The sequence below is a fragment of the Prauserella halophila genome (assembly GCF_024171895.1).
Classification (GTDB): Bacteria; Actinomycetota; Actinomycetes; order Mycobacteriales; family Pseudonocardiaceae; genus Prauserella; species Prauserella halophila.
On sequence record NZ_JAMTCQ010000009.1, the window covers coordinates 993,285 to 1,048,978 of the forward strand.

Below are 55,694 nucleotides of genomic sequence, written 5' to 3' on the forward strand. Positions count from 1 at the left end.
CCAACACAGGAAGTTGCTGCGCCTGCGGGCGCAGCCCTTACTGGTTCCGTCGATGATTCTTTCGACAATGCCCTCGCGGACCTGTGGTCGACCATCAAGATCGAGCTCGTGTACTGGCCGGACACGACCTTCGCCACCTGAGCCGAGGTCCACGCGGCGCCGTTCCGCTACATCGATGGCTGGTACTTCTGTCGTATCCAGCACGGTCTCGGCGGACTGTCCCCGACGAATACGAGCAAGCCCACCGCACCCAACACGACACCGAGACCGTGCACCCAGCCCAACCCTCGCCAGCTAACCAAAATCTCCGGCATCACGGGGGAACCTCAGCTGTGTGCCGGCAGCGTCAGCGTTCGCAGGGTTCCCTTGACTCGTCGATACCGAACGGCCGGGCGGGACCAACGATCGTCGGTTGTCTCTCACTGGGCCCGTCCGTAGCGTCACGATCTGTTACTGACAGCGACTGGGGGTCGGATGCTGCGACATGTGGCGCGCCTGCCCGGAGAGGGAAGCCCATCTACGCGAAACGAACACGAGCCGGCCTCGCCTGCGGTGCGGTCACGGTGCTGACACTGAGCCTGCTTCCGACCGCCGCCGGTGCGGAACCGCGCAACGTCCCGGCGCAGCAGTCCACCGCCTGCTCCGAAGAACCGTCGCCGGAGGCGGCCGCGCTCACCGACGCCCGCGACCTCAACACGCCGGTGGTGACCGCGGGCACCGTCAATCTGTCCGACGGCGACACCCCGGCCGCGGATGCCACCGTGGAACTGCTCGCCTACCCCGACAGCGAGAAGATGGCCGCCCTGGAGGAGGGAGACACGTTCGATCTCACCCCGGTCGGCCGTACCACCACCGACGCGGACGGCGCCTACGAGATGCGCGTCGATCCGGGCGTCGACCTGTCGCAGCTCGCCCGGGACGAGCGGACGATGGATGTCAGCCTCAGGGTCACGACCGCCGACGGGACGGCCGTGGAGGAGGCCAGTTTGTCCCCGGACGAGGCCACGGGCGGCGCGGAAGCCGAAGCGGCTCTGGCCGGAGACGACCGGCAGTCGAGCCTGCCGGCGAACGCCGACCTGGAGCTGACCCCGATGAGTCAGCGGGAGTCGTTCCAGACCGAGGAGCACGCAGCCGCCGCGACACAGGCAGCCGCGTCCGGTGACTACACCGCCCAGTACGACGAAAATCTCGGCACACAATGGACCAACATCGGCTCCGTCTTCGTCAAGGTCACCGGAGTTTGGGCGCAGGTAAAACATCGCTCCAATGCCGACGCCAGCCTCGGAGTCGCCGTCGACTCGGGAAATGGCTACTCCGCTAGTTATACGGTCGACCGGTATTCGAGTACTGAGATCCAATTTCCCAGGTACGGGCGCTACGAACATCATTTCTTTGACACCCAGCGTGTGTACGGCAAATACAATCAATACCACTGCGGGATGATCATCGGTTCCACGGTGAAGCCGATTGCTGGCACCGGAAACTCCGGCAGTCGAATCCGGTCTGCAGACCATCTGGTCCCGGCGGACCAGCCACGCGCCAACTGTGCCAAAGGAGAAAAAGGAACTAAATTCATAAAGACCACCCAAAAGGCCGTAACGTGGACCACCGGTGCCAAGGTGGACCACCTCGTCGGGTTCAATATGTCCACGCGCACCGGGTTCTCCCAGCAAGCTGCTCATGAATTCGAATTCATGTCGGCTGGGCGTGGGTATTGCGGGACAAAGGCCAATCCCGCTTATGCTGACCCGGGTGCACTCAGTGTGCAGTATTATTAAATGAAACGATACGGTGTAGGCGTGGTGTTGGTGGCGGTGTTGATCGCCACCAACGCTTGTTCTGACCGGGTGTACACCGACGGGCCCATCGGGGAATCCCATGACGATCCTCTCATGGAGTGGTGCGCTCCTCATGTGGACGGAAAGACGACGATCACGGCCAATAATGGACCCCTCCCCAACCATGCGGAAGTTCCGATCACCATTACTGATGTGTCCGCGGTAGGGGCGCAAGGATTCACGATCATAGATGTCGTCCTCACGTCGAAAAATGGTGCGGTCAATGGGGCGGAATACCCGCCGGGTCCGGAGGGTAAGGGAGGTCCGACATGGGATCAGCGTGTTCCGGCGGAAGGGGCTACTATCGATCCGGGAGAGAAATGGTGGTTGGTTGTTGGACTGCGGGCCGAGGCCGATCGTGCGGAAATGGAACGCGTCCAGGTCGATTACCGTGATGCCGCTGGTACGCGGTATCGCTACGTGGCCGCCAGTTCGTACTCCTACCTCCCGGACTGTGACGGTTCATGGAAGCATGGCTGAAGCGAAGCGTGTATTTCCGTGACGCCGGGGTCACGGTGCTGTAGGCATCGGCGCTCTTCAATACGTCGCGGTTGCGTGTTCCGACGTAGCCGCTGAGCGCCGGGATGCTGGAAAATGCCGTGCTGCTGGAAGGTCGATCCCGCTTATGCTGACCCAGGTGCCCTCGTCGTACAGTATTACTAAATGAAACGATACGGCGCGGGGGCGACGTTGGTGGCGGTATTAATCGCCACCAGCGCTTTTCCTAACCGGGTGTACACGGATGGACCTATCGGGGAATCCAATGCCCCGCCTTTCTTGGAGTGGTGTGTTCCTCATGTGGATGGAAAAACGACGATGACGGCCAATTATGGCCCCCTCCCCAACCATGTGGAAGTTCCGATCATCATTACTGATGTGTCCGCGGTAGGGGCGCAAGGATTTACGATCATAAACGCCGTCCTCACGCCGAAAAATGGTGCGGTCAACGGGGTGGAGTACCCGCCGGGGCCGAAGGAGAGGAAAGGTTCGGAATGGGATCAGCGTGTTCCGGTGGAAGGGGCCACTATCGATCCGGGAGAGAGCTGGTGGTTGGTTGTTGGACTGCGGGCCGAGGCCGATCGTGCGGAAATGGAACGCGTGCAGGTCGATTACCGTGATGCCGCTGGTACGCGGTATCGCTACGTGGCCGCAAGTTCGTACTCCTACGTCCCGGACTGTTGACGGTCGGCGCGTACTGAGCAAACGACATCAGGCCGAATGTTCCGGCGAGCTTGCCCGGCGCCATGGCGTTGTGGACCAGGCGATACAGGTCTTTGTCGACCAGTCGCGTGTTGGCGGGTCCGGGGTCCGCCGGGGTTGACCGGGTAACAAGCGAACGGCCCGTGACTGGCATTTCTGCTGGTCACGGGCCGTTCAGGTTGGGTGTCCTCGGCAGGATTCGAACCTGCGACACTTGCCTCCGGAGAGCCTTTACAGGCACCTAGCGGGGACAGGTGTCAACAAGCGGAACATTGTCCGTGCAGGTCAACGAGGGCTTCAGGGGGTGAGCGGGATAGTGGCACCTAGCGTGATCTAGGGATCGCTGCCCCAGTTCTGCCCCAGGTTCGGACCACAATGGACGGTCGAAACGATCATGAATCGTCGACCGTTCGCCCACGTGATGACTCGCCTCGACGAGCCGCACAAGCGACTCACGAGGACTACACGGCGTAACCTCACGCGCCTTGCGTTCTCGCCGCTCGGCGCCGCGTGGCTGGCCGTCACGCTGGCCGGCTTCACCCAGCCCCACCGACTCGGGAACCCGCCGACCGCACCACGATCTGCCGTCTCCACCGGCACCTCGGCCGGCATGCCACTGCCCACCGTCGACGTGTGCACGCCGGACTCGCTACTGCCGGTGTGCCGGTACGGGGGTGGACAGTGATCAGCGCCCTGCGCCGCCGCCTGCGCACCCTCGCCGACCTCGCCGTCGCCATCGCGGTCACCCTCGCACCCGTGTTGTTCCCGCGAGCGCTGGATGACCCGCACGGACGGCAGGTAGGAGGTGACGAGGAACCGCGGTCGCTGTGACCCGGTAGATGGCTGCCGCCACCGCGCCACAGCGGCTACCCTGGCCGCGTACCTCATCTGCGGAGGCACGGCCCCCGGCTGATCACCGGGGGCATTCCGCAGGTGAGCCTCACTCCGCAGACGTGAGAGGTGCGCCCATGAGCGACGACGACACGACCCACATCGGCCGCCGAATTCGCGAAGTGCGTGCGTGGCGGGGTATGAGCATCCGCGCGGCCGCCGAGCTCGCCGGGCTCACGCACGGCTACCTGGCGCAGATCGAGCGTGGCGAAAAGCCAGTCTCGATGCGTCAGACGCTCGAAGGTGTGGCGCGGGCGCTGCGGGTGGCGCCGACGGAACTCACCGGCCTGCCGTGGACGATGTCCGGCGTGCAGACCAGCGAGCCGCACGCCGCGGTGTCGGCGGTCGAGGACGCGCTGGCCGAGGTCGAGCTGGGCGAACGCCCCGAAGGCGTCGACCCGCGGCCGTTCCCCGCGCTGGCGCAGGACGTCGACCGGCTGGCCAACGAGTTACACCAGAGCGGCGACTACGCCGCGCAGGGCGAGCTGCTGCCGCCGCTGCTGTACGAGCTGCACGCCGCGTACGTAGACCAGCCAGCGCGCCGGCGCGACGTGCTCCTGGCGCTCATGGACACCTACCACCGCGCCACGCTGATGACCAAGAACCTCGGCATCCGCGGACTGCCGTCCCTGGCGGCGCACCACGCGCGCCGAGTCGCCGACGAGCTCGACGCCCCCGTGTGGCACGCCATGGCTGTCTACCTCCGCACCCTCGCCGCCGGGTCCGCGGGCCGGGCCCGGCAGCACACCCTCGCGGTGCGAGCCGCCGACGAGCTACGACCCCAGCTCGACAACTCGGACGCTGCGCAGGTGTACGGCATGTTGCAGCTGCACGCGGCGCTGGCAATGGCCAGCCAGGGACGCGGCGACGAGACCCGCGACCACCTGGCCGAGGCCGAAACGCTCGCCGGCCGCATGGACGCCGAGGTCGGCGACTTCGGCGGCTTGTACTTCGGCCGCGCGAACGTCGGCGTGTGGCGGGTGTCGCTGCACACCGAGCTCGGCGAGGGCGGACGGGTGGCCGAGCTGGCGCGCGGCGTGCACGCGGAGGCGCTGCCGTCGCGGGTGCGTCGGGCGATGTATCACGCTGACCTGGGCCGGGCACTGGCCGGGCAGCGCGCGACGCGCGAGCAGAGCATCGACGCGCTCGTCACCGCCGAGCAGATCGCGCCGCAGCGGATCCGCAACAACCTGTTGGTCCGCGAGACCGTGTCCGACCTCCTGTCTCGCGCGCGACGCGACGCCGGCGGCCGCGAGCTGCGCGGCCTCGCCTGGCGGATGGGCGTTGCACCGGTCGGGTGAACCTGCTCGCTGTGTACTCGTAGTACACAAACGGTCACCGCGTCGCCATAACGTCCCGGGCATGTTCCAGCGACACCTGGCGTGCGGCGTGTCCCGGCCGGGCTGGGGCCAGGTCGTCGTTACCGACGACGACCCGCCCGAGTCCACCACCACCGGGGCCACGACGGCCGACGGCGACGACGAGGACGACGAGTGATCGCCCGCGACCGCGAGCTGCTCGCCCGCCTCGGGCAGGTCAACACCAGTCTCGGCCGCGCGGTCGTCGCGTTGATGTCGGCGCAGGCCGACGGTGAGCTGCCCGTCGACGGGGTGCGCGACCTGGCCGAGCTACTCGGCGGCATGGCCGCCGAGCTGTACCAGCGTGCCGCCGAGCTCGAGGGCGGCGGCACCCCGGCGCGCGTGGTGATCGACGCGCAGCAGGCCGCGGGGGTATCGACGTGACCGGCGAGGTAGCCGAGCGAACACCGGTCGCGGCCGATCCGGACGATCCCGATCTCGACAGCGTGCCCGGCTGGCGCCCGGTCGTGGCCGGGGTGCGCCACATCGGCGGCATGACCAACGAGCCACGCACCGGGGTCCTGGTCGAGATGCTGTGTGGCCGGCAAGTCACCGTCCCGCGGCGCCGCTGGCGCCGCCCGCACCCGGCACTGTTCGACTGCTCGGCGTGCTGGCACGTCTGGCTCGGCATCGACTGATCTCGCCTGCCCGGCCGGTGACACCCCGCACTCCCGGCCGGGCAGGCGCACCAGGACTGTCGGGGTGATGTGCCAGGCTGCGCGCCGCATAGGCTGGGGGTGGTCGAATGTCGGTTGAGCAGCTCGCCGAGACCATCGGCCGTGTTCTCGACCAGCTGGCCGCCGCGCGCGCCGCACTCGCCCACGCGTCGCAGACCACCGTCGAGGTGCGCGACATGTACGCCCACTGCCTCGATGGCGCCCACGACCCGGACGCAGCACAGACACCCGGCGTGGCCGCGGAGGCCGCCGAGCAGGTCGACCAGCAGCATGGCCGGCTCGCTCAGATCGAGCAGATGTTGCGCGGCTACCTCGACCAGCTCGGCGCCACCGTTGCCCCGCTCGCGGCGCGCGGGTCGGATCATCCACCGGCGACGCCCGCCCCGGCACCCGCCGAGCCCGCACCGGTGCCCGACGACGTCGCCCCGGACGGTTCGCGGTATCCCGCGGCCGCCGGATGGTGCGCGGACTTGCTGCCCCCGCGTGTACGTGCCGGGCAGGGCCTCGACCGCACCGTCGGTTACGTCGACGGGGTTCTCACCCCGCTCACCTCGGGCAAGGACGGCACGTGGACACCCGCCGTGCAGCGCCGCCTCGCCACGCTCGGCCTGCCGGCCCCGACGGTGCAACGGCTCGGTCATCACGTCGAGATGAAAGCCGCCGAGCAGCTGGTCATGTCGGGCCGCCAACACAGCGAGGTGGTCATCAACAACGAACCGTGCCGCGCCCGCAACCGGGTTATGCTCGGATGCCGCGAGGTGCTGCCGCGCTACCTTCCCGCCGAGCACACCGTGACCGTGCACGGCACGACAGAGACCGGCCAGCCGTTCACGCAGACCTACGAGGGGACAGCATGACGACCGCGCTCACACCGCAAGCGTCCTACGACGTCACCACCGTCGACAACGCGGCCGAGCTGCTGCGCGTGATGGCCGAGGCCGACGCGGGCATCTCCCGGCCCGACGGCGCGGGCGTGCTGTTCGACCTCTACGCCGACGACCGGATGCTCATCGCCGGCATCCGCGGCGATCGCGGATGCCTCGTGTGGGCCAGTTGGGACGCCATGCTCGTGCCCACGGATGGCGTGAACGTCGAGCCGGTCGACTACTTCACCTGGGACGGACACCACCACCCGCAGGAAGCGGGCGCCGAGGTGCCCGTCGCGACCATGCGCCGCGCCGTGCGGGAGTTCGTCGACACCGGCCAGCAGCCGACCTGCGTGCAGTGGACGGAGGCGCAGCTGTGAGCGCCGAATCCATGCTCCACCCGCGGCGCGCCGCCGAACCGGTCAGCTGATGGCTCAGCCGCGAAACGAGCCCCGCACCCTCCTCGGAGAGTGCGGGCCCCTTGCCGCTGCACGGTGTGGCACCCTGCACTGCGCCCCTGGCGTTCCACCTCCCCCTCGTTGAACGCCAGGGGCCCTACTGTCTAGCCTTCCCGGCTGCGGGAGTGGCGCTGGCCGTACTCACTACGCTCGGCGTGCTCGCGTCGTCGAGACTTGCGACCGACTCTGCGCGGCCAGGCCAGGCGGAAGGGCAGATCTCCTCGAGCCCGGCCCCGCCCGCCACGACGAGGGCGACGGTCAACAGGCCGGAACCTCGTTCTCCCGGGGTGGATCGCAGGTCATCGTCCCGCCCCGCCGGCCCGCGGACCACGACAGTGACGGTCGAGCCCGAGCAGCCCACGCGCCCCACCACCATCCCCGACGCTCCGCCGTCCACCACCGAGCCGGAGCAGACCACCAGCCGCAACAGTCCAACCACGACACCGGAACCAACGAACGACCCGACGGTCACTACCTCGAAGCAACCGGAGCGGACCGACGAACACGAGCGGCCAGACTCATCCAGTCGAAGCGCGTCACGCTCGACGAACTGGGCACGCTGCTCGGGCACGCGGACCGGGCCACGACACAGCGGTACGCGTACTTCGGCGAGGACCACTGGTCGGACGTGCGCAGCGTGCTCGGTGACGACGAAACGGCCACGGACAGTGAACCGGACGAGGAGGCCAGTGAACCGGACGAGGAGACGCTACGGGCCGCACTGGCCAAGCTTGCGGCCGAGAAGCCGGAGTGGGTTGCTGCCGCGCGCGCCCTCGACGGGACGGCCGAGAACGCCGACCACGGAAACGCTGCCTCAGATTTGCCCCAGGACGGGGCGGAAGAGGAAGGAGGGAAGATCATCCACTTGGATCGCTTCCGCAGGTCAGCTATGTAGTTAATCGGGTGCCCTCGGCAGGATTCGAACCTGCGACACCTGCCTCCGGAGGGCAGTGCTCTATCCACTGAGCTACGAGGGCCCGCCACCTCGCGGTGACATGAAGAAGCCTATCGCATCCCCGTTGTGCCCCTTGCGGGTGGCCCCGGGTCTGCGGCGTGTGAGGTCGGTCGCCGCCCGGTACCGTGCCGTCATTCGGTAGGTTAGGGTTCCCTGTATTGCAATCATGCGCATGTCGCTATATGTTTGTCGGCGCATGGCGCAGTCCCGGACTGCCGCTGACCGCACTGCGCGAGAACGCCTACGAGAGAGGGACGACATGGGCCACGGACACGGCCATGGTCACGGACACGCCAGCCTTTCGGCCTCCGGTTCCTACCGGGGCAGGCTCGTTGCCGCCCTCGCCATCAGCGGCGGGTTCATGGTGCTCGAGTTCGTCGTCGGTTTCGCAACGGCCTCGCTGGCGCTGATCTCCGACGCCGCGCACATGTTCACCGACGTCCTGGGGCTCGGCATGGCGCTGACCGCCGTGCTGCTCGCACAGCGCAGCGGTCCGACGTACACGCGCACCTTCGGCCTCTACCGCGCCGAAGTGCTCGCCGCGCTCGTCAACGCCTTCCTGCTGTTCGGCGTCGGCGGATACGTCATCTACGAGGCGATCGACCGCATCGGTGGTGCCCCCGAGGTGCCCGGCGTTCCCGTGTTTCTCGCCGGCGTGGCCGGACTGATCGCCAACATCGTCGCGTTCCTGCTCCTGCGCTCGGGAGCCAAGGAGAGCCTCAACATCCGCGGCGCCTACCTCGAAGTGCTCGCCGACCTCGTCGGCTCGGTCGCCGTGCTGATCAGCGCCGCCCTCACGATCCTCACCGGCTGGCGCTACGCCGACCCCATCGCGGGCGTCGCCATCGGCGTGTGGATCCTCCCGCGCACCGCCGTCCTCGCCGCCCGCTCACTGCGCATCCTGTTCCAGCACGCGCCCCGCGGCGTCGACGTCGCCGCCATCGAGGCCGACCTCGTCGCGCTCGACAGCATCGACGACGTGCACGACCTCCACGTCTGGACCCTCACCTCGGGTATGGAGGTCGCCTCGGCGCACCTCACGATCGGCCCCAGCGGCGACACGTCGGCCGTCCTCGCCGCAGCCCAGGACCTGTTGTCGACCCGCTACGGCATCGAGCACGCCACCCTGCAGGTCGAACCCCGTGAGAACGCCCAGCGCTGCGAAGAACTCAGCTGGTGAACCGCGCTCGTGCCGCGGCGCGGCCGGCCACGCAGGTCACGGCCACGCAGGTCACGGGAACGCAGGTCACGGGAACGGCAACGGTTCCGCGTCCCGCTCGGCCAGCATGTTCCGCATCGTGTCGGACTCGGGCACCTGCGAGGCCAGCATGCTCGTGGCGAGGGTGCTCACCGCGCTGATCCGCGCGTGCTCACGGGCGTACGTGGCCATGTCCACGCCGCCCTCGTGGTGCCGCAGCATCAACTGCAGGAAGTACACGTCCAACCGCTCACCGCTGAGGGAGCGCATCTTCGACAGCTCCTGCTTGGTCGCCATGCCCGGCATCGCCCTGCTGCCACCGACCTGACCGCCCGAGGGTCCCGACGGTGCCCGCTCGCTCGTCGTCGCCTCGGACGACGCGGTCGCGCTCGCCGCGCCGTGGGCGTGGCCCATCGGCTCGGACATCCACGTCATGTACTCGCCCGCGGGTTCCTCCGGCTTGCCCCACAGCATCAGCCAGCCCTTCATCCGGCCGACCTGCTCGTTCTGCGTGCTCGCGATGTCGAACGCCAGCTGCCTGATCGCCGAATCCGTGCTGTGATCACGCGCCCAGTTCGCCATCGTCACGGCCTGCAGGTGATGCACGGACATGTCCTGCGCGAACCCGACGTCCACCGGGCCCGGATGCGTCGCGGGCTCGCTGTCGGTGCTGCGCGCCACCAGCAGTCCCACGGTCGCGCCGACCAGCAACAACGCCAGCGCGGCGGCGCCGAAGATCACGTAACGCGGCCACTGGCGTTCCCGCGGTGGGCGGGCTCGGTCGGCCGCGGGAACGCCAGTGGCCGAGTCGGGCTCGCTCGGCTCGGCCACCGCCGATTCGGGTTCGGTGGAGTCGGCGTCGGTCGGGTCGGGGTCGGACTCGTTCGGCGAGTCCGACGGGTCGGTGGCGCGTGATTCGTCAGGAGTGTCGGTCATGACCTGCGGAGTCCCTGGGATGCGGTCGTCGGCGGGCGGGGAGTGGTCGGGAGGTTACTGTCCGCCACCCATCGACTCGTCGGCCGCTCCCGCCGAGCCCTCGTAGTCCATCGGCTTGGCGTCCGGGCCCGGCTCCTCCGGGTCGAACGGCGGTGGGTTGTCCGGGTCGAACTGGCCCGGGCCCAGCGCGTCACAGGAGGCGCCGATCTCGGGGTAGGTGTTCGAGTTGCGCTTCAGCGCGGCGATGAACTGGTCGATGCGCTCGTCGGTGACCTCGTCGACCTTCAGCTGGTGGCCCCAGGCCTGCAGCGAGACCGGCGAGTCCAGCCCCGGGTACGGCGACATCATCATGAACGGCTTGTTCTCGACGCGGAGTCTGAGCGTCTCGAGGTCCTCACCGGAGACACGCTCGGGGTCGTAGGCGATCCAGATCGCGCCGTGCTCGAGCGAGTGGACCATGTTCTCGGTGCGCACGGCCTCGGGATACACCGTGCCGGTGCAGGAGGCCCAGAAGCCGTCGTGCGGCCCGCCGAACGGCGGCGACTGGTCGTAGGCCACCCGCTCGGTCGGGCGCACGTGGGCGCCGCCCTGGTAGTCCTCGATCGTGATGCCGTCGATCTTCTGGGACGGGTCGGGGTTGTTCGCGTCCGGAGTGAAGTTCTCGGCCGCGACCTCCTCGCGCTCCCGTTGCTCCCGCGTGTCGCTCGACGCGACGTAGTAGTAGCCGAAGACACCGGCCGCCAGCAGTACGATCGCCACGACCGCGGTGATCGTGCCCCAGGGCACGTTCTTCTTGCCGACCGTGGATCCGCGGGCGGCCTGCACCGCACTCGGTACCTTCTTGCCCTTCTTGCCGCTGGCCATGGCTGCAGATGTCTCCTTTAGCGGAAATCGGGTACCCCGACCGAGCAGTGTAGGGACGCCGGGGCCGGAGCCGGGCGGCGCCTCCGCGGGGCGGTCTGCGACCGAGCACACCGGGGGTGAACCGGTGACCGAGCGTCGCCCCCTCCGAACGTACACTCGCCGGGTGACTCCCTCCGCCCTTGCTGACCTCGTGCGTTCGTCTGCCGTCACGGTTCTCGAGGCCCGCGGCCTCGACACCGGCGTGCTTCCTGAGCAGGTGACGGTGGAGCGACCCCGCAACCCCGAACACGGCGACTACGCGACCAACGTGGCGCTGCAAGTCGCGAAAAAAGTAGGTATGGCTCCCCGCGAGCTGGCCGGGGCGCTCGCGACCGAGCTCTCCGCCACCGACGGTGTCGACACCGCCGAGGTCGCCGGTCCCGGTTTCCTGAACCTGCGCCTCGCCGCCGACGCGCAGGGCGAGATCGTCCGCCGCGTGCTGAGTGCGGGCGAGGCCTTCGGCCGCGGTGAGGCACTCGCCGGCCGCACGATCAACCTGGAGTTCGTCTCCGCCAATCCGACCGGCCCGATCCACCTCGGCGGCACCCGCTGGGCCGCCGTCGGCGACGCCCTCGGCCGCGTGCTGAGCGCCCAGGGCGCCGAGGTCACGCGCGAGTACTACTTCAACGACGCAGGCGCCCAGATCGACCGGTTCGTGCACTCGCTGCTGGCCTCGGCGCAGGGACGGCCCGCACCCGAGGACGGCTACGCGGGCGCCTACATCGACGACATCGCCGCAGCCGTGCTGCGCAAGGAGCCCGACGCGCTGTCGCAGCCCGAGGCCGAGCGCCACGAGACCTTCCGCAAGGTCGGCGTCGGCCTCATGTTCGAGGAGATCAAACAGAGCCTCCACGACTTCGGCACCGACTTCGACGTCTTCTTCCATGAGGACTCGCTGCACGCGCGCGGCGCCGTGGCCAAGGCCGTCGGCGAACTCAAGGATTCCGGCACTCTCTACGAGGCCGACGGCGCGTGGTGGATGCGCACCACCGACCAGGGTGACGACAAGGACCGCGTCGTCATCAAGAGCGACGGCGACCCCGCCTACATCGCAGGCGACATCGCCTACCTGCGCGACAAGGTGGAGCGTGGCTTCGACCTGTGCATCTACATGCTCGGCGCCGACCACCACGGGTACATCGGCCGGCTCAAGGCCACCGCCGTGGCGCTGGGTTACGACGCCGACGTCGTCGAGGTGCTCATCGGCCAGATGGTCAACCTCGTCAGCGGCGGCAAGCCCGTGAAGATGAGCAAGCGCGCGGGCACCGTCGTGACGCTCGAGGACCTCGTGGAGGCCGTCGGCGTCGACGCCGCGCGCTACGAGCTGACGCGCTACTCGGTCGATTCCGGTATCGACATCGACCTCGACCTGCTGCGCAAGCACACGAACGAGAACCCCGTGTTCTACGTGCAGTACGCACACGCGCGGCTGGCCTCGCTGCAGCGCAACGCTGCCGAGCTGAAGATCGAGCCTGCGTCGGAGGCCGACCTCGGCCTGCTGACCCATCCCCGCGAAGGGGATCTCATCCGCACGATCGGTGAGTTCCCGAGCGTGCTCACCAAAGCGGCCGAGCTGCGCGAACCGCACCGCATCGCCCGCTATCTCGAGTCGCTGGCGTCGGCGTACCACAAGTTCTACGACGTCGCGCGCGTGCTGCCCCAGGGTGACGAGGCGCCGACCGACCTCACCCACGCGCGCCTGGCGCTGTGCGAAGCCGCACGCCAGGTACTCGCCAACGGACTGTCCCTGCTCGGGGTATCCGCCCCGGAACGGATGTAATGAATGTGTGCACACCCCGCGGGGCCTCGCCACGCTGAGGTCTACCCGCACGCCGATCAGGCGGGTTTTCCACCGTCCACCTCGGGCGACCTCGACCGGCTGCACGCGAAGGTGTGGCCGCGCAACACGTTCCGCGCCGGCGACGGCGTCGTGCGCATCGCAGGCGTCGACGTCCGCGAGCTGGCGCGCACCTACGGCACGCCGCTGTTCGTGATCGACGAGGCCGACTTCAAGTTCCGCTGTGCCGAGTACGCAGCCGCGTTCGAGGACCCGAGCCTGGTCCACTACGCGGGCAAGGCGTTCCTGTGCACCGAGGTCGCCCGGTGGGTGGCCGCTCAGGGGCTGAGCCTCGACGTCTGCAGCGGCGGCGAGCTGGCGATCGCCCAGCGCGCCGAGTTCCCGCCCGAACGGATCACGTTCCACGGCAACAACAAGTCCGTGGCCGAACTCGAGGCCGCCATCGAGGCGGGCGTCGGCACGATCGTGCTCGACTCGAACCACGAGATCGCCCGGCTCGCCGATCTCGCCACCCGGCACGACATCGTCCAGCAGGTGCTGGTGCGCGTGACCGTCGGCGTGGAGGCCCACACCCACGAGTTCATCGCCACGGCGCACGAGGACCAGAAGTTCGGGTTCTCGCTGGCCTCCGGCGAAGCCGCCGAAGCCGTCCGCCGCGTGCTCAACGTACCGTCGCTGCAGCTCGTGGGGCTGCACAGCCATATCGGGTCGCAGATCTTCGACGCCGACGGCTTCGAGGTCGCCGCGCGCCGCGTCGTCGGCCTGCTCGCGGACCTGCGCAAGGAGCACGGTGCGGAGGCGCTGGAGAGCCTGACGGTCGTCGACCTGGGCGGCGGGTACGGCATCGCCTACACCGACAAGGACAACCCGCCCCCGCCCGCACAGCTGGTCACGCAGATCCGGGACATCGTCCGCAAGGAATGCGTGTTCGCCGACATCCCGGTGCCGCGCATCGCGGGCGAGCCCGGCCGCGCCATCGCGGGCCCCGGCACCGTGACGCTGTACGAGGCGGGCACCATCAAGGACGTCGTGCTCGGCGACGAAGGCGTGCGGCGCTACGTCAGCGTCGACGGCGGCATGAGCGACAACATCCGCACCGCGCTCTACGACGCGGCCTACGACGTCCGCCTCGTCTCCCGCGCCAGTGACGACGGCCAGCCCGACCCCGTGGGCGCCATGCTGTCCCGCGTGGTGGGAAAGCACTGTGAGTCCGGTGACATCGTCGTCCGCGACTGCTGGTTGCCGGAGACCCTGGCACCCGGCGACCTGCTTGCGGTCGCCGCCACGGGTGCGTATTGCTACTCGATGGCCAGCAACTACAACCAGCAGCCGCGGCCCGCGGTGGTCGCCGTGCGCAACGGTGAGCACCGGCTGCTGCTGCGCAGGGAGACGTACGACGACATGCTGCGACTGGAGGCGTCGTGACCTGTGGCGTGAGCTGTGGCCCGGTGCCGGTAGGGGAGGGGCGTGAATGACTGAGCCGGTCAAGGTGGCCCTGCTCGGATGCGGGACCGTCGGCAGTGAGGTGACTCGCATCCTGCTGGACGACCCCACCGAGCTGGCCGCGCGTGTGGGTGCGCCGGTTGAGATCGCGGGCATCGCCGTGCGCAGGCCGGACAAGCATCCGGAACTGCCGCAGCACCTCGTCACCTCGGACGCGACGGCGCTGATCGACTCCGATGTGGACATCATCGTCGAACTCATCGGCGGTATCGACCCGGTGCGCGGCTGGCTGCTGTCGGCGCTGCGCAAGGGCAAATCCGTCGTGACGGGCAACAAGGCTCTGCTGTCGGAGCACGCGAGTGAACTCGCCGAAGCCGCCGACGAGTCGGGTGCGGACCTGTACTACGAGGCTGCCGTCGCCGGAGCGATCCCGTTGCTGCGTCCACTGCGCGAGTCGCTGGCCGGCGACCGCATCACGCGCGTGATGGGCATCGTCAACGGCACGACGAACTTCATCCTGTCCGCGATGGACTCCACGGGAGCCGGGTACGCCGAGACTCTCGACGAGGCGACGCGGCTCGGCTACGCCGAGGCCGACCCCACGGCCGATGTGGACGGTTACGACGCGGCGTCCAAGGCGGCGATCCTCGCGTCGCTGTCGTTCCACAGCCGGGTGACGGCGGCGGACGTCCACCGCGAGGGCATCGCCGGCATCAGTTCGTCCGACATCACGGCGGCGAGGTCGCTGGGACGCACGGTAAAACTGCTGTCCATTTGCGAGCGAGTGACCGAGGCGGACGGCTCCGAATCGGTGTCCGCGCGGGTGCACCCGGTGATGATGCCGAAATCGCATCAGCTGGCCGGCGTCGGCGGTGCGTTCAACGCCGTCTACGTCGAGGCGGAGGCCGCGGGGCAGCTGATGTTCTACGGCCAGGGTGCCGGCGGCGCTCCGACCGCGAGTGCGGTGCTGGGGGACCTGGTCTCGGCGGCGCGCAACAAGGTCGCAGGCGGCCGCGGCCCCCGCGAGTCGGCCCACGCGGCGCTTCCGGTCCGGCCGATGGGGCAGACGCCGACGCGCTACCACGTGAGCCTCGACGTGGCCGACGAGCCCGGTGTGCTCGCACAGGTGGCCCAGGTGTTCGCAACGCACGGCGTGAGCATTTCCACGGTGCGGCAACGGGATCGCCGTAACACGGCCAGCCTCGTCGTCGTGACGCACCAGGCTCCCGACGCCGCGTTGCGGTCCACTGTGGATGAGATCGGCGAGCTCGACGTCGTGCGCGAGGTCGTCAGCGTGATGCGGGTGGAAGGCGAAGCGGAGTGAGTATCGAGAAGGCGACGGGTCCCGGCGGCGACATCAAAGCCGGCTGGCCCGGGATCATCAATGCGTATCCCTCGCGGATCCCGATCCCCGAGGGCGCGGACGTCGTGACGCTCGGCGAAGGCAACACGCCGCTGCTGGCCGCGCCGCACCTGTCGGAACTCACGGGCGCGACGGTGCACCTCAAGGTCGAGGGTGCCAACCCGACCGGCTCGTTCAAGGACCGCGGCATGACCGTGGCCATGACGCACGCCCGCGCGAGCGGGCTGAAGGCCGTGATCTGTGCGTCCACCGGCAACACCTCGGCCTCGGCGTCGGCGTACGCCGCGCGGGCCGGGCTCGCGACCGCCGTGCTCGTGCCGAAGGGCAAGATCGCACTCGGCAAAATGGCGCAGGCGGTGCGGCACGGAGCGCGGATCCTGCAGATCGACGGCAACTTCGACGACTGCCTCGAACTCGCACGCAAGACGGCCGCCGACTATCCGGTGACCCTCGTCAACTCGGTGAATCCGGTGCGGCTCGTCGGGCAGAAGAGCGCGGCGTGGGAGATCTGCGACGCTCTGGGAACGGCCCCGGACATCCACTGCCTCCCGGTCGGCAACGCGGGCAACATCACCGCCTACTGGGCGGGCTACACCGAGTACGCCGCCGACGGACTCGTCGAGAAGACACCGCGCATGTTCGGTTTCCAGGCCGCGGGCGCTGCGCCGCTGGTGCACGGTGAACCGGTGAAGACGCCGGAGACCGTCGCGACGGCGATCCGCGTCGGCAGCCCGGCGTCGTGGGACAGCGCCGTGAAGGCCCAGCGGGCGAGCGGCGGCCTGTTCGACGCCGTCGGCGACGACAAGATCCTCGCCGCGTACCGGCTGCTGGCGAGCAAGGAGGGCGTCTTCGTCGAACCGGCGTCGGCCACGTCCGTCGCCGGCCTGCTGGAGGCGGCCGACGACGGGCGGATCCCGCGCGGGGCGACCGTCGTGTGCACCGTGACCGGCCACGGCCTGAAGGACCCGGGGACGGCGCTCGACGGCAACATCGAGGTCGAGCCCCTCGCGGTCGACCCGCGTGCGGTCGCGGCGGCGCTGGAGCTCTCGTGAAGTTCACTGTCCGGGTTCCCGCGTCGACGGCGAACCTCGGCCCGGGGTTCGACACGTTCGGGCTTTCCCTGGCGCTGCACGACGTCGTGGAGTTCGAGACCACCGAGTCCGGTGTGGACATCGAGGTGCTCGACGCGGGTGCGGGCGACATGCGCCGCGTGCCACGCACCGGCAGGCACCTCATCATGCGTGCACTGCGCGCCGCGTGCGGCCGCCTCGGCACGAGCCCGCCCGGCCTGCGGGTGCGGTGTCACAACGCCATTCCGCACTCCCGTGGACTCGGCTCGTCGGCCGCGGCGATCGTCACCGGAATCGCCGCGGCGTACACGCTCGCGGGCCGCGAACTCGACGCCGACGCGCTGCACCTGGCCGCCGACTTCGAGGGGCACGCCGACAACGTCGCGGCCAGCCTCTACGGCGGGTTCGTCGTGGCATGGGAATCCGAGGGCGGGTTCCGCGCCGAGCGGCTCACCCCGCACCACGCGATCCGCCCGGTCGTCGCCGTGCCGTCGACGCAGTCGTCGACGCACGAGACCCGGGGGCTGATTCCCGAGCAGGTGCCGTTGGCCGACGCGGTGTTCACGGGAGGCCGCACCGCACTGGCCGTGCACGCGATGACGAGCAGGCCCGACCTGTTGCTCGACGCGACCGGCGACCGGCTGCATCAGGACTATCGCCGCCCGGCGTACCCGGCCACGATGCGACTGGTCGACGAGCTGCGCTCCCGCGGCATCGCTGCGGCGGTGTCCGGGGCGGGCCCGACCGTGCTCGCCCTCCCGTACGGGGAGCAGTCGGGCGCGGGAATAGTGCCGCCGGACGTCGACGTTGACGGATACGAGATCCTCGCACCGGCGATCGACCTCGACGGTGTGCAGATCTACCTGGCCTGACGAGGGCCTCGTCAGTTGCGGCAGGCCGGGTTTCCCTCCAGATGACCTTCCGGCCGGCAAGAGTGAGGCACGCCACTGAGCGGGGTGGTTGTTGCACCCACAGGGTGGGCGGTCTACGCTCGGGGGCGTTCGGTCACCGTGCTCATTTCCGCACCCGGTGATGGTCACGGGAACCTCTCCCGGTCACATCTTCCGTTATCTCGACGGGGGTAACCGGTATCGCGGTGGTCGACCCCATCTCTTGCAGGCGGCTGGCGCCGCTGCGACTCCCACGTCTCAGCGCAGGTCGCTCGCAGGGAGCAGAAACGCCGTCTCGCAATTCGGACGCGGGCGGGCGGTCCGCTGGTCCAACGACAAGGAGTGGACCGGTCAGGAAGGACATGTGTGAGCAACACCGATCTTTTGAGCGGCGACACGAGTGCCCAGGCTGCAACGCCGGGTGACGGGGAGTCGCAGCCGGACGGTGCAGCGTCGACGCCGAAGCGGCGTCCCGGCGGGCTGTCCGGCATGGTTATCGCCGATCTTCGTGCCCTCGCCACCGAACTCGGTGTCGGTGACACCACGGGCATGCGTAAAGGGGACCTGATCGCCGCCATTCGCGAACGCCAGGGCAAGAACAAGAAGCCCCGGAGCGGTACGGAGACGTCGAACGACGCGACCGACGCCACCGAGGCGACTCTGCCGCTCGGCGACACGAACGGCAGCACGACGAGCAAGCCGGAGCAGAAGGTTCAGACCGCTCCGGCCGATGCCGACAAGACTGGGGACAAGGCCGTCGACAAGGCTGGGGAGAAGACCGCCGCCAAGCCGGCGAAGGCCGACAAGCCCGAGAAAGCCGAGAAGGCCGACAAGCCCGAGAAGGCCGACAAGCCTGACGAGGCCGACCGGACCGAGCAGGCCGACAAGGCTGATAAGCCCGAGAAGGGCGGATCGAAGCAGAAGGCCGACGGTGACGGCGAGGCCGGTCAGCAGGGCGAAGGCGGCGGTCGTCGTCGCCGTCGCGGCGGATCCGGCCGCAACGCCGACGGCGGCCGCGGCGACAACTCGCGCGGTGACGGCAACCGGGGTGACGGCAACGCGGCCCAGGACAAGTCCGACGACGAGTCCGGCGACCAGCGTAAGCAGAACAACCGCGACAACCGCGGCGACCGCGGCGACCGGGACAACAACCGCGACAACCGTGGCGACCGCGACAACCGCGGGGACCGGGGTGACAACCGCGGCGACCGGGACGACGACGAACGCGGCGGCCGCCGCGGCCGCAGGTACCGGGACCGTCGCCGCCGCGGCGGCCGTGGCGAGGGCGAGACGGAGGTCCGTGAGGACGACGTCCTGCTGCCCGTCGCCGGCATTCTCGACGTGCTCGACAACTACGCGTTCGTGCGGACCTCCGGCTACCTGCCCGGTCCGAACGACGTGTACGTGTCGCTTTCGCTCGTGCGCAAGCACGGTCTCCGCCGCGGTGACGCGATCACCGGTGTCGTCCGCCAGCCGCGGGAGGGCGAACAGCAGCGGCAGAAGTTCAACCCGCTGGTGCGTGTCGACTCGGTCAACGGGCTCGAGTCCGACGTCTCCAAGAAGCGGCCCGAGTTCACGAAGCTGACGCCGCTGTACCCGAACGAGCGGCTGCGGCTCGAAACGCAGCCGAACAAGCTGACGACGCGCGTCATCGACCTGGTGATGCCGGTCGGCAAGGGGCAGCGCGCCCTGATCGTCTCGCCGCCGAAGGCCGGTAAGACGACGATCATGCAGGACGTCGCGAACGCGATCACGACGAACAACCCCGAGTGCCACCTCATGGTCGTGCTCGTGGACGAGCGTCCCGAAGAGGTCACCGACATGCAGCGGTCGGTGAACGGCGAGGTCATCGCCTCGACGTTCGACCGTCCGCCGTCGGACCACACGACCATCGCCGAGTTGTCGATCGAGCGGGCCAAGCGTCTCGTCGAGATGGGCCACGACGTGGTGGTGCTGCTGGACTCGATCACGCGACTGGGCCGCGCCTACAACCTGGCGGCCCCGGCGTCCGGCCGGATCCTCTCCGGTGGTGTCGACTCGACGGCGCTGTTCCCGCCGAAGCGTTTCCTCGGCGCGGCGCGCAACATCGAGGACGGCGGTTCGCTGACCATCTTCGCCACGGCGATGGTGGAGACGGGATCCACCGGTGACACGGTCATCTTCGAGGAGTTCAAGGGCACCGGTAACGCGGAGCTCAAGCTCGACCGGAAGATCTCCGAGCGCCGCGTGTTCCCGGCGGTCGACGTCAACCCGTCCGGCACCCGTAAGGAGGAGCTGCTGCTCTCGCCGGACGAGCTGGCCGTGACCCACAAGTTGCACCGGGTGCTGCACGCGCTGGACTCGCAGCAGGCGATCGACCTGCTCATCGACCGGTTGAAGAAGACCAAGACGAACATCGAGTTCCTGATGCAGATCTCGAAGAGCACCCCGGGCACGGAGGAACAGCAGTAACCGCGCCCGCGGATCGCGCAGAGCGGCCCCTCGTCACCCGGTGTGGCGAGGGGCCGAGCTCTGTCGGCACCCCGGCGGACCTGGCGGCACCTGGCGGGAACGTCCCCGGGCGGCAGTCAGGCGGCGGCCGACGTAGGCGGTCACGCAAGGGCAGCGTTGCGCGAGGGGCAGCGTTGCGCGAAGGGCAGCGTTGCGCGAGGGGCAGCGTTGCGCGAAGGGCAGCGTTGCGCGAAGGGAGGATTCGGGGCGTTCAACGCCCCGAAGGTGCCCTTGGGGGCATGACCGGAACCGGTGGAATCACGGCGGGTCAGGCCGCGTTGTAGGTGGTGACGGGCCGTCTGGCAGAATCGACCCGCTGACGTCCGATTCCGGTTCACCTGTCTCACACCGGTGGGGCGGGACCCGGGATCACGAAGAGAGGACACCATGAAGAGCGGTATTCACCCCGACTACATCGTGACCGAGGTCGTGTGCGGCTGCGGGAACACGTTCACCACGCGCAGCACGCGGGATTCCGGTCACATCTACGTCGAGATCTGCTCGGCGTGCCACCCGTTCTACACCGGTAAGCAGAAGATTCTCGACACCGGTGGCCGCGTCGCCCGCTTCGAGGCCCGCTACGGCAAGCGGGGCAAGAAGACCGACGCCCAGTAGCTTCACCGACGGCGCCCGTACCTGCCTGTGTGGCGGGTACGGGCGCCGCTTCTTGTTCCGGTGGTAGGGCGTCGGAACGGTGCGCGAACCCGGCGAACTGCCGGAGCCGTTCGTCCGGCGAGGCGATCAACGTAGGAGCAGTGCAGTGGAATCAGCGACCATCCAGGGGCTGCTCGACGAGTACGCCGAGCTCGAAGAGGCGCTCGGCGATCCGGCCGTGCACGCTGACCAGACGCGGGCGCGGAAGCTGGGCCGCCGCTACGCCGAGCTCGCGCCGGTGGTCAAGACGGTGGGCGAGCTCGACAGCGTGAAGTCGGATCTCGCGGCGGCGAAGGAACTCGCCTCGGACGACCCGGCGTTCGCCGAGGAGGCGCAGCAGCTCGAGCAGCGCATCCCTGTGCTCGAGGAGAAGCTGACCGAACTGCTGCTGCCGCGCGATCCGCACGACGGTGCCGACATCGTCATGGAGATCAAGTCCGGCGAAGGCGGCGAGGAGTCCGCGCTGTTCGCCGGTGATTTGCTGCGCATGTACCTGCGCTACGCCGAGCGTTACGGCTGGAAGGCCGAGGTTCTGGGCTCCACCGCGTCCGACCTGGGCGGCTACAAGGACGTCACCGTGTCGGTGAAGACCAAGGAACCGACCGCCGACGGCGTGTGGTCCCGGCTGAAGTTCGAAGGCGGCGTACACCGGGTGCAGCGCGTGCCCGCGACCGAGTCGCAGGGGCGCATCCACACCTCGGCCGCGGGCGTGCTGATTTACCCCGAACCGGAGGAGGTCGAGGTCGAGATCGACCAGAACGACCTGCGCATCGACGCCTTCCGGTCGTCGGGTCCCGGTGGGCAGAGTGTCAACACGACCGACTCGGCGATCCGTGTGACGCACCTGCCGACCGGCGTCGTGGTGTCCTGCCAGAACGAGAAGTCGCAGATTCAGAACCGGGCGCGGGCGATCCAGGTGCTGCAGGCGCGGCTGCAGGCGATGGCCGAGGAAGAGGCCGCCGCGAAGGCCGCCGACACCCGCCGGTCGCAGGTCCGCACCGTCGATCGTTCCGAGCGGGTGCGTACCTACAACTTCCCCGAGAACCGCATCTCGGATCACCGCATCAACTTCAAGGCCTACAACCTCGACCAGGTGCTCGACGGCGAACTCGACGCCGTGCTCGACGCCCTGCAGGCCGCCGACCGCGAGGAGCGCATGGCCGAGACACAGGCCTGATCCGCACCACCTCCCCGCCACCGCGGGCGAGGTGCCGGTGCTCGAACCGTGTCCCGACGGTGACTGCGCCCGACGGTGACTGCGCCCGACGAGGACTGCGCCCCGATCTCGTCACGACACGCGGCGGGAGCCGCCCGTCAAGCACGCACGGATCGAGTCGATGCGGCACACGCGGGCCGTGCTCGCGGGGTACGTCCCGCCCGGGAGCTGATCAATATGCCAGGGTAGAAGGGTGAACAGACAGCCTCTCCGCCTGGCGATCCTGGAGGCGACGCGCATCCTCGAACAGGCCGGTGTGGCCTCGCCGCGCAGCGACGCGGAGCTCATCGCGGCCCACGTGCTGGGGATCGACCGCGGTCGGCTCCCGCTGACGCCGCTGGTCGATCCGCCGGTCGTCGAATCGATGCGCCGGGTCGTCGAGCAGCGCGCCAAACGGGTGCCGCTGCAGCACCTCACCGGATGGGCCGCGCTCGGCGACATCACCGTCGACGTCGGCGCCGGGGTGTTCGTGCCGCGCCCGGAGACCGATCTGCTCCTGGAATGGGGGCTGAAGCTGCTCAAGGGGCGGGAATACCCCGTGGTCGTCGACCTGTGCACGGGTTCGGGTGCGCTCGCACTCGCGGTGGCCCACGCCCGCCCGGACGCGGTGGTCTACGCCGTGGACAACGATCCCACCGCGCTGGCCTGGGCGCGGCACAACGCGGACGCGCGCGCCGACGCCGGCGACACCCCGGTCCGGCTGTACTCCGGCGACGTCACCGACCCGACGGTGTTCGCCGAGCTCGACGGTCTCGTCGACCTGGTGCTGTGCAACCCGCCGTACGTGCCCGAAGGCACGAACGTCGCGCGGGAGGTCGCCGACCACGATCCGCCGCAGGCCGTGTTCGCGCCCGGGGGAGGGCTCGCCGTCATCCGGCACGTCGTCGGCATGGCCGCACGACTGCTCAAGCCCGGCGGCGGCGTGGCCATGGAGCACGACGACACCCACGGCGGTGCGGTTCCGGAACTGCTGCGGGCCCGCAAGGTGCTCTCCGACGTGGCCGACCACCAGGACCTCGCGGGCCGCGCCCGCTTCGCCACCGCGCTGCGTGGGTAGAGGTGCAGCACGGGTAGAGGTGCCGCGGGGCCGGGACACCGGGCGGCCGAGGTGCAGCGCGACCGAGGTGCTGCGTGGCTCGCGCTCGTGAGTGTCACCCGGCGGCTGTGAGCGTCTAGTCCAGAACGTTGATGAACACCGCGGTGGCGACCGCCGCTGCGAGGAAGTAGATCGGCAGCGCGACAGCAGCCACCTTCCAGAAGTCGTGCTTCTCCCTGCGCATGGCCGCCCAGGTCGCGACCGTGGTGACGATTGCAGCGCCCAGCAGCGGGATCCCGTAGAACACGCCGAAGAGCATGAGCGCTGCGGCTCCGCCTTCGAGCGAACCGGCGTGGGCCATGCCCCACACGGCGAGAACCGCGGCCAGGCCGACCGTCCACAACAGTACGGCCGCCACACAGGTGCCGAACCCCGTCCGGTCGTTGCGCCGGCTCCTGCCGACCGCATCCCGCGGGTCGTGATCCGACACGATGCCCATACATCCCCCAGTCACGACGCGATCGGCGCCGAGGCGAAGTGCAGTCGCCCGCCACTGCGAGTGGCCGACCTCGGCGGGTTTAAGCTGCCGGTCATGAGCGTGGTCTACGACTGCAACGACCCGGACTCCCGTACCGACGGTCTCAAGGCTGCCGCGGCCTCGGTCCGCTCGGGGCGGCTCGTGGTGCTGCCCACCGACACCGTGTACGGCATCGGTGCGGACGCCTTCGATTCGGCCGCCGTGCGTGCACTCCTGCAGGCCAAGCACCGCGGGCCGGACATGCCGGTCGGGGTGCTCGTCGGTTCGTGGACCACCGTGGACGGGCTCGTGCTCGGTGTGCCGCAGCAGGCGCGCGCCCTCATCGAGGCGTTCTGGCCGGGTGATCTGTCGATCGTGCTGCCGCATGCGCCGAGCCTGAACTGGGACCTCGGCACCACCCGCGGCACGGTGATGCTGCGCATGCCGCTGCATCCGGTGGCGCTCGAGCTGCTCCGCGACGTCGGTCCCATGGCCGTCTCGAGCGCCAACGTCTCCGGTAAGCCCGTTGCGGCGGACGCACACGAGGCGCAGGAGCAGCTGGGCGAGTCGGTGTCGGTGTATCTCGACGGCGGCCCCATCGGTGAGTCGGTGCCCTCGACGATCGTCGACCTCACCGGCTCGGCACCCGTTCTGCTGCGGGAAGGCGCCGTCTCCGCCGACGCCGTGTCGGAGGCATTGGGCGTCGAACTCGGCCCGCGGGAGTGACGTCGTCGCGATGGCGATAGCGTTACCCGCCGTGACCTCCCACCGACTGGCCGGGACGGAACGCCCGTGACTCCCACGGCGGGCCTGCCCATCCGCGAGTACATCCTGGTCGCGCTCGTGTCCGCGGCCGTGACGTTCCTGCTCACGGCGCTGGTTCGGAAGTTCGCGATGAAGACCGGGGCCGTCGCCGTGCCGCGACAGCGCGACGTGCACGTGGTGCCCATTCCGCGCATGGGCGGGCTCGCGATGTACTTCGGCGTCGTCGGCGGGATGGCGCTGGCGCATCAGCTGCCCGTGCTGCGCCGCGCGTTCGAGTACTCCTACGACCCGGTGGCCGTGCTCCTCGGCGGTGCGGTGATCGTGCTCATCGGCGCGCTCGACGACCGGTTCGAACTCGACGCCTGGACCAAACTCGCGGGTCAGGTCATGTGCGCCGGCATTCTGGTGCTGTTCGGCCTGCAGTGGGTCTCGTTCTGGGTGCCGTGGGGCGGGGAGGGCGAGGCCCTCGGCCAGGTGCTGATCCTGGACCGCAATCAGGGCGGGCTGCTGGCGGTGCTGCTCGTCGTGGTGATGGTCAATGCGATGAACTTCGTCGACGGCCTCGACGGGCTGGCCGGCGGCCTCGGGCTCATCGCAGCCGCGGCCACGTGCGCGTTCTCGCTCGGCCTGCTGGCCTCGTCCGGCGGCGACGTCGGCACGTACCCGCCCGCGCTGATCGCGGCGACGCTCGCCGGCGCGTGTCTGGGCTTCCTGCCGCACAACTTCCAGCCCGCGAAGATCTTCATGGGCGATTCCGGGTCGATGATGATCGGGCTCATGCTCGCCGCGGCCAGCACGTCGGCGTCCGGGAAGATCGACTACACGTCGTTCGACGCGACCGACGTCGTCGCGCTGCTCTCGCCGCTGTTCGTCGTCGCGGCGGTGCTGTTCCTGCCGCTGCTCGACCTCGTGATGGCCGTCGTGCGGCGGACCCGCCGCGGGGAGAGCCCGTTCGCGGCCGACAAGATGCACCTGCACCACCGCCTGCTGGAGATCGGCCACTCGCAACGGCGCGCCGTGCTGCTCATCTACCTGTGGGCGGGGTTGCTCGCGTTCGGGGCCGTGGCCGTCACGCTCTTCGACACCGGCGTGGTGTTCTGGCTGACCTGCGCAGGCCTACTGCTCGCGATGATCGTGTCCGGAGTCCCTAGACTGAAACGACAGCGCGAAGGGCCCTCGTCACGGTCGTGACGGGCCCGCCGCCACCTCGCGCCCACCGTCCGTCCACGATCCGAAAGCCCCCTGATGAATGCCGAGACCGAGTCCGAGACCCCGGCCGACGCGGACGCCGTGGTTCGCGCCGAGCACGCGCGGTCGGTGCACCGCCTGGCCGACGCGATGCTCAGCTGGGGCCTGCGGATCTCGCTCCCGCTGAGCCTGCTCACGTTGGGCGTCGCTGTGCTGGCCGCGGGCGCCGACGGACTCGTGGGCGGCGGCGTCGGCATTGTGCTCGGTCAGGGCTCCGCCCTGGTGACGATCACGATGATGCGGCTGGCTGCATCGCGCGGTCCGAACTCGCTGCTGGGCTTCGCCCTCGGCGGGTATGCGCTGAAGATGACCGCGCTGCTGGTGGTCATGTTGTTGCTGCGCGACGTCGACGGGTTCAGCAGGCCGGCACTGGCGTTCGGGATGCTGGTGGTCGTGGTCGCGTGGGCTGCGGGGGAGGTCGTCGCGTTCCAGCGGACGAAGACACCGACGCTGGTGATTCCACCGTCGGAGCCGGAGCCGGAGCCGGAGCCGGAGCCGGCGGACGGGGCCGGGTCGGAAGGGTTCGCGCCGGAGGAGTCCGAACCGGGCGGCGGCGAGACGGGTAACGGCGAGACGGAGGGTGCGCAGGGCGTTCGCGCCGGTACGGCCGGCGCCGAAGCTCGTGGACCGGGCGGAGGCGCCTCCACCGAACGTGACGCTGCTGACATTTCCGGCACAGCCGACGCTGCGAGGGGCCCAGCTCAAGGCCCAGCGCACACGCGATCCGGGAAACGCGACTGAATCGTTTCACTAATGCATTACGACGTGGCGTAGTTCCAGGTCGACCGGCATTTCATTGCTTAGAAGTATGCCCGTACGGCTACGGCTGCAACCGGGCTGATAGCGTCCCCGGCAAGGTTGCCCTTGCTTCACGTAGAGGGATGCCCCGCATAGCACTGGATCTCGATCCGGTACGTTATGCCCAGGTTGCATCGATTCCCCCGGCGGAGTGAACGCCGGCCGGGAGAACCGGAAGGAGCCCAGTTGGGCGCGCTGGTACTAGCCGCGGGTGACGAATTCACGCCGCCGACGGCCGAGGCGTTTAATCTGCCTCCGATTTTCGGCTGGGTCACCAAACCCATACTGCTGATTGTGCTGTCGGTGGTCCTGATCATCGGGTTCTTCCTGCTCTCGAGCAGGAAGCTGAGCGTCGTGCCTGGCAAGGGACAGTTCCTCGTCGAGTCGTTCTACGACTTCGGGCGTAACAACATCGCCCGTGAGCAGATCGGTTCCAGGGACTTCCTGCGCTTTTTGCCTCTGATTCTGGGTCTGTTCAGCTTCGTCCTCGTGAACAACCTGTTCGGGATCATTCCGATCCTGCAGTTCCCGACGATGTCGCACATCGGCTTCCCGCTCGCACTGTCGGTGCTGGTGGTCTACCCCGTGTACCACTACGCGGGCATCCGCCGGCACGGTCTCGGCGGCTACCTGAAGAACCAACTGGTTCCGCCGGGCGCGCCGAAGGCCGTATATCTCCTGCTGACACCGATCGAGTTCTTCACGAAGTTCATCATGAACCCGCTGACGCTCGCGATCCGAGTTTTTGCGGCGATGTTCGCGGGACACCTGCTGATCATGCTGTTCGGCATCTCGGCGGAGTTCTTGCTGCTCCACGGTGACGGCATCACGAAGATCTTCTCCGTCTTCTCGTTCGGCGGAGCGATCGCGATGACGTTCATCGAGGTCCTGATCATGTCGATCCAGGCCTTCATCTTCGCGTTGCTGTCGGCCAACTACATCGGCGCGGCACTGGCCGAAGACCACTAGAACTACCGCACCGACCCTCAGATCCCGGACGGCTCACGCGCGAGCGACGACGTCCGTCCGAACCCACAGACAAGACATCCGTTACCGAACACGGACGAAGTTGGAAAGGGAAAACACGTGAGCTCCATTGTTCTCGCCCAGCAGGCCGCTGAGACCAGCATCAACTCGGGCCTCGCCGTTGTCGGCTACGGCCTCGGTGCCATCGGTGGTGGTATCGGCGTCGGTATGATCTTCTCCTCCGTCATCAGCGGCACCGCCCGCCAGCCGGAGGCCCAGGGCAAGCTGATGAACATCGGCTTCACCACCTTCGCCCTGGTCGAGGTTCTGGCGCTGCTGGGCTTCGTTCTCTTCTTCCTCGCCTGACGTCGGCAACGCCGACGCCGGTAATGACAGGACGAAGTGGAGACGACGATGATTCTGGCGGCTGAAGAGTACAACCCGGTGATGCCGCACGTTGCCGAGATCATCATCGGTCTGATCGCGTTCCTGCTTCTGCTGTGGGTGCTGCGCAAGTTCGTGGTGCCGCGCTTCGAGAAGCTGTACGAGGAGCGGACCGCGAAGATCGAAGGCGGCATCGAGAAGGCGGAGAAGGCTCAGGCCGAGGCCGAGCAGGCGCTGGAGCAGTACAAGGCGCAGCTGGCCGAGGCACGGACCGAGGCCGCCAAGATCCGTGATGACGCACGGCTCGAGGCCGAGACGATCAAGGCGGAACTGCGTGCCGAGGCTGAGCAGGAGGCCGGCCGGATCGTTGCTCAGGGCGAGGCGCAGCTGCAGCAGCAGCGTGCGCAGCTCGTCGCTGAACTGCGTGCCGACCTCGGCCGGAACTCGGTGGCGTTGGCCAGCCGGATCGTCGGTGAGTCGCTGGAGGACGAAGCCCGCAGGCGCGGCACCGTCGACCGGTTCCTCACCGAACTCGACGCCGGTGCCGATGGCGCCGGAGCCAGGAACTAGGAGTAGGCGCACATGACGCTGCATGCTGCGAGCCGGGACGCTCTTGGCTTCGCCGAGACCCGTCTCGACGAGGTGCTCGGCGACGCGGGCACGAACCCGTCCGCCGTCGGGGAAGAGCTGCTCTCCGTGGTGGAACTGCTCACCAAGGAGGTGGGGTTGCGGCGGTCCGTCGGCGACGGCTCGTCCGACCCCGAGGCCCGCAAGCGGCTCGTCAGGTCGTTGCTGCAAGGCAAGGTGTCGGAACCCGCCCTCGGCGTGCTCGACACCGCTGTGGGCAGCCGCTGGTCCAGCCCGCGTGAGCTGCTGGACGGCCTGGAGACCGTCGCCCGCAAGGCGCTGCTGGTCAGCGCCGACAAGGCCGGCAAACTCGCCACGGTAGAGGCGGAGCTGTTCCAGCTCGCCCGTATCGTCGAGAGGGAGCCGGAACTCGAGCGGGTACTGGCCGACCGGGTCCGCCCCGCCTCCGAACGACGGTCGCTGTTGCGCGGCCTGCTCGGCGAGAAGGTCGACGCGGTCACGCTCGTGCTGGCCGAACAGGTCGTGGCACGTCCACGCGGACGTGGCGTGGCGGTCGGTATCGACGCGCTCGTCGAACAAGCCGCGGCGTATCGCTCGAAGTCGGTCGCGTACGTCAAGAGCGCCACCGGGCTGACAGAGGGCCAGCGTGACCAGCTGGCCACACGGCTCGAGCAGATCTACGGGCGCCGACTGGCCCTGCACGTCGAGGTCGATGACAAGGTCGGTGCCGGGCTTGTCATCCGGGTCGGTGACGAGGTCATCGACGGCAGCGTGGCAGGGCGGATCGAGGCGTTGCGCAGGCAGCTCGCGAGCTGACGGCGCGCGCAACACAAACTTTGCACAGTGGCAAGACACGAAGTGAGAGCGGGAACGACATGACGGAGCTGACGATCTCCTCGGATGAGATCCGCAGTGCGATCGAGAACTACGTCTCGAGTTACTCCCCGGAGGTAAGCCGGGAAGAGGTCGGCGTCGTCGTCGACACCGGTGACGGTGTCGCCCACGTCGAGGGCCTGCCGTCGACCATGGCCAACGAGCTGCTGGAGTTCCCCGGCGGCGTGTACGGCGTTGCGCAGAACCTGGAGCCGCGCGAGATCGGTGTCGTGCTCCTCGGTGACTTCGAGAAGATCGAAGAGGGCCAGGAGGTCAAGCGCACCGGGCGGATCCTGTCGGTGCCGGTCGGCGAGAACTTCCTCGGTCGCGTCATCGACCCGCTCGGCGCTCCGATCGACGGCCTCGGTGACATCGAGTCGGACGAACGTCGCGCCCTGGAGCTCCAGGCCGCTTCGGTGGTCGAGCGGCAGCCGGTCGACGAACCGCTGGCCACCGGGATCACCGCCATCGACTCGATGACGCCGATCGGCCGTGGCCAGCGTCAGCTGATCATCGGTGACCGTAAGACCGGTAAGACCGCGGTCTGCATCGACACCATCATCAACCAGAAGGCCAACTGGGAGAGCGGCGACCCGGACAAGCAGGTCCGGTGCATCTACGTCGCCATCGGCCAGAAGGGCTCGACGATCGCCGGGGTGCGCAAGTCCCTCGAGGACGCGGGCGCCCTGGAGTACACGACGATCGTCGCCGCCCCGGCTTCCGACCCGGCCGGCTTCAAGTGGCTGGCGCCGTACTCCGGGTCCGCGCTGGGTCAGCACTGGATGTACCAGGGCAAGCACGTCCTGATCGTCTTCGACGACCTGACCAAGCAGGCGGAGGCCTACCGAGCGATCTCGCTGCTGCTGCGCCGTCCGCCGGGCCGTGAGGCGTTCCCCGGCGACGTCTTCTACTTGCACTCGCGTCTGCTCGAGCGGTGCGCCAAGCTCTCGGACGAGCTGGGCGGCGGTTCGCTGACGGGTCTGCCGATCATCGAGACGAAGGCCAACGACATCTCGGCCTACATCCCGACGAACGTCATCTCGATCACCGACGGGCAGTGCTTCTTCCAGTCGGACAAGTTCAACTCGGGACAGCGCCCCGCCGTCGACACGACGACCTCGGTGTCGCGAGTCGGTGGTGACGCGCAGACCAAGGCCATGAAGAAGGTCGCCGGTACGTTGCGGATCGACCTGTCGCAGTACGAAGAGCTGAAGGCGTTCTCCGCCTTCGCCTCGGACCTCGACGAATCCTCGAAGGCTCAGCTGGACCGTGGTGTCCGCCTGTACGAGCTGCTCAAGCAGTCGCAGTACTCGCCGGTCCCGGTCGAGCAGCAGGTCGTCACGGTGTACCTCGGGACGAACGGGCACTTCGACGACGTGCCGATCGAGGACACCGCGCGGTTCAACACCGAGCTGCTCGAGAACATGCGGCACAAGCACGCGGACGTCCTGACCGAGATCCGCGAGAAGGGGCAGTGGAACGACGAGCTGGCCGAGAAGGTCGCTGCTGCTGCCGCAGAGTTCAAGAAGGGCTTCACCACCTCGGAGGGCAAGCAGCTCAACGAGGCGGAGGCCGACGCGATGGACGCCGAGAAGGTCGGACAGGAATCCGTGAAGGTGAACCGTCCGGCTCCGAAGAAGTAGTGGGCGGTAGCCATGGCACAGCTTCGTGAGCTCCGGTCGAAGATCCGGTCCACCAAGAACATCGGCAAGATCACCAAGGCGATGGAACTCATCGCCACCTCGCGCATCAGCAAGGCGCAGGCGAGGGTCGAGGCCGCACGTCCGTACGCCACGGAGATCACCGAGGTGCTCTCCTCGCTGGCGGGCGCGACGCCGAACCTCGATCACCCGCTGCTGGTCGAACGCGAATCGGTACGGCGGGTCGCCGTGCTCGTTGTGACCAGTGACAAGGGGCTGTGCGGTGGCTACAACGCCAACGTGCTGCGGGCCACCGAGGAATTGCTCTCGCTCCTGCGGTCACAGGGCAAGGATCCGCAGCTCTACGTCATCGGCGGCAAGGGCGTGAACTACTACACGTTCCGCGACCGTGAGCTGGCGAACAGCTGGACCGGGTTCTCCCAGCAGCCGCATTACGAGAACGCGGCCGAGGTGGGCAAGCACCTGGTCGACGCGTTCCTCGCGGGCGGCGACGACGGCGGCGAGCAGTCCGGTCCGGATGGAGTGCTGGGCGTGGACGAGCTCCACATCGTCTACACCGAGTTCCGGTCGATGCTGACGCAGACGCCGGTGGCCAAGCGGATGGCACCGCTGGAGGTCGAGTACTCCGGTGGTGACGACGCAGGCGCCACGGCAAGCGGTGAGGTCGCACCGTCGTACCAGTTCGAGCCGAACGCGGAGACGCTGCTTGCCTCCCTGCTGCCGAAGTACATCAACACGCGGATCTTCGCGGCGTTGTTGGAATCGGCGGCGTCCGAGCTGGCGGCCCAGCGCAACGCGATGAAGGCGGCGTCGGACAACGCGAGTGAGCTGGTGGAGAACTACACCCGGCTGGCCAACCAGGCCCGCCAGGCCCAGATCACCCAGGAGATCAGCGAAATCGTCGGCGGAGTGGATGCGCTCGCCGCAGTAGGAAGTGATGACTGAGCTATGACTAGCACTGAAGCTGCCGTCAAGGGGCGCATCGTCTCGGTGACCGGTCCGGTCGTCGACGTGGAATTCCCACGCGGCCACATCCCCGAGCTCAACAACGCGCTCAAGGTCGACATCGAGTTCGCCGCCCTCAGCAAGACCGTGACCCTGGAGGTCGCGCAGCACCTGGGCGACAACATGGTGCGTGCGATCTCGCTGGCGCCGCAGGACGGCCTCGTCCGTGGCGCACCGGTCACCGACACGGGTGCGGCGATCTCCGTGCCGGTCGGCGACAAGGTCAAGGGCCACGTCTACAACGCGCTGGGCGAGTGCCTCGACGAGCCCGGCTACGGCTCCGACATGGAGCACTGGACCATCCACCGCAACCCGCCTGCGTTCGACCAGCTCGAGGGCCGCACGCAGGTGCTGCAGACCGGTCTGAAGGTCATCGACCTGCTCACCCCGTACGTGCAGGGTGGCAAGATCGGCCTGTTCGGCGGTGCCGGTGTGGGCAAGACGGTGCTGATCAAGGAAATGATCACCCGTATCGCCAAGAACTTCGGTGGTAGCTCGGTGTTCGCCGGTGTCGGTGAGCGCACTCGCGAGGGCACGGACATGTTCCTCGAGCTGAGCGAGGACGGCACCATCGACAACACGGCCCTCGTGTTCGGCCAGATGGACGAGCCGCCGGGTACCCGTATGCGCGTCGCGCTGTCCGCGCTGACGATGGCGGAGTACTTCCGCGACGTCCAAAACCAGGACGTGCTGCTGTTCGTCGACAACATCTTCCGGTTCACGCAGGCGGGCCAGGAGGTCTCGACGCTGCTCGGCCGCATGCCGTCGGCGGTGGGTTACCAGCCGACGCTGGCCGACGAGATGGGTGTGCTGCAGGAGCGGATCACCTCGACCAAGGGCCGTTCGATCACCTCGATGCAGGCGGTCTACGTGCCGGCGGACGACTACACCGACCCGGCTCCGGCGGCCACGTTCGCCCACCTCGACGCCACCACCGAGCTCTCGCGTGGCGTGTTCCAGAAGGGCATCTTCCCTGCGGTCGACCCGCTGGCGTCGACGTCCACGATTCTGGACCCGGCGATCGTCGGTGACGAGCACTACCGGGTGGCTTCCGAGGTCATCCGGATCCTGCAGAAGTACAAGGAGCTGCAGGACATCATCGCGATTCTCGGTATGGACGAGCTGTCCGAAGAGGACAAGCTCACGGTGCAGCGTGCTCGCCGGATCGAGCGTTTCCTCTCGCAGAACATGCTCGTCGCCGAGGTCTTCACGGGTCAGCCCGGTTCGACCGTGCCGGTGACCGAGACCGTCGAGGCGTTCGGCAAGATCGCCGAGGGCGAGTTCGACCACTACCCGGAACAGGCGTTCATGGGCATCGGTGGCCTCGAGGACCTCGAGAAGAAGTACCACGAGCTCACCGGTAAGTGACCGGCTGACGTTCGAGTGACACACGCGGCGCGACGGGGCCGGGCCCTCCCGGTCCCGTCGCTTCCGTACGCACCCCCTGGCAAGGACAGCGTGGCGGTTACACTGGCGCCAGCGCTGATGAAGAAGGAGACCCCACGTGGCTGAGATGTCCGTCGAGCTGGTCGCCGTCGAACGGCGGCTGTGGTCCGGCCAGGCCTCGTTCGTCGTCGCGCAGACCACCGAAGGCGAGATCGGCGTCATGCCGGGCCACGAACCGACGCTCGGTGAACTGGTCGAGGGCGGCGTGGTCAAGGTGACGACGACCGACGGCGACACGATCACGGCCGCAGTACACGGCGGCTTCCTGTCGGTGACGGCGGAGCGGGTCAGCGTGCTCGCCGAGACGGCCGAACTGGACGAGGAGATCGACGTCGAGGCTGCGCGAGCTGCGCTCGCCGATGACGACGAGGTCGAACGCGAGAGAGCGACCGCGAAACTCCGCGCAGCCGGCCAGACGGTCTGACAGGCGAGACCAGCAGAGGCGGGTGGCCGTGAACGCAATGATCGTGGTCTTCGCCCTGCTGCTGGTGCTGTTCGCCGTCGTCCTCTGGTACGGGCTGCGGTGGGTCGCGATGCGCCGCCGCGGTGGCGTGAGCGTTGCGCTGCGCTGGGATCCGGACCGCGAGCGCTCCGGCTGGCACCTGGGTATCGCGCGGTATCACGGCGAACACTTCCTGTGGTATCGCGTGTGGAGCCTGCGCAGCGGCCCGGACCGGGTGCTGGGCCGCGAAGGGCTGGAGATCGCGGACCGGCGCGAACCCATCGGCACCGAGTCCTATGCTGTCCCGTCGGGTTCGAGCGTGCTGCGTTGTCAGCCCGCCCGCGGCGAACCCATCGAGATGGCCATGGGGCCCGATGCGCTCACCGGATTCCTGTCGTGGCTCGAGTCGGCACCGCCGGGAAGGCGCATCCGCCGAGCCTCGTGACCCGCGTGTTCTGCATTCGTGGCGTGACCGAATCACACGCCGTCCCCGTGACGATACTGAAGCCCCTGCCGCCGGCAGGGGCTTCAGCGTGTACAGAGGTCGTGCTCAGCGGCCGCCGCCGGGCTGCCACAGCACATCGCCGTCCGGGTTGGCCAGGCGGGCGAGGATGAACAGCAGGTCCGACAGGCGGTTCAGGTACTTGACCGCGAGGGTGTTGGTGCGGTCCGGATCCGCTTCGGCGAGCTCCCACGCCGACCGCTCCGCGCGCCGGGCGACGGTGCGTGCCTGGTGCAGCAGCGCTGCGCCCGAGGTGCCGCCGGGCAGGATGAACGACGTCAGCTTGCCGAGCCGTTCGTTGAACTCGTCGCACCAGCCTTCCAGTCGCTCGAGGTACGGCTCGGTGACGCGCAACGGCGGGTACTCGGGGTCGGCCGCGATGGGGGAGCACAGGTCCGCGCCGACGTCGAACAGGTCGTTCTGCACCCCGCGGAGCACGTCGGCGAGCTCGTCGGACAGGTCGCCGAGGGCGATCGCGACGCCGATGACGGAGTTCGCCTCGTCGACGTCGGCGTAGGCGCCGAGCCGGGGGTCGGTCTTGGCGACCCGGGAACCGTCGCCGAGAGCGGTGGTGCCGGTGTCGCCGACCTTGGTGTACACACGGTTGATCCGGACAGACATGTGACGAGGCTACGTCAGGTGCCGGCGAATGGGTCATCGCAGGAACGAGATCGTTCGTTTCAACCGTGGCCGGATTGTGACCACCCTTGCTGTAAGCATGCCCCTGCGCAGAGTGCGCGGATCCGGCGGGCAAGATGTGCGCATGAGCGAGCACTTCGACGTACACGGCGGAGCGCGCCTGACCGGCGAGGTCGAGGTCGTCGGAGCCAAGAACAGTGTGCTGAAGCTGATGGCGGCGGCGCTGCTCGCCGAGGGCACGACCACGATCACGAACTGCCCGCGGATCCTCGACGTCCCCCTGATGGCCGATGTGCTGCGCAGCGTCGGCTGCGACGTCGAGATCGACGACGACGTGGTGCGCATCACCACTCCCGCCGAGCTGTCGCACGAGGCCTCGTCGAGCGCGATGAGCAAGCTGCGCGCGTCGGTCTGTGTGCTGGGCCCGCTGGTCGGCAAGCTGAAGAAGGCCGTCGTGGCGCTGCCGGGCGGGGACGCGATCGGGTCGCGGCCGCTGGACATGCATCAGAACGGCCTCCGCAAGCTCGGTGCGACGAGCTCGATCGAGCACGGCTGTGTGGTCGCCGAGGCGGACGGCCTGCACGGCGCGCAGATCTGGCTGGATTTTCCGAGTGTCGGCGCCACCGAGAACATCCTCATGGCGGCGGCTCTCGCCGACGGAACGACCGTGATCGACAACGCCGCGCGGGAGCCGGAGATCGCCGACATCGCGGCGATGCTGGGCGAGATGGGCGCGAAGATCGAGGGTGCGGGCACGTCGACGTTGACCGTCGAGGGCGTTGCCGAGCTCAAGCCGACCGAACACCGCGTGATCGGTGACCGCATCGTCGGCGCGACCTGGGCGTTCGCGGCTGCCATGACCCGTGGCGACGTGACCGTCACCGGGGTCGACCCGCATCATCTCGAACTGGTTCTGGAGAAGCTGCGCCTGGCTGGCGCCGAGGTGACGACCTACGACGGCAAGGGCTTCCGGGTCCGTCAGCCCGAGCGGCCGGAGTCGGTCGACTTCGTGACGCTGCCGTACCCCGGATTCGCGACCGATCTGCAGCCGTTCGCGGTCGCACTGTCGTCGGTGTCCGAAGGCACCTCGATGATCACGGAGAACGTCTACGAGGCGCGGTTCCGGTTCATCGAGGAGATGGTGCGCCTCGGTGCGGACGCGCGAACGGACGGGCACCACGCCGTCGTCCGCGGTGTGGAGCAACTCTCGAGCGCACCGGTGTGGGCGTCCGACATCCGTGCGGGCGCGGGCCTGGTGCTGGCGGGTCTGTGTGCCGACGGCATCACCGAGGTGTGGGACGTCTTCCACATCGACCGGGGATACCCGAACTTCGTGGAGAACCTCAACCGCCTCGGCGCGCGGATCGATCGCGTGGGCACCCCGGGGCCGGAAGCCGACTGACGATCGGCCGTCGCCCTGCCGCCGCACGGTCGGTCGCAGCTGCGCCGTGGCCGGGTCAGCCGCCCGCCGCGAGGGATACGCCGAAGCCGATGAGCGTGCCGCCGGTCGCGATGTCGAGTCCGCGGCGCACCCTCCGCCGCTGCAGCCAGGCACGGACTCGGTGCACGAACATCAGCAGCAGGACCAGCCACAGCGCGCCCAGCACGGCCACCGTGTAGGCGAGCAGGAGCGCGTGCAGCGGCGTGCTCGTGACCGGATCGAGGAACTGCGGCAGCACCGACAGATACAGCGCCAGCACCTTGGGGTTGGTGACGTTGGAGAAGAAGCCTTCGCGCCAGCGGCGGAACGTGCTGACGTCGGCTCCTTGGGCGTCCATCGCGGCGTAGTCGCCGCGCCAGGCCGACCGCAGGGCCTGGATGCCCAGATAGGCGAGGTAGGCGACGCCGGCCCAGCGCAGCGCCGTGAACAGCGGTTGCGACTGGACGATCAGTGTGCCGAGTCCGAATGCGACGAGCGTGCCCTGCACGAGGTTGCCGACCGCGATGCCGAAGGTGGCCGTCAAGCCGCCCCGGAGCCCGCCCGCGAACGCGTTCTTGAGCGTCACGACGGTGTCCGGGCCGGGTGCGATGACGACCAGGATGGTCAGTACCAGATAGCTGCTGTAAGCACTCCACGTCACGACGTTCCACGGTAGGCGATCGTCGGCGGACCGTGCCGAGGACAGGGCGCCACGGCGCGGACAGGGCGCGGGGCGGGGCAGCGAGGAACCCGCCACGATGCGTGGGCAACCGCACAAGAATGTCGAGCCGATCACCGTTGTGGCCGTGCGGGGTCCTGCTTGTGAGTTACCCTACGGCTTGCTCGTCATGCCTCTGCTCGTTCGATTTTTGGAGCGTCGTTTTGTGCCCTCAGCGTGAGACATCGACCGGTCTTGGCACGGATGTGATGATCAGGTTCGACGATGTCGTCAAGAAGTTCGACGACAACATCGTGCTGCGCGATCTGAGCTTCTCCGTGAGTCCCGGCGAGTTCGTCTCGCTGATCGGGCCGAGCGGATCCGGAAAGACGACGATCCTGCGCCTGCTGATGACGCTGGAGCGCATCAACGGCGGCACGATCCAGGTCGGCGACGAGTACCTCAGCCACATGGATCGCGGCGGCAAGCTCGTCCCCGCGGACGAGCGGCACCTGCGCCAGGTCCGCAAGCGCATCGGCATGGTGTTCCAGCAGTTCAACCTGTTCCCGAACATGAAGGTGCTGCAGAACATCACCGAGGCCCCGATCAGGGTGCTCGGCAAGTCGCGCGACGAGGCCGAGCGGCGCGGCAAGGAGCTGCTGGACATGGTGGGCCTTTCCGACAAGGTCGACGAGCATCCCTCGCGGCTCTCGGGTGGGCAGCAGCAGCGGGTCGCGATCGCGCGGGCACTGGCGATGGAGCCCGAGATCCTGCTGCTCGACGAGGTCACCTCGGCGCTGGATCCCGAGCTGGTCGCGGGTGTGCTGGCCGTGCTGCGCGAGATCGCCAGCACCACCGACATCACGTTCCTGTGCGTCACGCACGAGATGCAGTTCGCGCGCGACGTCTCCGACCGCGTGATGATGTTCGACGCCGGGCAGATCGTCGAGGACGCGGCGCCGGACAAGCTGTTCACCGACCCCGATGAGGAACGCACGAAGGCGTTCCTGCACGCCGTCATCGACCGGGCGGCCTCGTAACCGCGCACGGTTGTAACCACGCACGGTGTCGCGCCAGGCGTAACGGGCTCGGCGCTCGAACCGCTCGCCGTGTCTCGTTCCCTCGTGACGTGGCGCCTTCCGCGAGCCCGTGAGGCGGGATACGGTCGGTTCATGGGTGAGTACGAGCACATCCTCGTCAAGCGCGACGGTGCGACCGCCACGATCACGATGAACCGCGCGAGCAGGCGAAACTCGCTGACCGAGGAGCACCTTCGGGAGCTGCTCGCCGCGTTCACCGAGGTCGGGGAGTCGGACGCGACCGGGATCGTGCTCGCGGGGGCGGGTCCCGTGTTCTCGGCCGGGCACGACTTCGGCGACGTCGCGGAACGCGACCTCGTCGGTGTGCGCGAACTGCTGCAGGTGTGCACCCAGCTGATGCGCACGATGGAGTCGGTGCCGCAGGTCGTCGTCGCGCGGGTGCACGGGCTCGCGACGGCCGCGGGGTGTCAGCTCGTCGCGTCGTGCGACCTCGCCGTGGCCGCCGAATCGGCAGGCTTCGCGCTGCCGGGTGGTAAGGGCGGTTGGTTCTGCCACACGCCTGCCGTGCCCGTCGCGAGGACGGTCGGCCGCAAACGCCTCATGGAGATGGCGCTGACCGGCGACGTCGTGGACGCTGCGACCGCGCTGGACTGGGGCCTGGTCAACCGCGTCGTGCCGGACACGGAGCTTGACGAGGCCGTCACCGAGCTGCTCGGCAGGGCGACTCGGGGGAGCCGGGCGGCCAAGGCGCTGGGCAAGCAGACGCTGTACTCGCAGCTCGACCGGCCCGAGGACGACGCGTACGGCATCGCCGTCGAGGTCATGGCGGCGGCGTCCCAGCTACCGGGCGCCCGTGAGGGGATGGCCGCGTTCCTGGAGAAGCGCAAACCCGACTGGCCGGACTAGGAGCGCCGCTCCCGCAGTTGGAGTATCGCGTACGCCGCGACGGACTGTGCGTCGGTGATCTCGCCCGTTGCGATCATCGCCTCGAACTGTGCCCGTTCGAACCACGCCGCGCGCATGTCCTGCTCCTCGTGCTCCCGTTGCGGCTCGCCGTGGGTGAGGTCGGTGGCGAGGAAGATCCTGCCGCGCTGGCTGGCCATGCCGGGCGCGACGTCGAGCCGCCCGATCTCGGTCCAGGCGCCCGCCGTAAGCCCGGTCTCCTCGCGCAGCTCGCGCGCGGCCAGCTCGGCCGGTTCGACGTCGGCGCGATCGGGCGCCGTGCCCTGCGGGAATTCCCAGCGCCGGATACCGAGCGGGTAACGAAATTGTTCGACGAGGTGGAACCTGCCGTCCTCGTAGGGAATGACGAGCGCGTAGTCGGGTTTGTCCACGACTCCGTATACGCCGGGGGATCCGTCGCCGCGCCGGATCGCATCCTCGCGCACCGTCATCCAGTTGTTCTCGTAGACCTGCCGCGAGCTGACCTGTTCCATGGCAAAGATTCTGCCTGATCCACTCGTTTGGGTTAGGGTCTCGTGAACCGTTGTCTTTCGAACGGAGAGATTGTGTCGGAACCGAAGCTGAACCGCTTTTCCCGCCGGACCATGTTGCGGCACTCCGCGACCGGTCTCGCAGCCGTCGGGGGCGGCTTGCTCCTCGGTGCGTGCGAGACGACCAACCCCGATACCGGTCAGTCCGAAGACGGCCAGAGCCTGCAGCAGCGGGTGGATGCGGGCCAGGCGCTGCGCCTCGCGGTCGCGAACGAGGCGCCGTACACCGTGCTCAAGGCGAACGGTGACCTCACCGGCGCCGAGCCCGATGTGGCGAAGGCCGTGCTCGAACGCATGGGCATCGACAACATCAAGGGTGTACAGGCCGATTACAAGTCGATGATCCTCGGCCTCAACGCCCGGCGCTGGGACATGGTCACCGCCGGGCTGTTCATGAACAAGAGCAGGTGTGCCAAGGTCCAGTACACGTCGCCGGTACTCGTGTCGACGGAGTCGTTCGCCGTGCCGACGGGTAATCCCAAGGGCTTGACCACGGTCGACGACCTCAAGAACAAGGACGTCAAGGTGGCTGTCCTGGAGAGCAGCTTCGAGCTCAAGACCGCGAAGTCGTTGGGCGTCGAGGAAGCCAAGCTGTCGACGTATCCGCTGGGGCCCGACGCGTTGCAGGGCATGAAGGATGGCCGGGTGGACGCGATCCTGCTGCCGACGCTGTCCCTCGAGAAGTTGAAGGAGCAGAAGGGTGGCTTCGAGATCACGGAGCCGCTCGAGTCGTTCCCGACGACGGGTTCCGGCGCTGCGTTCCGGCCCGGGGACGAGGAGTTCTTCAACAAGTACAACGACGAGCTGAAGAAGTTCAAGGAGACCGACGAGTTCGACAAGCTGATGGACAAGTGGGGCTTCTCGGCTGACGCGACTCGGAAAGCTACGACGGAGGAACTCTGCACCAACGAGGGCTGACGCCGTCGACGGGGGTCGTGAAATGCTCCGGAAGCATTTCACGACCCCCGTGTGTCAGCGTGTCTCCAGCCTGGTCTCCAGTCGGCGCAACAACAGTGCCGTCGGGTAACTGGCGGCCAGGAAGATCAATGCCGCCAGGGCGAGTGGCTCGACATATTCGTAGGCGTCGCCGCCGACTCGCTGAGCCTCGTTGAGCAGCTCGGGGACGGTGATGAACGCCAGGAACGGCGTCTCCTTGAACATGGCGATCGCGTAGTTGCCCAGTGACGGCAGCACGTTGCGGACCGCCTGGGGCAATACGACACGCTGCCACGTCACGCGGGGAGACAGTTGCAGCGCGACACTGGCCTCCCACTGTCCACTCGGGACTGCGTCGATGCCCGAGCGGTAGACATCGGCCATGTAGCAGGCGTAGTGCACGCCGAGTCCGATGACGCCTGCCGTCATCGGTTGCAGGGTGATGCCCATGCCCGGCAGCGCGTAGAACAGGAAGAACAACTGGATCAGCAGCGGGGTGCTGCGGACGAACTCGATGAACGCGGTCAGCAGCTGCGTGAGCACCGGGATCCGTAGCCTGCGAATGACGGCGAACAGCATCCCCAGGAGGGCTGCCAGCGCGATGCCGAGCACCGTGGCGACCAGCGTGTACTGGACGAAGTGCTCCAGCAGCCCGGGCAGAATCTCGGCGACGTAGTTCCAGTCCCAGGTCATCGTGACGACACCTCCACGTGATCGACCGCAGCGTCAGCGGGTTCCGCCTTCGTCGTACGGAAGACGCTTCGCAAGCCTGCATGCTGCCCGAGGCGCGCCTTCGCGATCACTTCGGCCATATTGGACAGCAGCGTCACCGCATAGGCCATGACGAAGTAGATCACCATCAGGGTCAGGTACATGGCGGTCGCGTTGCCTCCGGCGAGGCGGAACGCCTCGCCCTTGTTCATCAGGTCCACGAGCGAGATCGCGTAAAGTAGCGGAGTGCTCTTGAGCAGCTGGATGAACAGGTTGTTCATCGACGGGATCATCAGCGGGATGGCTTGTGGCCAGATCACGCGGGTCATCCGCTGCCATGCGGACAGGTTCAACGCGGTCGCTGCTTCCCACTGTGGTTTGGGCACGGCGTTGATGGACCCGCGCACCACCTCGGCGCCGTAGGCGCCGTAGTTCAGTCCGAACGCGAGCACGCCGCAGAACAGTGCCTCGAAGCGGATCCCCATGAGCGGCAGGGCGAAGAACAGGAAGAGGAGCTGAATCGGCAACGAGGTGCCGCGGAACAGCTCGATCACGACGCGGGCCACACCCCGAACCAGTAATCGCCGCGACCGTGCCATGAGTCCGAGTGCGACGGCTATGGCGAGCATCATGAGCGTGCCGAGTACTGTCACCTGGAGGGTGACACGTAAACCGTCGAGCAGGTTCCCCGTCCAGTCCCACACAGTCGGTATGTCGTTCATCAGCACCTCTCGTCGGTGTTTCGCTCGCGACGCCTGCTGCGACAGGCGGTGGCCAGCGCCGGCACCCGCAAGACACTAACGGGGGAACCGGCTTTGCGCGTCGCGACTGACCGAACGGATCTCGGACGGATGAGCGGACCGATATCGGACCGTCACATGCGGGGCCTGCATCGGCGGCTGCGGCGCGTGTCCTAATCTCTCGCCGTGCGTTTGGTCATTGCCCGGTGCCAGGTCGACTATGCCGGCCGTCTCACCGCCCACCTGCCCATGGCCACCCGGCTGCTGTTGGTCAAGTCGGACGGTTCGGTGTCGGTGCACTCCGACGACCGGGCCTACAAGCCGCTGAACTGGATGAGTCCACCGTGCTGGCTCATCGAGGACGGCAACCTGTGGATCGTCGAGAACAAGGCCGGCGAGAAGCTGGTCGTCACGATCGACCACATCGTCGAGGAGGTCACCCACGACCTGGGCGCGGAGCCGGGCCTGCAGAAGGACGGTGTCGAGGCGCATCTGCAGGAACTGCTGGCCGAACACATCACCACGCTCGGCGACGGCTACTCGCTCGTGCGGCGCGAGTACCCGACCGCGATCGGACCGGTCGACATCCTCGCGCGCGACGCTGGCGGGGTGTCCGTCGCGGTGGAGATCAAGCGGCGCGGTGAGATCGACGGGGTGGAGCAGCTGACGCGTTACCTCGAACTGCTCAATCGCGACCCGTTGCTGGCTCCCGTGCAGGGAGTGTTCGCCGCACAGCAGATCCGGCCCCAGGCGCGGACGCTCGCCGAGGACCGCGGCATCCGCTGCGTCACGCTGGACTACGACGCCCTGCGCGGCATCGAACCGGACGAGTTCCGCCTCTTCTGAGGATCATCGGTGGTCAGCGCGGCGCTATCGCCTCCCGGGGCACTCTGGGGGCACATCGCCGCGTCGATCGCGGCGCGCGTGCGAGCCTCACTGGACGGCATCAGGTGCGCGTAGGTCTTGTGCGTACACGGGCGCCTCACTCGTCGACGCCGATCCACTCGTGCCAGCAGGCGTGGCAGTCGAACAGGGCCGGCGGCACGCGGCGGTGCCGGCGAGGCACGACGATCTGGCGGCCGCACAGCATCTCGGCCACGGTGTCGGCGGCCGGTTCGTCGACGGTGCCGCCGATGTGGCGCACACCCTCGGCCACCGGGCGCCAGCCGGGCACCGTGTCGAGGTCGGGCGCCTCGGGGTCGGCCTCGATCGGCCACCCGTCCGGGCCGATCGTGACCATATGGCCGCTGGGGAATTGCACGTGCCGCATGGCCAGACCATCGACCGCTGGTGACCTGCGACAACAGGGGTTACGCTATGCGCATCGGATATGCGCATAGCGCGCATGGGTCATGCGGTGGCGCGTTGCGCGGCCTCGAGGTCGCGCCGGTAGGCGTCGGCCCAGTCGGCGTGTAGCTGGTCGGGTGGCAGCTCGGCGAGCCCGGCCTCGAGTAGCTCGACGGCCTGCCGTGGGCGCACCGGTGCGATCGCCCGGCCGCCCTCGAGGTTCCAGAACCCGTCCTCGCGGTAGTAGTGCCACGGCGGGGCGGACCCGTCGGCCATCTGCCGGGTGGCCAGCTGGGACAGCGCGTGCGCCTCGTCGACGAGCCGCTCGACCTCGGACACGTCGCCGAGCAGTGCGTGCCCACGCGCTTCCTGTAGCGCGTCGTAGGCGGTCTGGCCGGCGTGGATGCCGGTGTAGCGGCGGGCGGTGTGGGTGAGCCCGATGGTCGGCCCGACCTGGCCCTTCAACCATGCGACGTGGCCCTTGAATGACCAGACGGTCGCGGCGAGGTCGTCGTCGCCGGCCTCGAGCGCCCATTCCAGCGATCGGGAGAACCACTGGTCGGCCTCGTCGTAGCGCTCGAGCGCGGTGTAGAGCCACCCGTGATGTTGTGCCCACTGGCCGGCGAGGTCGATCACTCGGGTGCGGATCGGCCCGCGGGACTCGCTGGCCAGCTCGGTCAGCAGGTTGACGTGGCCCCGTTCGGGCAGCAGCACCGCGGCGGCGCCGACACAGTCTTCGAGGTGACGCGTGCTGGCGAGTAGTTTGGCGAGCGCGTCGAGGGTGCGGTCGTCGACGGTGCGCGGGCGCCGCACGGCGTGGTCGATGCGCTGTGAGTCGATGCCGTCGCCGTGCAGCAGCGACGGCGCCTGTGCCCGGGTGAGCGCGCCCGGGGCGCCGAGCACGGTTTCGAGTCGCTCGACGAGCACCCGGTCCTCGACGGCCTGGCGGTCACCTTCCCAGCGGGAGAGGTTCGATTGGTGGATCGGGACCATGCGGGCGAGCTGCGCTTGAGATAGGCCAGCCTCGCCGCGCAGGCGGCGTAGGCACTGGCCGAACGTCTCGGCGGTCATGTCTACCTCTCACGTCTGCGGAGCGAGCTCACCTGCGAAATGTCCCCGGTGATCAGCCGGCGGCCTCGACCTCCGCAGATGAGGTACGCGGCCAAGATAGCGCGATCACTGGCCCCGGCGGGAACGGTCGGCCGTCGCCGACCCAGCCGACGAACTCGCCGTCGAGGGTGACGCGGTAGGCCACGGTGCCGCCGGCGTGCATCTCATCGGCGGCATCCACCGCATCCACGGCATCCAGAGCATTGACGGCTCCGACGTGTGTCGAGTGTCGTCACGGTCGGTCAGCGGACATGTGCGTTACGTAATTCGACGTGTGGCATTCAAGTGGTGATCTGCGTGCGGTAATGTTCGCGCGCAGCTTGATCTGTGATCATTCCTGTTGACTACTGTTGATTCCGGAGGTGGGCCGATGACCGTCCTAGCCCAGGATCTACGGCTCGACGCGAACGCGATCGACTACGCGTTGCTCGCGTTCTACTTCGCCCTGGTGCTCGGTATCGGATACCTGGCGCGGAAACAGGTGTCGTCGAGTCTGGACTTCTTCCTTTCCGGCCGATCGCTTCCCGCGTGGGTGACCGGCCTGGCGTTCGTCGCGGCGAACCTGGGCGCGATCGAGGTCATGGGCATGTCGGCGAACGGCGCCCAGTACGGCCTGCCGACCGTGCACTACTTCTGGGTCGGCGCGATCCCGGCGATGCTGTTCCTGGCCATCGTGATGATGCCGTTCTATTACGGCTCGAAGGTGCGCAGTGTCCCGGAGTTCATGCTCCGGCGCTTCGGCAAGCCGGCCCACCTCGTCAACGGTGTCAGCTTCGCGACGGCGCAGATCCTCATCGCCGGTGCGAACCTGTTCCTGCTGGCCAGCGTCGTGAACCTGTTGCTGGGCTGGCCGCTCTGGGTGTCGATCCTGCTCGCGGCGGTCATCGTGCTGGCCTACACCGCACTCGGCGGACTGTCGGCGGCGATCTACAACGAGGTGCTGCAGTTCTTCGTCATCGTCGCGGCCCTGCTGCCGCTGACGCTGGTCGGCCTGCACGAGGTCGGTGGCTGGGAAGGTCTCGTCGACAAGGTCGCGAGTGGTCCCGGCGGCGAGGAGCAGCTCAGCTCCTGGCCGGGTAACCAGCTCACCGGCTTCGGCGACAACTTCCTGTCGGTGCTCGGCCTCGTGTTCGGTCTCGGCTTCGTGCTCTCGTTCGGCTACTGGACGACGAACTTCGTCGAGGTGCAGCGCGCGATGGCCTCGAAGAGCATGTCGGCCGCTCAGCGCACCCCGATCATCGGTGCGTTCCCGAAGATGCTCATCCCGTTCATCGTGATCATCCCGGGCATGATCGCCGGCGTCAGCGTCACCGAACTCTCCGGTGAGAACAAGGCGGCCCTGATGGCGGGCGAGGCCGCGCCCAGTGGCGCGACATTCAACGACGCGCTGCTGCTGTTGATGCGCGATCTGCTGCCGAACGGCATGCTCGGCATCGCGATCGCCGGCCTGCTGGCCTCGTTCATGGCCGGTATGGCGGCGAACCTGAGCGCGTTCAACACCGTCTTCACGTACGACATCTGGCAGGCCTACATCAAGAAGGACAAGCCGGATCAGTACTACCTGCGGGCAGGCCGGGTGGTGACGGCGTGCGCCACGATCCTCGCGATCGGCACGGCGTTCATCGCCTCCACCTACAGCAACCTGATGGACTACCTGCAGCAGCTGTTCTCGTTCTTCAACGCACCGCTGTTCGCGACGTTCATCCTCGGTATGTTCTGGAAGCGGATGACGGCCACCGCCGGTTGGACGGGCCTCGTCTCCGGTACCGGTGCTGCGGTCGGTGTCTTCCTGCTCGCCGAGACCGGGGTGTGGGACCTGCCCGGTCAGGGTGCCTCGTTCATCGGTGCCGGTGCGGCGTTCGTGGTGGACATCGCGGTCAGTGTTGTGGTCACCATGGCGACCAGGCCGAAGCCGGAGGCGCAGCTCGTGGGCCTGGTCTACTCGCTGACACCGAAGGAGAAGCTGAAGCGCTCGACGGTGGGCGAGGACGCGGGCTGGTACCGCAACCCGGGCCTGCTGGCGGGCATCGTCCTGGCCCTCACGATCGTCCTGAACATCTTCTTCTAGGAGGCGGCAATGGGCAGCGACACGCGCAAGCGCACCGCCGGTGCGTTCGACGTCCGACTGGTCATCGCACTGCTCACCGGCGTGTACGGAGCGGTGATCACCGTACTCGGGATCGGGTTCGTCTCCGACGAGGATCTGGCCAAGGCCGGCGGCATGAACATCAACCTGATCGCGGGCATCGGCATGCTCGTGTTCACCGGGTTGTTCCTGCTGTGGGTGAAGGTCCGTCCGCTCACGGTGCCGGACCCCGAGGACGAGGAGAGCGACTCCTCCTCGCCGGAGCAGGGCTGAACCAACGGTCCGACGACGCAGGCCGGGCGTTGCCGCGTGACTCTCGCGTGGCGCCCGGACTGCTTCTGTCGTTAGCGTTGCCTCCAGCACGCGCCGCGTTCGCGGGCGAAGTCGAAGGCGACACGGAAAGTGGGACGTCGTGAAGAAGATCATCAACGATCCGGCGACGGTGGTCGCCGAGTCGCTCCGAGGATTGGCAGCCGCGCACGCGGACCTGGTGCGCGTGGCCTACGACCCGGATCACGTGGTGCGTGTGGACGCACCGGTCGCCGGCAAGGTGGCCGTGATCTCGGGCGGCGGTTCCGGCCACGAGCCGCTGCACACCGGGTTCGTCGGCGCGGGCATGCTCGACGCGGCCGTTCCCGGCCCGGTGTTCACCTCACCGACGCCGGACGCGGCACAGGCCGCGATCTCGGCGACCACCGGAGACGCCGGTGCGCTGCTGGTGGTGAAGAACTACACCGGCGACGTGCTGAACTTCGAAACAGCGGCCGAACTGGCGGCAGCCGAGGGGCTGGACGTCCGCAGCGTGGTGATCGACGACGACGTCGCGGTGGCGGATTCGACGTTCACCGCCGGCAGGCGCGGCGTCGGCGGCACCGTGCCGCTGGAGAAGATCGTCGGCGCGGCGGCTGCGCGCGGGGACGGGCTCGACGCCGTCGAGGCGCTCGCTCGGCGCGTGGTCGGCCAGGTGCGATCCATCGGCGTGGCGCTCTCGCCGCCGACCGTGCCGCATGCCGGTGAACCGAGTTTCGACCTCGGTGCCGACGAGATCGAGTTCGGCATCGGCATCCACGGCGAACCGGGCCGTGAGCGGATCGCGGCCGAGCCCGCGGACGCGCTGGTCGAGCGCATGGTCACGGCCGTGGTCGACGACCTGCCGTTCGGCGAGGGTGACGAGGTACTGCTGCTGACCAACTCGATGGGCGCCACCCCGCCGATGGAGACGTATCTGGCCCACGGGATCGCCGAGCGGCTGTTGGCCGATCGCGGTATCCGGGTCACCCGCCGGCTCGTCGGGCCGTACGTGACCAGCCTGGAGATGCAGGGGCTCAGCCTGACGCTGTTGCGGCTGGACGACGAACTGACCGAGCTGTGGGACGCGCCGGTGCACACGCCGTCGCTGCGGTGGGGGGTCTGATGGGCTGCGATGCGGAACGCGTGGCCGCGGTGCTGCGCGCGGGCGGTGCGAGCGTCGCCGAGCACAAGGCCGAACTGATCGAGCTGGATCGTGCCATCGGCGATGCCGACCACGGGGAGAACCTCGACCGCGGCTTCGCGGCGGTGCTGTCGTCGCTGGACGCGGGCGTTCCCGAGACGCCCGGTGCGGTCCTGAAGACGGCTGCCACGACGCTGATCTCGAAGGTCGGCGGAGCGGCGGGGCCGCTGTACGGCACGGCGTTCCTGCGTGCGGCCACGAAGCTCGGTGATGCGTCCGAACTGGACGCGGCCGCGATCGCGACGGGCCTGCGTGCCGCGCTGGACGGCGTGGTCGCCCGCGGTAAGGCCGAGGTCGGAGACGCCACGATGGTCGATGCGCTCGCGCCCGCCGTCGAGGCCGCGGAACGCAGCCACGCCGACGGCGGGGACGTGGCAGCGGTGCTCAGCGCCGCCGCCGACGCCGCAAAGGAGGGCGCCGACTCGACCGTGCCGCTGACGGCCCGCAAGGGGCGCGCGTCGTACCTGGGCGAACGCAGCGTGGGCCACGCCGATCCGGGGGCGACGTCGACGGCGTTGCTGCTGCGGTCCTTCGCGGAGGCTGCGCGATGAGCGGGGAGCGGGTCGCACTGGTGGTCGTGTCGCACAGTGGCGGCCTCGCCGACGGGGTCGCCGAGGTGGCCGCACAGATGGCGCCCGACGTCACGGTGCGACCGGCCGGAGGGCTGTCGGACGGCGGGATCGGCACCGATTTCGAGGCCGTGCTCGCGGCGGTGACCGAGGCCGACACGGGGTCGGGCGTGGTCGTGCTCTACGACCTGGGAAGCGCGCAGATGACGGCGGAAATGGCGGTGGAATCGCTGCCGGAGCCGGAGGCTGCCGTGGTCGTCGACGCCCCGCTCGTCGAGGGCGCGATCGCCGCGGCCGTCTCGGCACAGGGCGGTGGCGACCGGGCCGCGGTGGCCGATGCGGCGCGCGCAGCGGCAGGCCGGTCCGAGGTCACCGACACCGCCGAGTCGGCCGATGGCGCCGATTCCGAAGACGCTGCAGCGGCGGAATCCGGGGCGAAGGCCGAGATCACGCTCGCCAACGAGGTCGGACTGCACGCGCGGCCCGCAGCGTTGCTGGCCCGGTGTGTCGCCGACGTGGATGCGGACGTACGGATCACGCTCGGTGACACCGAAGCCGATGCGAGGAGCGTGTTCTCGCTGATGTCGCTGACCGCGCGCAAGGGCGACACCGTCGTCGTGACCGCGACCGGGACTCAGGCCGAGGACGCGATCGCACGCATCACCGCCTTGGCCGAACGCAACTTCGACGAGTAGGTCGCCGTCACGGTGCACCGGCTTCCGGACGCCGCGGCCGAGTGCGGCCGGTGAAATCGGCTGGCGCCGGGGCCGGTGCGACGGCGATGGTGGTCGGTATGGATCATTCGCAGCTGTCCGAGGTCGTGCCGACGATGCTCGCCGCATCGGGAGTACCGGGCTTCGAGCATTCCGTACCCGAGCTGCCGGAAGCGCCGCGGGCGTGTGTCCTGCTCATCGACGGCCTCGGCTGGGAGCTGCTGCACGAGCACGCCGATTGCGCTCCGGTGTTGCACGAACTGTGCAGGCGGCCGTTGCGGGTCGGATATCCGGCGACGACGGCGGCGGGGCTTGCCGCCATCGGCACGGGTGCAGCGTCGGGGGTGCACGGCATGGCGGGCTACAGCTTCGAGGTGCCGGGCACGGGTGTGGTGAACGCATTGCGGTGGTGCCGGCATCCCGGCGGGGCGGATCTGTCGGAGGAGCTGCGCGCGGAGGACGTGCAGCCGCTGGCGACGACGTTCGAGCGTGCGGCTGCGGCCGGGGTGGCGACCAGCGTGGTGTCGGCGGCCCGGTTCGACGGTTCGCCGTTGACGCGGGCGGTGTTGCGTGGCGGCCGGTACGTCGGCGTGCACGCGCTCGGCGATCTGGCGATGCGGGTGACGGAGGCGCTGCGGCCGGAGCGCGCGTTCGTCTACGGCTATCACAGCGAACTCGACATGCTCGGACATCTGTACGGCCCGGGATCGGTGGCGTGGCGGATGCAGTTGCGCCAGGTCGACCGGCTCGTGGAGTCCGTCGTGGAGGGACTGCCACCGGGCGCGGTGCTGGCCGTGGTTGCCGACCACGGCATGGTGCGGATCGGGGAGACCGTCGATGTCGACGCGACGCCGGCGTTGCGGGAGGGCATGCGCGCACTGGGTGGCGAGGTGCGCGCCCGGCACGTCTACGCCGAGCCGGGCGCGGCCGACGACCTACTGGCGGCCTGGCGGGAGATCCTCGGTGAACGTGCCTGGGTCGTTTCGCGGGAGCAGGCCGTCGCGTACGGCTGGTTCGGACCACACGTCGGTGACCGCGTGCGCCCGCGGATCGGCGACGTCGTCGCGGCGGCCCGCGATCGGTACGGCATCGTGAGCGCGACGGCCGAGCCCGCCGAGACGTCGTTGACGGGACATCACGGCTCGTTCACCGCCGCGGAGCAGCTCGTACCCCTCGCGGTGGCCGACACGGTGGGGTGAGCAGGACGCGGACGCCGAGTCCGACGGACCGAATGCAGAACTCGACCGGCCGAATGCAGAACTCGACCGGCCGAGTGCAGGACACGCGGAGCGTCGAGGTCTGCGCCTATTCGATTCCGCCTTCGCTGGCGGGTTTCAACAGTGGTGCCCCGGGGCCGAACTGGGAGAACCGGTCGTCGACGTTGTGGAGTCCGCAGGTCTTCAGCGACAGGCAGCCGCATCCGACACAGCCGGTGAGCTGGTCGCGGAGGCGCTGCAGCGCGTCGATGCGGGCGTCGAGCTCGTCGCGCCAGTCCCGTGACAGGCGCGCCCAGTCGGCCTTCGTCGGCGCGTGGTCGTGGGGCAGGGTGTCGAGGGCGGAGCCGATCTCGTCGAGGCTGAGCCCGACGCGTTGCGCGGCGCGGATGAAGGCGATTCGGCGCAGGACCGACCGCGGGTAGCGCCGCTGGTTGCCGCTGGACCGTTCCGAGGTGATCAGCCCGCGGTCCTCGTAGAACCGTAATGCGGTGTGCGGCACGCCGCTGCGCTGAGCGACCTGCCCGATCGTGAGATGCTCGGCGAGCTTGGTGGTCACCTCGCCACGGTAACCGAACCGCGCGTCGACTTCCACCTAACTCGAAGTCGACCTGATTCGAAGTCGACCTGATTCTAAGTCGGAGTGCCGCGGCGGCCTGCCCTGAATACGGCATCGGCACCGGGTGCGGGCAGACTGCGGGTATGCAGCTCGTGTCACTCGACGACATCCGTACCGCCGCCGACCGGGTGCGCGGCGAGGTTCTGCGTACGCCGCTGCTGTCGGCACCGTGGGCCGACGCCGACCGTCCGCTGTGGTTGAAGCCCGAGAACCTGCAGCCGATCGGTGCGTTCAAACTCCGTGGTGCGTCGAACGCGCTGGCGGCGCTCGACGACCGGACGAGGAGGCAGGGTGTCGCCAAGGGACAGGGCGTCGTGGCGTATTCGAGCGGTAATCATGCGCAGGCGGTGGCGCGCGCGGCGCAGCGTTTCGGCGTTCCCGCCCACATCGTGATGCCCGAGGGCACTCCGCAGGTGAAGATCGACGGCACGCGGTTGTACGGCGCCGAGGTCGTGCTGGTGCCGCTCGCCGAACGGGAGTCGACGGCGTTCCGGCTGGTCGACGAGCTCGGTGCGGCGCTCGTGCCGCCGTTCGATCACCCTGACATCATCGCCGGTCAGGGCACCGCCGGGCTCGAGATCGCCGACGATTTCCCGGACGTGGAGCTCGTGCTCGTTCCGGTCAGCGGTGGAGGGCTCGCGTCGGGCGTCGGAACGGCCGTGAAGGCGCTGTGCCCGAATGCTGCCGTGTACGGGGTCGAACCGGAGCTGGCTGCGGACGCCGCCGACAGCTTGCGTGCCGGGCACGTGGTCGAGTGGCCCGTGGCGGACCGCGCCAGGACGGTGGCGGACGGACTGCGTGCACAGCCGACCGAGCTGACGTTCGCACACCTGCGCGCTGTCCTCGACGGCATCGTCACCGTCACCGATGACGAGATCTGCGAGGCCATGCGGGTGCTCGCCACCCGGAACCGGTTGATCGCCGAGCCGTCCGGCGCGGTACCTCTCGCCGCCTATCTCCACCGGTCGGGTGAGTTGCCGCGGGGCCGCACGGTCGTGGTCGTCTCCGGGGGCAACGTCGACCGCGCGATGCTCGCCGACGTCCTAGGATGACGATCAGCAGACCCAGCAGGTGTATGGCGAAGGGGCCGACGATGAGCGACGTGCTGTTCGGCGACGAACACGTTCGGAAGTACGAGGAGACCGACGGCGAGGTCGGCCACGTGTGGCAGGACGGGGTGCCGACTTTGGTTCTCACCACCACCGGGCGGAAGACCGGCGAGCCGCGTAAGTCAGCGCTGATCTACCAGTCGCACGGTGGTTCCTACGTCGTCGTGGCGTCCAAGGGCGGTGCGCCCGACGATCCCGGCTGGTACAAGAACCTCGTGGCCGATCCGAACGTGAAGATCCAGGTGGGCGCGGCGAAGTTCGACGCCGTGGCCCGCACCGCGAACGCCGAGGAGAAGGCCGAGTTGTGGCCGCTGATGGCTGCGGTGTGGCCTTCCTACGACGATTACCGGGCCAAGACCAACCGCGACATCCCCGTCGTGCTGCTCGATCCGGCCTGATCTGCATGAACGCTCTGCCGGGTCGGTGAAAGGCCCGGCAGAGCGACCCAGGTCACGCCCGTGGCCGGGGTGAGGGCCGCTTGGTGTGGTGCGGGGCATAATCGCCGCCATGAGCGAACACTTCGACGTTGTGGTCCTGGGTGCCGGCCCCGGCGGATACACCGCCGCGGTCCGGGCTGCCCAGCTCGGGTACGACACCGCCATCATCGAGGAGCGCTACTGGGGCGGTGTGTGCCTGAACGTGGGCTGCATCCCGTCGAAGGCGCTGCTGCGGAACGCGGAGCTGGCCCATCTGTTCACCTCCGAGGCCAAGACCTTCGGAATCCAGACGACCGGTGAGATCACCTTCGACTACGGCGCGGCCTACCAGCGCAGCCGCAAGGTGGCCGACGGTCGCGTCAAGGGCATTCACTACCTGATGAAGAAGAATGCCATCACGCAGCTGAACGGCCGCGGTTCGTTCACCGGCCCGAACGCGATCGACGTGCGGCGCAGCGACGGCGAGACCGACACGGTCACGTTCGACCACTGCATCATCGCCTCGGGCGCCAGCCCGAAACTGCTGCCCGGTACACAGCGCAGCCAGAACGTGGTCACCTACGAGGAACAGATCCTCACCGAGGAGCTGCCGGACAGCATCGTCGTCGCCGGTGCCGGTGCGATCGGCGTCGAGTTCGCCTACGTGCTGCACAACTACGGTGTGAAGGTCACCGTCGTGGAGTTCGCCGACCGCATGGTGCCGGCCGAGGACGACGAGGTGTCGGCCGAACTCGCGCGCCGCTACCGCAAGCTCGGCGTCGAGGTGCTGACGTCGACGAAGGTCGAGTCGATCGAGGACAACGGCACCGGCGTGCGCGTCACCGTGTCGTCCGGCGGTCAGCAGCAGGTCCTCGAGGCCGACAAGGTGCTGCAGGCCATGGGCTTCGCGCCGAACGTCGAGGGCTTCGGGCTCGAGAACACGGGCGTACAGCTGACCGACCGCGGTGCGATCGACGTCGACGGCCGGGGTCGCACCAATGTGCCGAACATCTTCGCGATCGGCGACGTGACGGCGAAGCTGATGCTCGCCCACGCCGCCGAGTCGATGGCCATGATCGCCGCGGAGACCATCGCCGATGCCGAGACGATGGAGCTCGACTTCCGCATGATCCCGCGGGCGACGTACTGCCAGCCGCAGATCGCCTCGTTCGGGCTCACCGAGGAGGAGGCGCGCGACGCGGGTCACGACGTGCAGGTGCAGAAGTTCCCGTTCACGGCCAACGGCAAGGCGCACGGGCTGGCCGACCCGGTCGGGTTCGTCAAGGTGATCGCCGACTCCGCCCACGGCGAGTTCCTCGGTGCCCACCTGATCGGCCCCGAGGTCACCGAGCTGCTGCCCGAACTGACGCTCGCCCAGCAGTGGGACCTGACGGTCCACGAGGTCGCCCGCAACGTGCACGCCCACCCGACACTCGGCGAGGCCATCAAGGAGGCGGTTCACGGTCTCGCGGGCCACATGATCAACATGTAACCGCGTGTTGCGCATTCCGGACGCCGTGTTGCGTTCTCCAGGGCCTGTGTTGCGCATTCCGGGGACTGTGTTGCGCCCACCCGTCACCCGGCTGTCGCCCGTCACCGACACGCTGGCGCGCGACCGTGCCGGCGGGCCGCACCGCGGGCTCCGGTCAGCGCCTTTCAGCCGCGTCAGCCCGTCGCACGGTGGACGGATTCGGGCCGGATGACGATGCGCGCCCACTCCTCCGACCGCATGGTGGCCAGGTCGGCGGCGTGCCCGGGGTCGTCGAGGTCCCAGTAGCGAGCCGCGAGACGGTCCAACAGTGCGTGCGCACCCTCGGACTCGATCGTGACGCGACCGCTGACCGATACCCACTGCTCCGGTTCGCCCACCGGTGCGGCGACGACGATCGAGGCGCGCGGGTCCCGGCGTAACCGCCGTACCTTGGGCGCGTCCGGATAGGTGAACAGCTGGATCGTGCCTGCCTCGGTGACCTCGAACCACACGGGGCGCGGCTGTGGCGGCAGCGGTCCCGCCGCCACGGACAGGAAGCCGTGCAGCGGGCGGCGGAGGAAGGCCAGGTCGGGGGCGGTCAACGGCGTCGACATCGCGGTCTCGGTTGTCATACCTACGAGTCAACTCGATTCGCTCGGACGATCCCATGGCCAGGACACCGGAATGCCTGTGTATTCGTCTACACTCGGCATGGTGGACGTGTTCGCCGACCTGATCCGCGGCGTGCGGGCACACGGGTCGCTGTTCGGTAGCTCGATGCTGACGCCGCCGTGGTCGTTGCATTTCGCCGACGGTGCACCGTTGACGCTGTGCACCGTGCTCGGCGGAGCGGGCTGGATCGTGCCGGAACACGGTGTCCCGGTACCGCTGCGTGACCGGGACACCGTCGTCGTCCGCGGACCGGAGCCGTTCAGCTTCGTCGACGAGGTCGGCACGCGTGCCGACCCGGTCGCGTGCGGGCAACATTGCGCGGTCCCCGGCCAGGGTGGCACGCGGCATCGCCGTGGTTGGCACGACACCGGTGATGCCGACGTAGCGCTGATCGTCGGGGCCTATCCCGCCCGTGGCGAGATCAACGGCCGGCTGCTCGAGGCACTGCCCGGCGTGTTGCGGGTGGACGGTGGCGGGACGGGTGACGGCGTGCTGGACCATCTCGCCGAGGAGGTCGCGATCGACCGGCCGGGCCAACAGGTCGTCCTCGATCGGCTCCTGGACTGGATGTTGGTCTGCACGTTGCGCGAGTGGTTCGACCGGCCGGACGGGAGACCGCCGGCGTGGTGGGCGGCGCAGCACGATCCGGTCGTGGGCGTCGCGCTACGACGGATGCACGCCGACCCCGCGGCGCCGTGGACGGTCGCCACGCTCGCCGGTGGTGCCGGTGTGGCCCGTGCGACCCTCGCCAAACGATTCGCCGAGCTGATGGGCGAACCGCCGCTGACGTATCTCACGCGCTGGCGGATGACGCTCGCCGCGGAGCTGTTGGTCGAGCGGGCCTCGGCGACGATCGCCGACATC

The 55,694-nt window shown here is 68.6% G+C and carries 62 protein-coding genes and 2 tRNA genes (1 of these 64 only partly in view); 49 read left to right on the top strand and 15 right to left on the bottom strand.

The window, feature by feature from the left end; genetic code table 11:
• Positions 1-563 precede the first annotated feature (563 nt).
• The 3 genes from LY41_RS10765 (at position 564) to LY41_RS10775 (ending at position 3,020) form a co-directional block, all read left to right on the top strand.
• Positions 564-1,778 carry a hypothetical protein gene (locus LY41_RS10765; RefSeq protein ID WP_253863729.1) on the top strand — a complete coding sequence of 405 codons (1,215 nt, stop codon included), beginning with the start codon at positions 564-566 and terminating at the stop codon, positions 1,776-1,778.
• Positions 1,779-1,799: 21 nt separating this feature from the next.
• A complete protein-coding gene (locus LY41_RS10770; protein ID WP_253863730.1) occupies positions 1,800-2,318 on the top strand; it encodes a hypothetical protein in 519 nt (172 codons plus the stop codon).
• A 183-nt stretch (positions 2,319-2,501) separates the two neighbouring features.
• Positions 2,502-3,020: a hypothetical protein gene (locus tag LY41_RS10775; protein WP_253863731.1), complete on the top strand. Its 519-nt coding sequence runs from the start codon at positions 2,502-2,504 to the stop codon at positions 3,018-3,020.
• 202 nt (positions 3,021-3,222) lie between these two features.
• On the opposite strand, the gene LY41_RS10780 is transcribed toward LY41_RS10775, so the two are convergent.
• Positions 3,223-3,334 (bottom strand) — tRNA-OTHER (locus LY41_RS10780).
• Between the two features lie 98 nt (positions 3,335-3,432).
• Here LY41_RS10780 and LY41_RS10785 point away from each other — a divergent pair.
• From LY41_RS10785 to LY41_RS10820, 9 genes are all read left to right on the top strand, one after another.
• Positions 3,433-3,723 (top strand): hypothetical protein, encoded by a 291-nt coding sequence (locus tag LY41_RS10785; protein ID WP_253863732.1) that lies wholly within the window; start codon positions 3,433-3,435, stop codon positions 3,721-3,723.
• Positions 3,720-3,869, top strand: a complete 150-nt coding sequence (locus LY41_RS10790) for a hypothetical protein (RefSeq protein WP_253863733.1) — start codon at positions 3,720-3,722, stop codon at positions 3,867-3,869. The genes LY41_RS10785 and LY41_RS10790 overlap by 4 nt, the downstream gene beginning before the upstream one ends.
• A 137-nt stretch (positions 3,870-4,006) precedes the next feature.
• Positions 4,007-5,230: a helix-turn-helix domain-containing protein gene (locus LY41_RS10795; RefSeq protein ID WP_253863734.1), complete on the top strand. Its 1,224-nt coding sequence runs from the start codon at positions 4,007-4,009 to the stop codon at positions 5,228-5,230.
• Between the two features lie 61 nt (positions 5,231-5,291).
• Positions 5,292-5,426 (top strand): hypothetical protein, encoded by a 135-nt coding sequence (locus LY41_RS23620; protein ID WP_301296816.1) that lies wholly within the window; start codon positions 5,292-5,294, stop codon positions 5,424-5,426.
• Complete coding sequence (locus LY41_RS10800; RefSeq protein WP_253863735.1) at positions 5,423-5,671, top strand: hypothetical protein; 249 nt, start codon at positions 5,423-5,425, stop codon at positions 5,669-5,671. The genes LY41_RS23620 and LY41_RS10800 overlap by 4 nt, the downstream gene beginning before the upstream one ends.
• A complete protein-coding gene (locus tag LY41_RS10805) occupies positions 5,668-5,925 on the top strand; it encodes a hypothetical protein (RefSeq protein WP_253863736.1) in 258 nt (85 codons plus the stop codon). The genes LY41_RS10800 and LY41_RS10805 overlap by 4 nt, the downstream gene beginning before the upstream one ends.
• Positions 5,926-6,032: 107 nt before the next feature.
• The gene (locus LY41_RS10810; protein ID WP_253863737.1) at positions 6,033-6,821 is read left to right on the top strand and encodes a DddA-like double-stranded DNA deaminase toxin; all 789 of its coding nucleotides are present in this window, start codon (positions 6,033-6,035) and stop codon (positions 6,819-6,821) included.
• Positions 6,818-7,210 carry an Imm1 family immunity protein gene (locus LY41_RS10815; RefSeq protein WP_253863738.1) on the top strand — a complete coding sequence of 131 codons (393 nt, stop codon included), beginning with the start codon at positions 6,818-6,820 and terminating at the stop codon, positions 7,208-7,210. Before LY41_RS10810 ends, LY41_RS10815 begins: the two co-directional genes overlap by 4 nt.
• A gap of 706 nt (positions 7,211-7,916) precedes the next feature.
• Complete coding sequence (locus tag LY41_RS10820) at positions 7,917-8,183, top strand: hypothetical protein (RefSeq protein WP_253863739.1); 267 nt, start codon at positions 7,917-7,919, stop codon at positions 8,181-8,183.
• A gap of 9 nt (positions 8,184-8,192) precedes the next feature.
• Here LY41_RS10820 and LY41_RS10825 read toward each other — a convergent pair.
• Positions 8,193-8,265 (bottom strand) — tRNA-Arg (locus LY41_RS10825).
• Positions 8,266-8,502: 237 nt separating this feature from the next.
• On the opposite strand from LY41_RS10825, the gene LY41_RS10830 reads away from it, so the two are divergent.
• A complete protein-coding gene (locus tag LY41_RS10830; protein ID WP_253863740.1) occupies positions 8,503-9,423 on the top strand; it encodes a cation diffusion facilitator family transporter in 921 nt (306 codons plus the stop codon).
• A gap of 66 nt (positions 9,424-9,489) precedes the next feature.
• Here LY41_RS10830 and LY41_RS10835 read toward each other — a convergent pair whose 3' ends face one another.
• A complete protein-coding gene (locus tag LY41_RS10835) occupies positions 9,490-10,377 on the bottom strand; it encodes a DUF305 domain-containing protein (protein WP_253863741.1) in 888 nt (295 codons plus the stop codon).
• 54 nt (positions 10,378-10,431) lie between these two features.
• A complete protein-coding gene (locus tag LY41_RS10840; RefSeq protein WP_253863742.1) occupies positions 10,432-11,241 on the bottom strand; it encodes a DUF3105 domain-containing protein in 810 nt (269 codons plus the stop codon).
• A gap of 163 nt (positions 11,242-11,404) precedes the next feature.
• On the opposite strand from LY41_RS10840, the gene argS reads away from it, so the two are divergent.
• The 9 genes from argS to prmC all read left to right on the top strand — a co-directional run bounded on the left by argS (position 11,405) and on the right by prmC (position 23,261).
• A complete protein-coding gene (argS, locus tag LY41_RS10845; RefSeq protein WP_253863743.1) occupies positions 11,405-13,060 on the top strand; it encodes an arginine--tRNA ligase in 1,656 nt (551 codons plus the stop codon).
• Positions 13,061-13,063: 3 nt separating this feature from the next.
• On the top strand, positions 13,064-14,503 hold the full coding sequence (lysA, locus tag LY41_RS10850; protein WP_253863744.1) for a diaminopimelate decarboxylase: 1,440 nt from the start codon (positions 13,064-13,066) through the stop codon (positions 14,501-14,503).
• Positions 14,504-14,549: 46 nt separating this feature from the next.
• Positions 14,550-15,845, top strand: coding sequence for a homoserine dehydrogenase (locus tag LY41_RS10855; RefSeq protein WP_253863745.1), 1,296 nt, complete (start codon positions 14,550-14,552; stop codon positions 15,843-15,845).
• A complete protein-coding gene (gene thrC, locus LY41_RS10860) occupies positions 15,842-16,936 on the top strand; it encodes a threonine synthase (RefSeq protein ID WP_253863746.1) in 1,095 nt (364 codons plus the stop codon). Before LY41_RS10855 ends, thrC begins: the two co-directional genes overlap by 4 nt.
• Entirely contained in the window at positions 16,933-17,826 is an 894-nt protein-coding gene (gene thrB, locus LY41_RS10865) for a homoserine kinase (protein ID WP_253863747.1), read from the top strand. Before thrC ends, thrB begins: the two co-directional genes overlap by 4 nt.
• Positions 17,827-18,210: 384 nt before the next feature.
• Positions 18,211-20,295 (top strand): transcription termination factor Rho, encoded by a 2,085-nt coding sequence (gene rho, locus LY41_RS10870; protein WP_253863748.1) that lies wholly within the window; start codon positions 18,211-18,213, stop codon positions 20,293-20,295.
• A 426-nt stretch (positions 20,296-20,721) separates the two neighbouring features.
• Positions 20,722-20,949, top strand: a complete 228-nt coding sequence (gene rpmE, locus LY41_RS10875; protein ID WP_253863749.1) for a 50S ribosomal protein L31 — start codon at positions 20,722-20,724, stop codon at positions 20,947-20,949.
• A 145-nt stretch (positions 20,950-21,094) separates the two neighbouring features.
• The gene (gene prfA / locus LY41_RS10880) at positions 21,095-22,165 is read left to right on the top strand and encodes a peptide chain release factor 1 (protein ID WP_253863750.1); all 1,071 of its coding nucleotides are present in this window, start codon (positions 21,095-21,097) and stop codon (positions 22,163-22,165) included.
• Between the two features lie 232 nt (positions 22,166-22,397).
• The gene (gene prmC, locus LY41_RS10885; RefSeq protein WP_253863751.1) at positions 22,398-23,261 is read left to right on the top strand and encodes a peptide chain release factor N(5)-glutamine methyltransferase; all 864 of its coding nucleotides are present in this window, start codon (positions 22,398-22,400) and stop codon (positions 23,259-23,261) included.
• A 115-nt stretch (positions 23,262-23,376) separates the two neighbouring features.
• On the opposite strand, the gene LY41_RS10890 is transcribed toward prmC, so the two are convergent.
• A complete protein-coding gene (locus tag LY41_RS10890; protein ID WP_253863752.1) occupies positions 23,377-23,739 on the bottom strand; it encodes a hypothetical protein in 363 nt (120 codons plus the stop codon).
• Between the two features lie 93 nt (positions 23,740-23,832).
• Between LY41_RS10890 and LY41_RS10895 the strand changes: the two genes are divergently transcribed.
• The 12 genes from LY41_RS10895 to LY41_RS10950 all read left to right on the top strand — a co-directional run bounded on the left by LY41_RS10895 (position 23,833) and on the right by LY41_RS10950 (position 34,378).
• Complete coding sequence (locus tag LY41_RS10895) at positions 23,833-24,483, top strand: L-threonylcarbamoyladenylate synthase (protein WP_253863753.1); 651 nt, start codon at positions 23,833-23,835, stop codon at positions 24,481-24,483.
• A 66-nt stretch (positions 24,484-24,549) separates the two neighbouring features.
• The gene (locus tag LY41_RS10900) at positions 24,550-25,713 is read left to right on the top strand and encodes a glycosyltransferase family 4 protein (RefSeq protein ID WP_253863754.1); all 1,164 of its coding nucleotides are present in this window, start codon (positions 24,550-24,552) and stop codon (positions 25,711-25,713) included.
• 54 nt (positions 25,714-25,767) lie between these two features.
• Complete coding sequence (locus LY41_RS24060) at positions 25,768-26,511, top strand: Cg1360 family ATP-synthase-associated protein (protein ID WP_372493189.1); 744 nt, start codon at positions 25,768-25,770, stop codon at positions 26,509-26,511.
• A 243-nt stretch (positions 26,512-26,754) separates the two neighbouring features.
• On the top strand, positions 26,755-27,537 hold the full coding sequence (gene atpB, locus LY41_RS10910) for a F0F1 ATP synthase subunit A (protein ID WP_253863755.1): 783 nt from the start codon (positions 26,755-26,757) through the stop codon (positions 27,535-27,537).
• Between the two features lie 126 nt (positions 27,538-27,663).
• A complete protein-coding gene (locus LY41_RS10915) occupies positions 27,664-27,900 on the top strand; it encodes an ATP synthase subunit C-like protein (RefSeq protein ID WP_308216334.1) in 237 nt (78 codons plus the stop codon).
• A 48-nt stretch (positions 27,901-27,948) separates the two neighbouring features.
• Positions 27,949-28,488 carry a F0F1 ATP synthase subunit B gene (locus tag LY41_RS10920; RefSeq protein WP_253863756.1) on the top strand — a complete coding sequence of 180 codons (540 nt, stop codon included), beginning with the start codon at positions 27,949-27,951 and terminating at the stop codon, positions 28,486-28,488.
• Between the two features lie 12 nt (positions 28,489-28,500).
• Entirely contained in the window at positions 28,501-29,322 is an 822-nt protein-coding gene (locus LY41_RS10925; protein WP_253863757.1) for a F0F1 ATP synthase subunit delta, read from the top strand.
• A gap of 59 nt (positions 29,323-29,381) precedes the next feature.
• Complete coding sequence (gene atpA / locus LY41_RS10930) at positions 29,382-31,022, top strand: F0F1 ATP synthase subunit alpha (protein WP_253863758.1); 1,641 nt, start codon at positions 29,382-29,384, stop codon at positions 31,020-31,022.
• Positions 31,023-31,034: 12 nt separating this feature from the next.
• The gene (locus LY41_RS10935) at positions 31,035-31,985 is read left to right on the top strand and encodes a F0F1 ATP synthase subunit gamma (protein WP_253863759.1); all 951 of its coding nucleotides are present in this window, start codon (positions 31,035-31,037) and stop codon (positions 31,983-31,985) included.
• A 3-nt stretch (positions 31,986-31,988) separates the two neighbouring features.
• A complete protein-coding gene (gene atpD / locus LY41_RS10940) occupies positions 31,989-33,413 on the top strand; it encodes a F0F1 ATP synthase subunit beta (protein ID WP_253863760.1) in 1,425 nt (474 codons plus the stop codon).
• A 136-nt stretch (positions 33,414-33,549) separates the two neighbouring features.
• Positions 33,550-33,915: a F0F1 ATP synthase subunit epsilon gene (locus tag LY41_RS10945; RefSeq protein ID WP_253863761.1), complete on the top strand. Its 366-nt coding sequence runs from the start codon at positions 33,550-33,552 to the stop codon at positions 33,913-33,915.
• Between the two features lie 37 nt (positions 33,916-33,952).
• A complete protein-coding gene (locus LY41_RS10950) occupies positions 33,953-34,378 on the top strand; it encodes a DUF2550 domain-containing protein (RefSeq protein ID WP_301297005.1) in 426 nt (141 codons plus the stop codon).
• Between the two features lie 105 nt (positions 34,379-34,483).
• On the opposite strand, the gene LY41_RS10955 is transcribed toward LY41_RS10950, so the two are convergent.
• A complete protein-coding gene (locus LY41_RS10955) occupies positions 34,484-35,056 on the bottom strand; it encodes a cob(I)yrinic acid a,c-diamide adenosyltransferase (protein ID WP_253863763.1) in 573 nt (190 codons plus the stop codon).
• A gap of 142 nt (positions 35,057-35,198) precedes the next feature.
• Between LY41_RS10955 and murA the strand changes: the two genes are divergently transcribed.
• Positions 35,199-36,476 (top strand): UDP-N-acetylglucosamine 1-carboxyvinyltransferase, encoded by a 1,278-nt coding sequence (gene murA, locus LY41_RS10960; RefSeq protein WP_253863764.1) that lies wholly within the window; start codon positions 35,199-35,201, stop codon positions 36,474-36,476.
• 55 nt (positions 36,477-36,531) lie between these two features.
• Here murA and LY41_RS10965 read toward each other — a convergent pair whose 3' ends face one another.
• Positions 36,532-37,155: a LysE family translocator gene (locus LY41_RS10965; RefSeq protein WP_253863765.1), complete on the bottom strand. Its 624-nt coding sequence runs from the start codon at positions 37,153-37,155 to the stop codon at positions 36,532-36,534.
• Between the two features lie 266 nt (positions 37,156-37,421).
• Here LY41_RS10965 and ehuA point away from each other — a divergent pair, with 266 nt between their 5' ends.
• Together ehuA and LY41_RS10975 are read left to right on the top strand one after the other, a co-directional pair.
• Positions 37,422-38,192, top strand: a complete 771-nt coding sequence (gene ehuA / locus LY41_RS10970; protein ID WP_253863766.1) for an ectoine/hydroxyectoine ABC transporter ATP-binding protein EhuA — start codon at positions 37,422-37,424, stop codon at positions 38,190-38,192.
• Positions 38,193-38,324: 132 nt separating this feature from the next.
• Positions 38,325-39,098, top strand: coding sequence for an enoyl-CoA hydratase-related protein (locus tag LY41_RS10975; protein ID WP_253863767.1), 774 nt, complete (start codon positions 38,325-38,327; stop codon positions 39,096-39,098).
• On the opposite strand, the gene LY41_RS10980 is transcribed toward LY41_RS10975, so the two are convergent.
• Positions 39,095-39,628: an NUDIX domain-containing protein gene (locus tag LY41_RS10980; RefSeq protein ID WP_253863768.1), complete on the bottom strand. Its 534-nt coding sequence runs from the start codon at positions 39,626-39,628 to the stop codon at positions 39,095-39,097. The genes LY41_RS10975 and LY41_RS10980 overlap by 4 nt on opposite strands.
• A gap of 72 nt (positions 39,629-39,700) precedes the next feature.
• Here LY41_RS10980 and ehuB point away from each other — a divergent pair, with 72 nt between their 5' ends.
• The gene (gene ehuB, locus LY41_RS10985) at positions 39,701-40,603 is read left to right on the top strand and encodes an ectoine/hydroxyectoine ABC transporter substrate-binding protein EhuB (protein WP_253863769.1); all 903 of its coding nucleotides are present in this window, start codon (positions 39,701-39,703) and stop codon (positions 40,601-40,603) included.
• Between the two features lie 54 nt (positions 40,604-40,657).
• On the opposite strand, the gene ehuD is transcribed toward ehuB, so the two are convergent.
• Together ehuD and LY41_RS10995 are read right to left on the bottom strand one after the other, a co-directional pair.
• A complete protein-coding gene (ehuD, locus tag LY41_RS10990; RefSeq protein ID WP_253863770.1) occupies positions 40,658-41,314 on the bottom strand; it encodes an ectoine/hydroxyectoine ABC transporter permease subunit EhuD in 657 nt (218 codons plus the stop codon).
• Positions 41,311-42,054: an amino acid ABC transporter permease gene (locus tag LY41_RS10995; RefSeq protein WP_253864084.1), complete on the bottom strand. Its 744-nt coding sequence runs from the start codon at positions 42,052-42,054 to the stop codon at positions 41,311-41,313. The genes ehuD and LY41_RS10995 overlap by 4 nt, the downstream gene beginning before the upstream one ends.
• A gap of 204 nt (positions 42,055-42,258) precedes the next feature.
• Between LY41_RS10995 and nucS the strand changes: the two genes are divergently transcribed.
• Positions 42,259-42,918, top strand: coding sequence for an endonuclease NucS (gene nucS, locus LY41_RS11000; RefSeq protein ID WP_253863771.1), 660 nt, complete (start codon positions 42,259-42,261; stop codon positions 42,916-42,918).
• 136 nt (positions 42,919-43,054) lie between these two features.
• Here the strand turns inward: nucS and LY41_RS11005 are convergent, their stop codons facing one another.
• From LY41_RS11005 to LY41_RS11015, 3 genes are all read right to left on the bottom strand, one after another.
• A complete protein-coding gene (locus LY41_RS11005; protein WP_253862806.1) occupies positions 43,055-43,342 on the bottom strand; it encodes a hypothetical protein in 288 nt (95 codons plus the stop codon).
• Between the two features lie 80 nt (positions 43,343-43,422).
• Positions 43,423-44,430: a helix-turn-helix domain-containing protein gene (locus LY41_RS11010; protein WP_253863772.1), complete on the bottom strand. Its 1,008-nt coding sequence runs from the start codon at positions 44,428-44,430 to the stop codon at positions 43,423-43,425.
• Positions 44,431-44,482: 52 nt separating this feature from the next.
• Entirely contained in the window at positions 44,483-44,659 is a 177-nt protein-coding gene (locus LY41_RS11015; RefSeq protein ID WP_253863773.1) for a hypothetical protein, read from the bottom strand.
• Positions 44,660-44,839: 180 nt separating this feature from the next.
• Here LY41_RS11015 and LY41_RS11020 point away from each other — a divergent pair, with 180 nt between their 5' ends.
• The 6 genes from LY41_RS11020 (at position 44,840) to LY41_RS11045 (ending at position 50,528) form a co-directional block, all read left to right on the top strand.
• A complete protein-coding gene (locus LY41_RS11020) occupies positions 44,840-46,537 on the top strand; it encodes a sodium:solute symporter family protein (protein WP_253863774.1) in 1,698 nt (565 codons plus the stop codon).
• 9 nt (positions 46,538-46,546) lie between these two features.
• Positions 46,547-46,828, top strand: a complete 282-nt coding sequence (locus LY41_RS11025; RefSeq protein WP_253863775.1) for a hypothetical protein — start codon at positions 46,547-46,549, stop codon at positions 46,826-46,828.
• 139 nt (positions 46,829-46,967) lie between these two features.
• Positions 46,968-47,969, top strand: a complete 1,002-nt coding sequence (gene dhaK / locus LY41_RS11030; protein ID WP_253863776.1) for a dihydroxyacetone kinase subunit DhaK — start codon at positions 46,968-46,970, stop codon at positions 47,967-47,969.
• Positions 47,969-48,598 carry a dihydroxyacetone kinase subunit DhaL gene (gene dhaL / locus LY41_RS11035; RefSeq protein WP_253863777.1) on the top strand — a complete coding sequence of 210 codons (630 nt, stop codon included), beginning with the start codon at positions 47,969-47,971 and terminating at the stop codon, positions 48,596-48,598. The genes dhaK and dhaL overlap by 1 nt, the downstream gene beginning before the upstream one ends.
• A complete protein-coding gene (gene dhaM / locus LY41_RS11040; RefSeq protein ID WP_253863778.1) occupies positions 48,595-49,311 on the top strand; it encodes a dihydroxyacetone kinase phosphoryl donor subunit DhaM in 717 nt (238 codons plus the stop codon). Before dhaL ends, dhaM begins: the two co-directional genes overlap by 4 nt.
• A 98-nt stretch (positions 49,312-49,409) precedes the next feature.
• The gene (locus tag LY41_RS11045) at positions 49,410-50,528 is read left to right on the top strand and encodes an alkaline phosphatase family protein (protein WP_253863779.1); all 1,119 of its coding nucleotides are present in this window, start codon (positions 49,410-49,412) and stop codon (positions 50,526-50,528) included.
• 106 nt (positions 50,529-50,634) lie between these two features.
• On the opposite strand, the gene soxR is transcribed toward LY41_RS11045, so the two are convergent.
• On the bottom strand, positions 50,635-51,102 hold the full coding sequence (gene soxR, locus LY41_RS11050; RefSeq protein ID WP_253863780.1) for a redox-sensitive transcriptional activator SoxR: 468 nt from the start codon (positions 51,100-51,102) through the stop codon (positions 50,635-50,637).
• A 143-nt stretch (positions 51,103-51,245) separates the two neighbouring features.
• Between soxR and LY41_RS11055 the strand changes: the two genes are divergently transcribed.
• From LY41_RS11055 to lpdA, 3 genes are all read left to right on the top strand, one after another.
• Positions 51,246-52,214: a threonine ammonia-lyase gene (locus LY41_RS11055; protein WP_253863781.1), complete on the top strand. Its 969-nt coding sequence runs from the start codon at positions 51,246-51,248 to the stop codon at positions 52,212-52,214.
• A 50-nt stretch (positions 52,215-52,264) separates the two neighbouring features.
• Positions 52,265-52,669: a nitroreductase family deazaflavin-dependent oxidoreductase gene (locus LY41_RS11060; protein ID WP_253864085.1), complete on the top strand. Its 405-nt coding sequence runs from the start codon at positions 52,265-52,267 to the stop codon at positions 52,667-52,669.
• Between the two features lie 109 nt (positions 52,670-52,778).
• On the top strand, positions 52,779-54,179 hold the full coding sequence (lpdA, locus tag LY41_RS11065; RefSeq protein ID WP_253863782.1) for a dihydrolipoyl dehydrogenase: 1,401 nt from the start codon (positions 52,779-52,781) through the stop codon (positions 54,177-54,179).
• Between the two features lie 173 nt (positions 54,180-54,352).
• Here the strand turns inward: lpdA and LY41_RS11070 are convergent, their stop codons facing one another.
• On the bottom strand, positions 54,353-54,790 hold the full coding sequence (locus LY41_RS11070) for a pyridoxamine 5'-phosphate oxidase family protein (protein ID WP_253863783.1): 438 nt from the start codon (positions 54,788-54,790) through the stop codon (positions 54,353-54,355).
• A gap of 82 nt (positions 54,791-54,872) precedes the next feature.
• Between LY41_RS11070 and LY41_RS11075 the strand changes: the two genes are divergently transcribed.
• Positions 54,873-55,694, top strand: partial view of an AraC family transcriptional regulator gene (locus LY41_RS11075; protein WP_253863784.1) — the 5' portion only. 102 nt of this gene lie beyond the right edge of the window; 822 of the gene's 924 nt are visible here — the first part of the coding sequence; it begins with the start codon at positions 54,873-54,875; the stop codon falls past the right edge of the window.

Excerpts from the sequence above, each read along its gene's own strand:
- LY41_RS10775 (WP_253863731.1), top strand. The coding sequence starts at position 2,502 with ATGAAACGATACGGCGCGGGGGCGACGTTGGTGGCGGTATTAATCGCC.
- LY41_RS10785 (WP_253863732.1), top strand. The coding sequence starts at position 3,433 with ATGAATCGTCGACCGTTCGCCCACGTGATGACTCGCCTCGACGAGCCG.
- LY41_RS10795 (WP_253863734.1), top strand. The coding sequence starts at position 4,007 with ATGAGCGACGACGACACGACCCACATCGGCCGCCGAATTCGCGAAGTG.
- LY41_RS23620 (WP_301296816.1), top strand. The coding sequence starts at position 5,292 with ATGTTCCAGCGACACCTGGCGTGCGGCGTGTCCCGGCCGGGCTGGGGC.
- LY41_RS10810 (WP_253863737.1), top strand. The coding sequence starts at position 6,033 with ATGTCGGTTGAGCAGCTCGCCGAGACCATCGGCCGTGTTCTCGACCAG.
- LY41_RS10815 (WP_253863738.1), top strand. The coding sequence starts at position 6,818 with ATGACGACCGCGCTCACACCGCAAGCGTCCTACGACGTCACCACCGTC.
- LY41_RS10830 (WP_253863740.1), top strand. The coding sequence starts at position 8,503 with ATGGGCCACGGACACGGCCATGGTCACGGACACGCCAGCCTTTCGGCC.
- LY41_RS10835 (WP_253863741.1), bottom strand. The coding sequence starts at position 10,377 with ATGACCGACACTCCTGACGAATCACGCGCCACCGACCCGTCGGACTCG.
- LY41_RS10840 (WP_253863742.1), bottom strand. The coding sequence starts at position 11,241 with ATGGCCAGCGGCAAGAAGGGCAAGAAGGTACCGAGTGCGGTGCAGGCC.
- lysA (WP_253863744.1), top strand. The coding sequence starts at position 13,064 with ATGTGTGCACACCCCGCGGGGCCTCGCCACGCTGAGGTCTACCCGCAC.
- LY41_RS10855 (WP_253863745.1), top strand. The coding sequence starts at position 14,550 with ATGACTGAGCCGGTCAAGGTGGCCCTGCTCGGATGCGGGACCGTCGGC.
- rpmE (WP_253863749.1), top strand. The coding sequence starts at position 20,722 with ATGAAGAGCGGTATTCACCCCGACTACATCGTGACCGAGGTCGTGTGC.
- LY41_RS10890 (WP_253863752.1), bottom strand. The coding sequence starts at position 23,739 with ATGGGCATCGTGTCGGATCACGACCCGCGGGATGCGGTCGGCAGGAGC.
- LY41_RS10895 (WP_253863753.1), top strand. The coding sequence starts at position 23,833 with ATGAGCGTGGTCTACGACTGCAACGACCCGGACTCCCGTACCGACGGT.
- LY41_RS24060 (WP_372493189.1), top strand. The coding sequence starts at position 25,768 with ATGAATGCCGAGACCGAGTCCGAGACCCCGGCCGACGCGGACGCCGTG.
- LY41_RS10920 (WP_253863756.1), top strand. The coding sequence starts at position 27,949 with ATGATTCTGGCGGCTGAAGAGTACAACCCGGTGATGCCGCACGTTGCC.
- LY41_RS10925 (WP_253863757.1), top strand. The coding sequence starts at position 28,501 with ATGACGCTGCATGCTGCGAGCCGGGACGCTCTTGGCTTCGCCGAGACC.
- atpA (WP_253863758.1), top strand. The coding sequence starts at position 29,382 with ATGACGGAGCTGACGATCTCCTCGGATGAGATCCGCAGTGCGATCGAG.
- LY41_RS10935 (WP_253863759.1), top strand. The coding sequence starts at position 31,035 with ATGGCACAGCTTCGTGAGCTCCGGTCGAAGATCCGGTCCACCAAGAAC.
- atpD (WP_253863760.1), top strand. The coding sequence starts at position 31,989 with ATGACTAGCACTGAAGCTGCCGTCAAGGGGCGCATCGTCTCGGTGACC.
- LY41_RS10950 (WP_301297005.1), top strand. The coding sequence starts at position 33,953 with ATGATCGTGGTCTTCGCCCTGCTGCTGGTGCTGTTCGCCGTCGTCCTC.
- LY41_RS10955 (WP_253863763.1), bottom strand. The coding sequence starts at position 35,056 with ATGTCTGTCCGGATCAACCGTGTGTACACCAAGGTCGGCGACACCGGC.
- murA (WP_253863764.1), top strand. The coding sequence starts at position 35,199 with ATGAGCGAGCACTTCGACGTACACGGCGGAGCGCGCCTGACCGGCGAG.
- ehuA (WP_253863766.1), top strand. The coding sequence starts at position 37,422 with ATGATCAGGTTCGACGATGTCGTCAAGAAGTTCGACGACAACATCGTG.
- LY41_RS10975 (WP_253863767.1), top strand. The coding sequence starts at position 38,325 with ATGGGTGAGTACGAGCACATCCTCGTCAAGCGCGACGGTGCGACCGCC.
- LY41_RS10980 (WP_253863768.1), bottom strand. The coding sequence starts at position 39,628 with ATGGAACAGGTCAGCTCGCGGCAGGTCTACGAGAACAACTGGATGACG.
- ehuD (WP_253863770.1), bottom strand. The coding sequence starts at position 41,314 with ATGACCTGGGACTGGAACTACGTCGCCGAGATTCTGCCCGGGCTGCTG.
- LY41_RS10995 (WP_253864084.1), bottom strand. The coding sequence starts at position 42,054 with ATGAACGACATACCGACTGTGTGGGACTGGACGGGGAACCTGCTCGAC.
- LY41_RS11005 (WP_253862806.1), bottom strand. The coding sequence starts at position 43,342 with ATGCGGCACGTGCAATTCCCCAGCGGCCATATGGTCACGATCGGCCCG.
- LY41_RS11010 (WP_253863772.1), bottom strand. The coding sequence starts at position 44,430 with ATGACCGCCGAGACGTTCGGCCAGTGCCTACGCCGCCTGCGCGGCGAG.
- LY41_RS11020 (WP_253863774.1), top strand. The coding sequence starts at position 44,840 with ATGACCGTCCTAGCCCAGGATCTACGGCTCGACGCGAACGCGATCGAC.
- LY41_RS11025 (WP_253863775.1), top strand. The coding sequence starts at position 46,547 with ATGGGCAGCGACACGCGCAAGCGCACCGCCGGTGCGTTCGACGTCCGA.
- dhaL (WP_253863777.1), top strand. The coding sequence starts at position 47,969 with ATGGGCTGCGATGCGGAACGCGTGGCCGCGGTGCTGCGCGCGGGCGGT.
- dhaM (WP_253863778.1), top strand. The coding sequence starts at position 48,595 with ATGAGCGGGGAGCGGGTCGCACTGGTGGTCGTGTCGCACAGTGGCGGC.
- LY41_RS11045 (WP_253863779.1), top strand. The coding sequence starts at position 49,410 with ATGGATCATTCGCAGCTGTCCGAGGTCGTGCCGACGATGCTCGCCGCA.
- LY41_RS11055 (WP_253863781.1), top strand. The coding sequence starts at position 51,246 with ATGCAGCTCGTGTCACTCGACGACATCCGTACCGCCGCCGACCGGGTG.
- lpdA (WP_253863782.1), top strand. The coding sequence starts at position 52,779 with ATGAGCGAACACTTCGACGTTGTGGTCCTGGGTGCCGGCCCCGGCGGA.
- LY41_RS11070 (WP_253863783.1), bottom strand. The coding sequence starts at position 54,790 with ATGACAACCGAGACCGCGATGTCGACGCCGTTGACCGCCCCCGACCTG.